Annotated in this window: 54 protein-coding genes and 1 tRNA gene (2 of these 55 cut by a window edge); 31 read left to right on the forward strand and 24 right to left on the reverse strand. The window is 52.2% G+C overall.

Annotated features, from left to right (window positions below):
• The 5 genes from NOU37_03010 to NOU37_03030 all read left to right on the forward strand — a co-directional run.
• Nucleotides 1-1,855 carry the 3' portion of a GAF domain-containing protein gene (locus tag NOU37_03010; GenBank protein MCQ4574205.1) on the forward strand. 743 nt of this gene lie to the left of the window's left edge, so 1,855 of the gene's 2,598 nt are visible here — the last part of the coding sequence; its start codon lies off the left edge, out of view; its stop codon occupies nt 1,853-1,855.
• Complete coding sequence (locus tag NOU37_03015) at nt 1,852-2,220, forward strand: response regulator (protein MCQ4574206.1); 369 nt, start codon at nt 1,852-1,854, stop codon at nt 2,218-2,220. Before NOU37_03010 ends, NOU37_03015 begins: the two co-directional genes overlap by 4 nt.
• A 3-nt stretch (nt 2,221-2,223) precedes the next feature.
• Complete coding sequence (gene glgC / locus NOU37_03020; GenBank protein MCQ4574207.1) at nt 2,224-3,465, forward strand: glucose-1-phosphate adenylyltransferase; 1,242 nt, start codon at nt 2,224-2,226, stop codon at nt 3,463-3,465.
• 31 nt (nt 3,466-3,496) lie between these two features.
• Nucleotides 3,497-3,976, forward strand: a complete 480-nt coding sequence (locus NOU37_03025; protein ID MCQ4574208.1) for a hypothetical protein — start codon at nt 3,497-3,499, stop codon at nt 3,974-3,976.
• 170 nt (nt 3,977-4,146) lie between these two features.
• Nucleotides 4,147-4,722, forward strand: a complete 576-nt coding sequence (locus NOU37_03030; GenBank protein MCQ4574209.1) for a hypothetical protein — start codon at nt 4,147-4,149, stop codon at nt 4,720-4,722.
• A gap of 325 nt (nt 4,723-5,047) precedes the next feature.
• On the opposite strand, the gene NOU37_03035 is transcribed toward NOU37_03030, so the two are convergent.
• Complete coding sequence (locus NOU37_03035; protein ID MCQ4574210.1) at nt 5,048-5,797, reverse strand: restriction endonuclease; 750 nt, start codon at nt 5,795-5,797, stop codon at nt 5,048-5,050.
• A gap of 220 nt (nt 5,798-6,017) precedes the next feature.
• Here NOU37_03035 and NOU37_03040 point away from each other — a divergent pair, with 220 nt between their 5' ends.
• Nucleotides 6,018-7,538, forward strand: a complete 1,521-nt coding sequence (locus tag NOU37_03040; protein ID MCQ4574211.1) for a pentapeptide repeat-containing protein — start codon at nt 6,018-6,020, stop codon at nt 7,536-7,538.
• 165 nt (nt 7,539-7,703) lie between these two features.
• On the opposite strand, the gene NOU37_03045 is transcribed toward NOU37_03040, so the two are convergent.
• A tRNA-Sec gene (locus NOU37_03045) sits at nt 7,704-7,800 on the reverse strand.
• Between the two features lie 279 nt (nt 7,801-8,079).
• Here NOU37_03045 and NOU37_03050 point away from each other — a divergent pair.
• Nucleotides 8,080-8,415: a hypothetical protein gene (locus NOU37_03050; protein MCQ4574212.1), complete on the forward strand. Its 336-nt coding sequence runs from the start codon at nt 8,080-8,082 to the stop codon at nt 8,413-8,415.
• 14 nt (nt 8,416-8,429) lie between these two features.
• Here NOU37_03050 and NOU37_03055 read toward each other — a convergent pair whose 3' ends face one another.
• From NOU37_03055 to ispH, 4 genes are all read right to left on the reverse strand, one after another.
• Nucleotides 8,430-9,623 (reverse strand): NEW3 domain-containing protein, encoded by a 1,194-nt coding sequence (locus NOU37_03055; protein ID MCQ4574213.1) that lies wholly within the window; start codon nt 9,621-9,623, stop codon nt 8,430-8,432.
• A 27-nt stretch (nt 9,624-9,650) separates the two neighbouring features.
• On the reverse strand, nt 9,651-10,841 hold the full coding sequence (locus NOU37_03060) for a nickel-dependent lactate racemase (protein ID MCQ4574214.1): 1,191 nt from the start codon (nt 10,839-10,841) through the stop codon (nt 9,651-9,653).
• 90 nt (nt 10,842-10,931) lie between these two features.
• Nucleotides 10,932-11,657: a DUF502 domain-containing protein gene (locus tag NOU37_03065; protein ID MCQ4574215.1), complete on the reverse strand. Its 726-nt coding sequence runs from the start codon at nt 11,655-11,657 to the stop codon at nt 10,932-10,934.
• Nucleotides 11,658-11,767: 110 nt separating this feature from the next.
• Nucleotides 11,768-13,507 (reverse strand): 4-hydroxy-3-methylbut-2-enyl diphosphate reductase, encoded by a 1,740-nt coding sequence (ispH, locus tag NOU37_03070; GenBank protein ID MCQ4574216.1) that lies wholly within the window; start codon nt 13,505-13,507, stop codon nt 11,768-11,770.
• Between the two features lie 220 nt (nt 13,508-13,727).
• Here ispH and NOU37_03075 point away from each other — a divergent pair, with 220 nt between their 5' ends.
• The 4 genes from NOU37_03075 to NOU37_03090 all read left to right on the forward strand — a co-directional run bounded on the left by NOU37_03075 (nt 13,728) and on the right by NOU37_03090 (nt 16,660).
• Nucleotides 13,728-14,624: a bifunctional 5,10-methylenetetrahydrofolate dehydrogenase/5,10-methenyltetrahydrofolate cyclohydrolase gene (locus NOU37_03075; protein MCQ4574217.1), complete on the forward strand. Its 897-nt coding sequence runs from the start codon at nt 13,728-13,730 to the stop codon at nt 14,622-14,624.
• A 229-nt stretch (nt 14,625-14,853) separates the two neighbouring features.
• Nucleotides 14,854-15,285: a 50S ribosomal protein L13 gene (gene rplM, locus NOU37_03080; protein MCQ4574218.1), complete on the forward strand. Its 432-nt coding sequence runs from the start codon at nt 14,854-14,856 to the stop codon at nt 15,283-15,285.
• Nucleotides 15,286-15,296: 11 nt separating this feature from the next.
• On the forward strand, nt 15,297-15,722 hold the full coding sequence (gene rpsI / locus NOU37_03085) for a 30S ribosomal protein S9 (protein ID MCQ4574219.1): 426 nt from the start codon (nt 15,297-15,299) through the stop codon (nt 15,720-15,722).
• 164 nt (nt 15,723-15,886) lie between these two features.
• A complete protein-coding gene (locus NOU37_03090; protein MCQ4574220.1) occupies nt 15,887-16,660 on the forward strand; it encodes a sugar phosphate isomerase/epimerase in 774 nt (257 codons plus the stop codon).
• A gap of 54 nt (nt 16,661-16,714) precedes the next feature.
• Here NOU37_03090 and nadD read toward each other — a convergent pair whose 3' ends face one another.
• Nucleotides 16,715-17,323 (reverse strand): nicotinate-nucleotide adenylyltransferase, encoded by a 609-nt coding sequence (gene nadD / locus NOU37_03095; GenBank protein ID MCQ4574221.1) that lies wholly within the window; start codon nt 17,321-17,323, stop codon nt 16,715-16,717.
• Nucleotides 17,324-17,602: 279 nt separating this feature from the next.
• Here nadD and NOU37_03100 point away from each other — a divergent pair, with 279 nt between their 5' ends.
• The 4 genes from NOU37_03100 to ftcD all read left to right on the forward strand — a co-directional run bounded on the left by NOU37_03100 (nt 17,603) and on the right by ftcD (nt 20,287).
• On the forward strand, nt 17,603-18,049 hold the full coding sequence (locus NOU37_03100) for a pentapeptide repeat-containing protein (protein ID MCQ4574222.1): 447 nt from the start codon (nt 17,603-17,605) through the stop codon (nt 18,047-18,049).
• 109 nt (nt 18,050-18,158) lie between these two features.
• Nucleotides 18,159-18,605 carry a pentapeptide repeat-containing protein gene (locus tag NOU37_03105; protein MCQ4574223.1) on the forward strand — a complete coding sequence of 149 codons (447 nt, stop codon included), beginning with the start codon at nt 18,159-18,161 and terminating at the stop codon, nt 18,603-18,605.
• A gap of 192 nt (nt 18,606-18,797) precedes the next feature.
• The gene (locus NOU37_03110; GenBank protein ID MCQ4574224.1) at nt 18,798-19,175 is read left to right on the forward strand and encodes a pentapeptide repeat-containing protein; all 378 of its coding nucleotides are present in this window, start codon (nt 18,798-18,800) and stop codon (nt 19,173-19,175) included.
• Nucleotides 19,176-19,252: 77 nt separating this feature from the next.
• Complete coding sequence (gene ftcD, locus NOU37_03115) at nt 19,253-20,287, forward strand: glutamate formimidoyltransferase (GenBank protein MCQ4574225.1); 1,035 nt, start codon at nt 19,253-19,255, stop codon at nt 20,285-20,287.
• A gap of 87 nt (nt 20,288-20,374) precedes the next feature.
• Here ftcD and NOU37_03120 read toward each other — a convergent pair whose 3' ends face one another.
• The 8 genes from NOU37_03120 to NOU37_03155 all read right to left on the reverse strand — a co-directional run bounded on the left by NOU37_03120 (nt 20,375) and on the right by NOU37_03155 (nt 29,634).
• Nucleotides 20,375-21,031 carry an SdiA-regulated domain-containing protein gene (locus tag NOU37_03120; GenBank protein ID MCQ4574226.1) on the reverse strand — a complete coding sequence of 219 codons (657 nt, stop codon included), beginning with the start codon at nt 21,029-21,031 and terminating at the stop codon, nt 20,375-20,377.
• A 118-nt stretch (nt 21,032-21,149) separates the two neighbouring features.
• Entirely contained in the window at nt 21,150-22,250 is a 1,101-nt protein-coding gene (gene rodA, locus NOU37_03125) for a rod shape-determining protein RodA (protein ID MCQ4574227.1), read from the reverse strand.
• A 4-nt stretch (nt 22,251-22,254) separates the two neighbouring features.
• Nucleotides 22,255-24,207, reverse strand: coding sequence for a penicillin-binding transpeptidase domain-containing protein (locus NOU37_03130; GenBank protein MCQ4574228.1), 1,953 nt, complete (start codon nt 24,205-24,207; stop codon nt 22,255-22,257).
• A gap of 7 nt (nt 24,208-24,214) precedes the next feature.
• Complete coding sequence (gene mreD / locus NOU37_03135) at nt 24,215-24,709, reverse strand: rod shape-determining protein MreD (protein ID MCQ4574229.1); 495 nt, start codon at nt 24,707-24,709, stop codon at nt 24,215-24,217.
• A 25-nt stretch (nt 24,710-24,734) separates the two neighbouring features.
• Nucleotides 24,735-25,565, reverse strand: coding sequence for a rod shape-determining protein MreC (locus NOU37_03140; protein ID MCQ4574230.1), 831 nt, complete (start codon nt 25,563-25,565; stop codon nt 24,735-24,737).
• The gene (locus tag NOU37_03145) at nt 25,546-26,592 is read right to left on the reverse strand and encodes a rod shape-determining protein (GenBank protein ID MCQ4574231.1); all 1,047 of its coding nucleotides are present in this window, start codon (nt 26,590-26,592) and stop codon (nt 25,546-25,548) included. Before NOU37_03145 ends, NOU37_03140 begins: the two co-directional genes overlap by 20 nt.
• 202 nt (nt 26,593-26,794) lie before the next feature.
• Entirely contained in the window at nt 26,795-28,399 is a 1,605-nt protein-coding gene (lnt, locus tag NOU37_03150) for an apolipoprotein N-acyltransferase (protein MCQ4574232.1), read from the reverse strand.
• 32 nt (nt 28,400-28,431) lie between these two features.
• Nucleotides 28,432-29,634: a molybdopterin molybdotransferase MoeA gene (locus NOU37_03155; GenBank protein ID MCQ4574233.1), complete on the reverse strand. Its 1,203-nt coding sequence runs from the start codon at nt 29,632-29,634 to the stop codon at nt 28,432-28,434.
• A 712-nt stretch (nt 29,635-30,346) separates the two neighbouring features.
• On the opposite strand from NOU37_03155, the gene NOU37_03160 reads away from it, so the two are divergent.
• Genes NOU37_03160 through NOU37_03170 form a run of 3 tightly spaced genes read left to right on the forward strand, consistent with a single transcriptional unit; the run spans nt 30,347 to nt 35,005 of the window.
• The gene (locus NOU37_03160; GenBank protein MCQ4574234.1) at nt 30,347-32,269 is read left to right on the forward strand and encodes a sensor histidine kinase; all 1,923 of its coding nucleotides are present in this window, start codon (nt 30,347-30,349) and stop codon (nt 32,267-32,269) included.
• A 28-nt stretch (nt 32,270-32,297) separates the two neighbouring features.
• The gene (locus NOU37_03165) at nt 32,298-32,669 is read left to right on the forward strand and encodes a response regulator (protein MCQ4574235.1); all 372 of its coding nucleotides are present in this window, start codon (nt 32,298-32,300) and stop codon (nt 32,667-32,669) included.
• Nucleotides 32,666-35,005 carry an EAL domain-containing protein gene (locus NOU37_03170; protein MCQ4574236.1) on the forward strand — a complete coding sequence of 780 codons (2,340 nt, stop codon included), beginning with the start codon at nt 32,666-32,668 and terminating at the stop codon, nt 35,003-35,005. Before NOU37_03165 ends, NOU37_03170 begins: the two co-directional genes overlap by 4 nt.
• Nucleotides 35,006-35,140: 135 nt before the next feature.
• Here NOU37_03170 and hslU read toward each other — a convergent pair whose 3' ends face one another.
• The 6 genes from hslU to NOU37_03200 form a co-directional block, all read right to left on the reverse strand.
• Nucleotides 35,141-36,481 carry an ATP-dependent protease ATPase subunit HslU gene (hslU, locus tag NOU37_03175; GenBank protein MCQ4574237.1) on the reverse strand — a complete coding sequence of 447 codons (1,341 nt, stop codon included), beginning with the start codon at nt 36,479-36,481 and terminating at the stop codon, nt 35,141-35,143.
• A complete protein-coding gene (gene hslV, locus NOU37_03180) occupies nt 36,481-37,011 on the reverse strand; it encodes an ATP-dependent protease subunit HslV (GenBank protein ID MCQ4574238.1) in 531 nt (176 codons plus the stop codon). The genes hslU and hslV overlap by 1 nt, the downstream gene beginning before the upstream one ends.
• Nucleotides 37,012-37,867: 856 nt before the next feature.
• Nucleotides 37,868-39,400, reverse strand: coding sequence for a DUF1254 domain-containing protein (locus NOU37_03185; protein ID MCQ4574239.1), 1,533 nt, complete (start codon nt 39,398-39,400; stop codon nt 37,868-37,870).
• Between the two features lie 76 nt (nt 39,401-39,476).
• On the reverse strand, nt 39,477-40,469 hold the full coding sequence (locus NOU37_03190; protein MCQ4574240.1) for a transporter: 993 nt from the start codon (nt 40,467-40,469) through the stop codon (nt 39,477-39,479).
• A 4-nt stretch (nt 40,470-40,473) separates the two neighbouring features.
• Nucleotides 40,474-40,611 carry a hypothetical protein gene (locus NOU37_03195; protein MCQ4574241.1) on the reverse strand — a complete coding sequence of 46 codons (138 nt, stop codon included), beginning with the start codon at nt 40,609-40,611 and terminating at the stop codon, nt 40,474-40,476.
• Between the two features lie 292 nt (nt 40,612-40,903).
• Complete coding sequence (locus NOU37_03200) at nt 40,904-41,320, reverse strand: secondary thiamine-phosphate synthase enzyme YjbQ (protein MCQ4574242.1); 417 nt, start codon at nt 41,318-41,320, stop codon at nt 40,904-40,906.
• A gap of 146 nt (nt 41,321-41,466) precedes the next feature.
• Between NOU37_03200 and NOU37_03205 the strand changes: the two genes are divergently transcribed.
• From NOU37_03205 to NOU37_03265, 13 genes are read left to right on the forward strand one after another with little or no spacing between them, the layout of a single operon-like run.
• On the forward strand, nt 41,467-42,273 hold the full coding sequence (locus tag NOU37_03205; GenBank protein ID MCQ4574243.1) for an HAD-IIB family hydrolase: 807 nt from the start codon (nt 41,467-41,469) through the stop codon (nt 42,271-42,273).
• Between the two features lie 29 nt (nt 42,274-42,302).
• A complete protein-coding gene (locus NOU37_03210; GenBank protein MCQ4574244.1) occupies nt 42,303-43,511 on the forward strand; it encodes a hypothetical protein in 1,209 nt (402 codons plus the stop codon).
• The gene (locus NOU37_03215) at nt 43,495-44,829 is read left to right on the forward strand and encodes a glycerate kinase (GenBank protein MCQ4574245.1); all 1,335 of its coding nucleotides are present in this window, start codon (nt 43,495-43,497) and stop codon (nt 44,827-44,829) included. The genes NOU37_03210 and NOU37_03215 overlap by 17 nt, the downstream gene beginning before the upstream one ends.
• An 18-nt stretch (nt 44,830-44,847) precedes the next feature.
• Nucleotides 44,848-46,086 carry a glycosyltransferase gene (locus tag NOU37_03220; GenBank protein ID MCQ4574246.1) on the forward strand — a complete coding sequence of 413 codons (1,239 nt, stop codon included), beginning with the start codon at nt 44,848-44,850 and terminating at the stop codon, nt 46,084-46,086.
• A gap of 9 nt (nt 46,087-46,095) precedes the next feature.
• Entirely contained in the window at nt 46,096-46,488 is a 393-nt protein-coding gene (locus NOU37_03225) for a hypothetical protein (protein MCQ4574247.1), read from the forward strand.
• Nucleotides 46,485-47,780, forward strand: a complete 1,296-nt coding sequence (locus NOU37_03230) for an ABC transporter substrate-binding protein (GenBank protein ID MCQ4574248.1) — start codon at nt 46,485-46,487, stop codon at nt 47,778-47,780. Before NOU37_03225 ends, NOU37_03230 begins: the two co-directional genes overlap by 4 nt.
• A 1-nt stretch (nt 47,781) precedes the next feature.
• Nucleotides 47,782-48,684, forward strand: coding sequence for a sugar ABC transporter permease (locus NOU37_03235; GenBank protein MCQ4574249.1), 903 nt, complete (start codon nt 47,782-47,784; stop codon nt 48,682-48,684).
• A gap of 1 nt (nt 48,685) precedes the next feature.
• Nucleotides 48,686-49,522, forward strand: coding sequence for a carbohydrate ABC transporter permease (locus tag NOU37_03240; protein MCQ4574250.1), 837 nt, complete (start codon nt 48,686-48,688; stop codon nt 49,520-49,522).
• A 2-nt stretch (nt 49,523-49,524) separates the two neighbouring features.
• Nucleotides 49,525-50,637 carry an ABC transporter ATP-binding protein gene (locus tag NOU37_03245; protein MCQ4574251.1) on the forward strand — a complete coding sequence of 371 codons (1,113 nt, stop codon included), beginning with the start codon at nt 49,525-49,527 and terminating at the stop codon, nt 50,635-50,637.
• A 59-nt stretch (nt 50,638-50,696) separates the two neighbouring features.
• Nucleotides 50,697-53,078, forward strand: a complete 2,382-nt coding sequence (locus tag NOU37_03250) for a hypothetical protein (protein MCQ4574252.1) — start codon at nt 50,697-50,699, stop codon at nt 53,076-53,078.
• A 17-nt stretch (nt 53,079-53,095) separates the two neighbouring features.
• Nucleotides 53,096-53,740, forward strand: coding sequence for a CvpA family protein (locus tag NOU37_03255; GenBank protein ID MCQ4574253.1), 645 nt, complete (start codon nt 53,096-53,098; stop codon nt 53,738-53,740).
• Entirely contained in the window at nt 53,682-55,130 is a 1,449-nt protein-coding gene (locus NOU37_03260; protein MCQ4574254.1) for a GTP-binding protein, read from the forward strand. Before NOU37_03255 ends, NOU37_03260 begins: the two co-directional genes overlap by 59 nt.
• 51 nt (nt 55,131-55,181) lie before the next feature.
• Nucleotides 55,182-55,907, forward strand: a complete 726-nt coding sequence (locus NOU37_03265; protein MCQ4574255.1) for a hypothetical protein — start codon at nt 55,182-55,184, stop codon at nt 55,905-55,907.
• A gap of 128 nt (nt 55,908-56,035) precedes the next feature.
• Here the strand turns inward: NOU37_03265 and glyQ are convergent, their stop codons facing one another.
• The 3 genes in view from glyQ to NOU37_03280 are tightly spaced (at most 18 nt apart) and all read right to left on the reverse strand, a layout consistent with a single transcriptional unit that may run on beyond the window.
• Nucleotides 56,036-56,932: a glycine--tRNA ligase subunit alpha gene (glyQ, locus tag NOU37_03270; protein MCQ4574256.1), complete on the reverse strand. Its 897-nt coding sequence runs from the start codon at nt 56,930-56,932 to the stop codon at nt 56,036-56,038.
• Nucleotides 56,917-57,468 carry a MogA/MoaB family molybdenum cofactor biosynthesis protein gene (locus tag NOU37_03275; protein MCQ4574257.1) on the reverse strand — a complete coding sequence of 184 codons (552 nt, stop codon included), beginning with the start codon at nt 57,466-57,468 and terminating at the stop codon, nt 56,917-56,919. Before NOU37_03275 ends, glyQ begins: the two co-directional genes overlap by 16 nt.
• Nucleotides 57,469-57,486: 18 nt before the next feature.
• Nucleotides 57,487-57,671: the 3' portion of an MOSC domain-containing protein gene (locus NOU37_03280; GenBank protein MCQ4574258.1), read on the reverse strand. Its footprint extends 268 nt past the window's final position; the window shows 185 of its 453 coding nt (coding positions 269-453); its start codon lies off the right edge, out of view; the stop codon is at nt 57,487-57,489.

Below are 57,671 nucleotides of genomic sequence, written 5' to 3' on the forward strand. Positions count from 1 at the left end.
GGAACTACGAATGGTGAAGAAGGACGGCACCATAATTGACGTCAGCGTCAGCACCGCGCCTAAATATGACGTGGTTGGCAACGTTAACGGTTCAAAAATGGTTGCGAGGGACGTTACAGAGAAAAAACGGGCTGAAGATCGGCTGCTCCAGGAATCATACAAGGTACAATCCGTTGTCGAAGCCCTGGGCATCGGGCTTTGTTTGATGAATAAGGAGCTCAATATAACTTGGGGCAATAAGAAGATATCTGAGTTGTGGGGCCTTTCGGAGTCGGTGGTGGGCATGGCGTGTCCGGCAATCTTCCAGTGCAAAGAAATTGTCTGTCCCGCGCAGAAGGCCTTCAAACGTGGAGAAGGCCGGTTTCACGACATCCAGATTCTTACCAGGGAGGGGCGGCGGAGGTACATTGAGAACATCGCTATACCGATGAAAGATACGAGGGGAGAGGTTAAAAGGGTCTTGCTCCTCTCAATGGACATCACTGACAGAGAAAAGAGGATACACCAGCTGTCGCTGTTAAGTCAGCTTAGTGACGCGCTACAGCACACCCTTAAGCTGGAGAAGGTGTTTCAACTGGTCCTCACCTGCGTGACTGCCGGTCACGCGCTCGGTTTTAACCGCGCAATGCTGTTCCTGTTGAACCGTGAGCGAGACGCTGTCTGCGGAAAGATGGCTATAGGTCCCTCGAATTTGGAGGAGGCCTACGGGGTCTGGCAGGAGATATCCAAGCACCCGACGTTTGAGGGTCTCCTGGCGGACGTAGTCGAACTCAAGCCGCTCGAATCGGAGCTTAGCACAAAGACCACACTTTTGGCCTTTCCTGTCTCGGATGACAGGGAAATAGTCGTAAGGTGTCTGAAAGAGAAGGTGCCGCAGGTAGTAGAAGATGCAAATAATGACCCCAGGGTGACTGAGGAATTCCGTAATGCCATTGATGCGAAAGAATTTGTATGTGTGCCTCTCATGGTGAAGGGTGAGGCCATAGGGGTAATTGTGGCGGATAACGTATACAGCGCTGAACCGATAACGGAGGAGCACGCACGTATCCTGAATATGTTTGCCAAGTCGGCCGCTCAGGCGATAGAGAATGCCGAGACTTATCAGGAACTCGAGGACAAGATGGCCCAGTTGACGGAGACGCAGGACAGGCTCCTGCGTGCTGAAAGACTGGCGGCCATTGGCGAGGTGGCCTCATACGTGGCCCACGAGATACGAAACCCGCTGGTTACAATCGGAGGATTTGCGCGCTCCATCAAACGTCTTGGCTCAAACGACGAGAATATAGACACAAGCTCCAAGATCATTGTGCAGGAGGTGGGAAGACTTGAAAGGATACTTGACAACATAAGAGACTTCACCCGGCCCGCTGCGCCGCTGAAGGCGAGAGTGCACATAAACAAATTAATAGAAGACACCCTGGCGCTGACTGATGGCTATCTCAGGGAAAAGGATGTAGTTGTGCGCAAAGAACTTGGAGACGACCTCCCCGAGACACTCGCCGACCCATCCCAGATGAAGCAGGTGTTCCTGAACCTGGTAAAGAATGCCGCGGAGTCTATGGCAGAAGGCGGTATACTAACCGTAAAGACGTACGTGGAGGAGAATTCGATTAAGATAGATTTTGCCGATACGGGAGAGGGTGTGCCTTCCGAGATAAAGGGAAAACTCTTCACACCGTTTTTCACTACTAAGACGGGCGGCACAGGTGTCGGACTTGCGATATGTCAAAAGATAGTAGACGATCACGAAGGTAAGCTCATTGTATCCAGCGCAGAAGAACGCGGGAGTGTGTTTTCCATACTGCTCCCCGTGTTGGACGCTGGGGAAGAGGTAAGAAGGGGGGATAAACAATGATAAACATCTTGGTAGTAGAGGACGACAAGAACCAATGTCTTCTTTATAGGCAGGAACTTACCGAGGAGGGCTACGACGTGGAGGTCGCCAGGGACGGTAAAGAGGCGATAACCATGGCAAGGCTCAGGTCCCCGGACCTTATAGTAATGGACATAAACATGGCCGGAATGGACGGCATTGAGGCAATGGGAAAGATTCTGGGTGAGAACAACAAGATACCCATCATCATAAATACCGCATACACAAGCTACAAGGACAACTTTATGACATGGTCCGCTGATGCGTACGTGGTAAAGTCCTCTGACCTCGTGGAGCTTAAGAATACGATTAAGGAAATACTGCAGAAAAAGAGTCGTCAAAGATAAAATATGTCGATACCAGCCCCGTACACGTTCAATAAGGTGCTTGTGATTATCCTTGCGGGTGGGGAGGGGCAGAGGCTCTATCCCCTGACAAAAGACAGGGCAAAACCGGCAGTACCATTTGGCGGTGTCTACAGAATAATAGACTTCACCCTGAGCAACTGCCTCAATTCCGGGTTCCACAAGATAGCGCTCATCACGCAGTACAAGTCTATGTCGCTGGACCGGCACGTGCGCCTGGGCTGGTGGAATCTCTTTGTCAGCGAACTGGGAGACTTCCTGGAAATCATTCCACCCCAGATGAGGATATCCCACGAATGGTACCGCGGCACCGCAGACGCCGTTTACCAGAATATATATACCCTGGAGAGGGAAAAACCCGGGGTAGTTCTGATACTCAGCGGCGACCATGTGTATAAGATGGACTACCGCAAGATGTTGGATTTCCACCTTAAGAAAGAGGCAGACGTGACGGTGTCGTGCGTAGACGTGCCCATAGAAGAAGCCTGCCGCTTCGGCATCATGGAGATTGATGAGGAAAGCAGAACAACAGGTTTTCAAGAAAAACCTTCAAGCCCCAAACCCATGCCCTCCAACCCGGACAGGGTCCTGGCCTCCATGGGCGTCTACCTCTTCAACACAACAACCCTGGTCAGACGGATAGTTGAGGACGCCAAGACAGATTCGAGACACGATTTCGGCAGAGACGTGATACCCTCTATGATTGACAGAGACAGAATCTACGCATATCAGTTTGAAGACGAAAATAAAAGTCCGGTGAGGTACTGGAGGGACATCGGCACCCTCGACGCCTACTGGGAGGCAAACATGGACCTCATAAGCGCCAGCCCGATATTCAATCTCTATGACACGGACTGGCCGGTGCGCACCTACCGGGAACAATTTCCGCCGTCAAAGACCGTCTACGGCGGTGAAGACGGACAGATGGGAGAGGTCGTCAACAGCCTCCTCTCGGACGGGTGCATAATAAGCGGCGCAAGGGTAGAAAACTCTGTACTTTCCCCGGACGTCAGGGTAGAAGCTAAATCCAGTATATCAGACTCTGTCATTATGGAAGGGGTGAGGGTGGACGGAAACGTAAAGATCCGCAGGGCCATAATAGACAAAGGCGTACACGTCCCCGAAGGGACGGTTATCGGTTATGACCACGAAACGGACAGAAGCCACTTCACCGTGACGGAGAATGGAGTAGTTGTGGTCCCGAAGCAAATTACTATAATAGAATAAACACAACACGCAGGAGAAAAGGACCAGCGACATGAAACGATGCTCTCTTATGACAGTAACTCTGTTGTGCCTGATGGTTTGCTTTCCATCTTGTGAATGGTCGTGCTACGCGCCAGGCGAAAAACCTTCGGGCGAATACGGAGGCGTCTCTCCATCCGAAGAACGCGAGGCCTTGGAAAAGGCGACCGACAGTGAACTAAAGGACGTCATGAAGGCATCCGCAAAATATATGAAGAACCTGGAGGCATCGATGGAGAACGGTAACTGGCCTGCCACGAGGGTGTCCGCCAAGAAACTGGAAGACCTCATCGGAAAGCGCTGCGTGAACCTGTACGTAAAGGTCCATGGACGAGTATCGAGAAAGTTTACCGACATAAGCAAGGACTTCAACGAGCATGTGCTTAAACTGCTTAACGCCGAGCGGTACAACAAATACGAACTGGCCAGAACCCAGTTCGAAAACATGAAGCTCGACTGCGACAACTGCCATGATAAGTTCAGAGAGGAGTGACAGTAGTTTCTCAAACGACGGGCTCCCTGCGGGTCCGTCTAGCGGTCAGAACGCAAGAGGATATCGACGCGGTTTTTTGCCGGTTGCCGGATTCATAAGGCGCAGGCGGCTTGTGATAAATACCGAGACGACTACACAAAGGAGAGTGGGGCAACCTCCCCCGGAGTAGAATGAAGAAATCTCTTTATCTTGGTCTGATGCTGCTGTTGTTTATCTCAGTCAACACCGTTTCCTGTGAGAGGGCGGAGGAGGAGCCGGAAGAAGAGACTATGGTGGCGCTCATGGAAGAGGAAGAAGAATTCTTCGGAGAAAAAATACCCGCACTTGAAGAGTGGGCGGAGCAGGAATGGGAGGAGAGGGCGCCGGTAGAAGAAGAGGAGGGGGAAGAGCCCGTAGAGCTTGAGACCCCGGGGGGCCTCAAAGAGGCCATGGCGGCCACCTCGCGCGCCATGAGACGGCTCAGCCGGAGTGTAAAGAAGGATAACTGGGAAGGGATAAAGGATTCCGGAAAACAGGTAGAAGACCTGATTGCCGGCCGGTGCGTCACACTGTACTTCAAACAACACCCTTCAGGGGTGCCCACGGAATTTATCATCATCGGAGACCGTTTCAGGGCCGCGATACAATCCCTCGTCAGGGGGGCAAAGGGACGTAATTCCGACGACGTGCTTCGCGAGTTCTTTGTAGTAAAAGGGACCTGCAAGGACTGCCACAAACTCTTCAAAGAGAAGGACGAGGAGGAATAACGCCCGGCAGTAACATTTGTAGTGGCAGAGCTTACTCTGCTTTCATGTAGTGGCAGAGCTTGCTCTGCATAGTGTCGAGCAAGTCATGCCTTAGGCAGACATGCCTATGGCACGGCTTGACCACTACACAGTCGGTGGGGCAGGTCTTGGTAATCCTTCGCCGAGGGCTACGGACACCTCGCGCCTGGCCGAATGAAAGTGTCCGGCACCCCTCTGATTTCCATTCTGAAGTCAAAAGGGGAATATGGGTTCAGTACATACACTAAAGCCCGCGTAAGAATTTTCTGAAGGCACACCAGCAAAGAGGGCTATATATTCATGCTAATTAGTCGTCTGCACTTGTATGTCCCGTACGGCTCAAGTGTATTATCCCATTCATGTTTATCAAATCGATTGGCTTATGTTTTGCAAACTGTTTAACACCTTTCGTAAAACCAGAAGTGCAAGCTAATATAGCCCTTTTAGCCTTTGCGTGTTTCATTGCACCGTATAGGTCTCTTACTACAGCAGGGCCAACTGGGTTCTTGTGAACCTTACATTGTACAATAACCTTATGCCAACCTTTATGTGCAATAATATCAACCCCTCCATCACCTGAGCCTTTAGCTACTTTTTCAATGTTGTAGCCGTTTCTGCTCAATACAGATGCAAATTCATGTTCAAACTGTTTACCAGTTAGAGACCCCCAAAATTCAGTCTGTGTCCTAGTGAACCACGCATCAAACTTATCCTTAGCTTTTTTGTACTCCCTAAATGTCTTAATATGCTTATTGAATAATGGCAGAGTATGATGATAAATGAGTGCGACAAACAATGACACGATAAGCCCACATGACGCACCAATTAGAGCCATAAACCCCCCACCAAGTAATGCCATTAATATGTGCCCCGCTTCCACTGCGTGAAAAGGTGTGCCCAAAGGAACTACGAATGTGAATGCTTGGATTACTCCTAGAACTGCTCCTAGAATTATTACAGTTTTAAAAATCCAATATACAGTTTCTTCTTCATACTTCTTACAGCTACGAATATCCTCTTTCGTTAGGCCGTAATCTTCTAGTGTTGGTTCTTTCATAATCGTACTCAGTAAGGGCACTAAGCAACAGAATAATAAGGTGTACTTCTTAGGTAGGCTCCTCTAGTGGGGAAATCTACTACTAGCCGGACGCGTTGTCAAGCCCCCCCTCACAAATGGTCTAGTCTCTATACATTCTCCTTATAGCACACTATAATATGCCAATCTACCTCAGGTGGACTGACTAATAATCCTTTCGGGTCTTAGAGGGGCAAAGGACATGGCAGATAATGGGTGCAAATGGGAACCACCTTTTCCCTGGAGAGATTATGCTAAATGTAGCGAACCACCCCTTCTAAACGACCCCAAGGGCTACTGTCTCCTCCACTCTGAAGACGAGGATAAAGATACTCAAGCATTCATAAAAAGAGTGAAGGAGAAGATAGAGACTGAAAATAACACAATAGACCTCCGAGGTTGTTTCTTTCCCATAGTTTTTGACTCCTGGCCCTTTAAAAAATCAATATTCCCCGAGAAACCTACACTTTTCAACTGGGCAACATTCGCGGAGGGGGTAATTTTAGCCGCAACCACATTCAATGGAGAAACGCACTTTAGCGGAGCTAAGTTCCTGAAGAAGGCTACGTTCAGAAATGCTATATTTAAAGGAGTGACTGAATTCAGCGATGCCACATTTGAGAAGGGAGCAGATTTCATAAATGCTAAGTTCCTGAGTTCTGTGGAGTTCTCTAAAACTACTTTTAAAGGTGAACTAACGAGCTTTAGGGGGGCTGCCTTTGAAGATGTAGACTTTAAGACTACACAATTTCTAGCTAAGCAGGTTTCGTTTACCGATACTATCTTTTATGGAAGTACCAATTTTGATAATTCTCATTTCGATAACCAAGTGTATTTTATACGAACTACGTTTTATGGAACCCATGAAATAGTCAAATATAAGTTACCGTTTCTAGAATTCCCAGAACCACTCGAAGATAAAATATCTTACCATCATCACACTGGTCTTTTCATTTTCAAAGGAGTTATGTCTGGACAAGAAAAGACTCAATTATTAAACCTGTCAGAAGACAAGTTATATGGGAAGACTATAGAGAAGCTTTCGAACAAGCCTCCAGAAAAACTCCGTAGGTTTTTCTGGGTCGAATTCCCGAGGACGTACAAACAGGCAGTGTTTGCGGATACTGACCTAAGTAAGTCTAGCTTCCTCAATTCAAACATAGACAAGGTGGACTTCAGGTACTGCAAATTTGTGGAAAATGGAGGAAGGCTAAACGTTTTAAAAGACGAACGTGATGCCGATATTGAGGTACAAAAGGATCCTAAAAACAAGAAAGTCAGGGAAAAACAGTATGAGCCGGTACGACGACTCTATTTGGAATTAAAGAAAAACTTTGAAGACAAAAAAGACTGGAACAGGGCTGGAGATTTTCACTTTGGGGAGATGGAGTGCGGACGGAAAATGTACGGGTGGTCAATCGTGGAAGGTGTCTTGTTTAACCTATATTTTTGGGCAAGCGGCTACGGCGAGAGACCACTAAGGGCATTAGGAGTATTTCTAATACTCGTGTTTCTTGTATTCCCGTTGCTTTATTGCCTTTCGGGGGATGGTTGCTTCTTCCAAAGTATGTGGAACAGCCTAATGGTTACTTCATTTGGTAGGGTTGCTAAGCCAGAAATTACGAGCTATTTGGGGCCAATCATTTGGCTGATTGAAATAATAGTTTGTCCCACCCAGTTCGCTCTCTTTGCCCTAGCCCTGAGGAGGAAGGTGAAGAGGTAAGATTGTCTAGTGGGCAAATCTACAACTTGCCAGAAGGCTTGTCAAGCCTAATGGCTTTGGTAACCAATAGGTGTCCATGACAACTCAGGATGAACTGTTGACAGTCTGTTGACGGTAAAATCTTTTGTTGTTGTCTGCCTAACCCTTTGAGACATAAAGATGTAATGGCGGGAATGTGTGGGAGTCGAACCCACCTATCCGCTTATGAGGCGGACAAACCGGATTTGAAGTCCGTCGGGACCACCGGGCCCCATCCATTCCCCTTTGACATCAACGTATCACATCACTATACTCCTGACAAGTGTAAGAACCGGCCTAAAAGTGCGGAAGACTGCTAATTTGAAGTCTCTTCAGAGGAATTTGGAAAATCGCAGGGCTAAAGCCCTGCGGCACCCGCTACAACAACAATGTGTGCCTCAGAATGACGGTTGTGTAGACGTTCTGAACAAAGATTACGTTTGTGGACTACAGATGTTCGCAGAGTAAACTCTGCCGCTACAACAACAATAGATACGTTCTGAATAAAGGTCATGAAGCTGTGATGTCTAAGGAACATTCATTTCCAGATGAAGTTAAGAAAAGGGTTGATGCCCGGTTTAAGGGGATGCTCGGCGCCGTCGGTGAGGAGTATATGCTCTCCCCGGATGACGGTGAGAGCGGGGAAGAAAGTTATAAAAGAGTGGCGCTGTTGATGGACAATATGGGCCTGCTTGTCGTTGAGGTCCAAATAGACCCTGATAAAAACACAAACATTTACTCCGTTAAATACACCGGTACAAAACCCACCAGGCTGGAAACCCATTTAAGTCAGCAAGGGTTTACAACAAACGCCCTTCCCTTTAAGGGCCTGACTGCCAGGCTGGAGGAGTTTTTGTAGCGGTGCACGTGCCGCTAGGGTGCTGATACGGTGAGCGCCATCTCAGGCGTCTGGGTAACGGTCCAGTAGGGGTAGCCGGCATATATCTCGCACTTGACCCTGTATTCCCCCGGCTCCGGTATCTTCTCACGAATATGGTAAGTAACGCTTTTCCCGGGGCCAAGGACCCAGATACCCTCCTCTACAATTTTGGCGGCGTTGAAGTCGCTGATTGGCCAATAGCGCAGGATTATCGTAGCGCCGCTGCCGTCGCGCCTGTAGTCGGGGAACATCCAGCGCACGCCTCCTTCATTGACGACGGTAAAGAAAAAATCGATATCATCCTGTGTCGTCGGGCTGCGCGGTTTCCAGTCTAAATCTACGTGCAGCGGCCCCTCGATTACAGAAATGTACTTTACGCGTTCGTTGTTGATATAGTTGTGCTCGGTGACGCGGCGGTCTGTGTTGATAGCGGCCTTAACCACGTTTCTGTTATATCTGGTGGAGAAGGTGCCCGTACCCTGGATTTCTCCAAATCTCCATGAGAGGGTCTCGCCCTGCTTCAGGCCCGGAACGTCGGCCTCCAGGTGGGTAGTATACGCCTCGCTCCCGACCTGCACGTCAAGCTCAAGCCTGAAAGCCCCGGCGTCGGCAGTTCCTTTGTTACGTATGATGACCTCAATATCCGGCCGGTCGAACACCGAGGGATTTACCGGCGTCCAGCGGATGTCCACGATATCCAGGTCAGGTTGAGGGGGTAATATATTTATTGGAACCCTGTGAACGTTATTGTACGTACGTTCTTCTCCCTGAACCGGCTCTATGCGAAAGACAGCTACGTATTCACCCGGAACGGCGTTGCCAGGTATGACAACCGGGACCTTCATGTCATAAGTGGCCTGTTCCTGACCATAGGGAGGAAGCGTAACCTGGGCCGTGGAGGCTTCTGCCTGCCAGCTCTCAGGGAGGCCGTATGCCCCGACGTTTACCGGCCCCTCGTAGGTGGTGTTGCCCTGATTTGTTATGGTAATAGTATAGACGACGGTATCACCAGGGGCTACGGCGTCGCGCAGGTGGAGCCAGGGGTTGTCTTCCACAAGCTTACCGTAGCCGGAGATGACGAGGTCCGGGAATTCTCCCTCTCCACCGCGGGCCCCCGGAAAAGAGGCGAGTTGAAGACACAGGACACAACAAAATAGCGTGACGCATGAGCGAAGTTTCTGCCTCATAACAGGGCTCCATCCGCAGTAGAATAATTACGGCAAAAGGTTTCCCTCGGTGTCAAAGGACATGGTTGCCGCCTCCGAGACTGTTTCCAGGTCCCGGCGTCCGTTTAATTCACCAGTATAGGCATCTGAGACGCTCAGTTCTTCGAGGTCCCGGGTGCTCTTTATCCTTACGATACGCGCATGTTCAGGTTTAACGAGACCCAGCGTGTCTAGTGCCTGTGTCAGGGCCTCCCTGTCAGTAGCACAGGTTGGGGGAATCTTGGCCCCCTCGGGCCTCAGGGCGGTAATACAGTTTACGTCCGTGTCGGCAATGTTTATCTTGTCGACAAGGCGTTTGGTGGTAAAGTCGGCAAACCCGATCCCACAGGCGTTGCCGTCGGATTTACCTGTAAGGTCTCTGACAAATATCCTTTTTATTTTTATATTGGAGTGTTCTTTCCTCCCGATGATTGACGTGTCTATTCCAGTACCCGAGATGTCTTTGCCCATCTCGTCTACGACCAGGAGGTCAATCTCATTGAAGGGCAGTTTTGCCGTCAGGCTGACAGCCTTCTCCAGGAGTTCCGGTTCCCTCTCCAGAAGTCTGTCCGGTAATACGGCCTCCAGCCCCGCAACTTCGCCCCTGGCGTTTTCAATGACGGCCAGGCCTAAAAGGACGGGGAGCTTTTTCAGGAGGATAGGGACTGTGTCGTTTATGATTTCGTCGAATGAATATTCCTGTGTCGCGCGGTGGTATATTGTGGCAGCGGGCTGCTTGCCCAGCCCTACAAGGAGCATCTTGACGAGACCGCTCTCAATTCTGCCGCTAAAGCGTGTATGTGTCTTGATGCGGTTGATGAGGACTATGTGGTCTGCCCCGGCAGCATGTTTGTCCATATGCACAGGAAACCCAAGGGGGCTGGTGCCCATATCTACCACCTCCATTGAGGACCTGATGGGGACGCCCATGCGGGCCTCCGTAATTCCATACCCGGCCAGCACTGCGGCCTGCCCCTCCGCGGTGGCACCGCCATGGCTGCCCATGGCAGGGATTATAAACGGTTTAGCCTCCAGGTTTTGGAGTGTTTTTATCACCGTCCGGGTAATAAGTGCTATATCCGCGATACCCCGGCTGCCGGCGGTAACCGCCACGGTATCGCCTGCTTTTACCCTTGAAGCGGGTTGAAGTTTCAGGAGTTCTTGCCCGGTTGCAGAGGCGACGTCTTCAATCCTTTGCATAGAAAACCTCTGTCTGACCTTTATCATCTTTGGATACATAATTAAACCCTGGTAAGTGCGATTGCGGTTAAGCGGGGCGGCAAACGGTTTTTAGAACGGGTGAGTCTTTTTTGCCTCTTCCACAAAACCAGGGGTAAGGATACCGCCGGAGACAATGACCTTAAACCCTTCTTCTACGCTTAGATGGGTGTCTTCCACATCAGACTCGGGAAAGAGCACAACAAAACCGGAAGTGGGGTTAGGTGAGGTGGAGACAAAAACGCTTACCAGCGTGCTCCCGTCTTTAAGTTGAAAAGAACCCGTTACAAAACCGAGGGCCTTCGACCCCCTCCTTGGAAAATCGACCAGCACCACCCGTTTAAAGGCCCCCTTGCCCGGAAGAGTGGCGCTGCGAATAAGCTGTTTCGTTGTGCCGTAGATATTCTTTACCAAGGGCATTCTCTCCAGTATGCTCTCACCGAAAGATATAATTCTCCTACCGATAAAGTTTGTGGCGAAGGCACCGGCAAAATAAAGGAGCAGAAAAAGCATTATCAGCCCGATAAGGAACATCAGGGGGGTCAGCACCGAGTCGGGCACCCTCAACTGCACCCAGTCCGACCTGAGGAATATCCTCTGAACCACAGGCACCATGGTTCCACCGGCAAAGGTAAAGAGCAGTTTGAGGACGTAGAACGTGATGTATAGGGGCAGCAGGACGATGGCGCCCGCAATGAGCCTCTTCTTTATGTCCGTAGTGAATATGTGTATAAAGCCACGGCGCCCTTTGCGTTTTTTATGTAGTTCACGTTCTTTGAGTATTTTTCTGCGATCCATGTTGTGTTTGCCGTCCTCCGGTAACGTTGTTGTTACTGGTTAGGTGAAATTTTTCATTATCTACCACTTAACTACACAAGAAACAGCCGTCATAAAGTCTTCAAGTCGAACTACAAGGCCCATTTAGACATGTAAAAGGCAATAATCCCGGACAACATGAAATTAAAATCCACAACCGCCTCGCACATCAAGCCCTCGCCGATGAGCCTGACATGATACAGGTAAAGGTAGAAACAGGCGTAGATAACACAAGGGATGAGGAAATAGCTAAACGTAGACGTCCACCCAAAAGTGGGACTCAAGGTCAGAACAGAGGCCATTAAGATTGCGACAGTGACAAGCATTATCTTGGTCCACTTATTGCCAAGGGCTATTGGGATAGTGTCCCTGCCGACAATCCTGTCTACATGAATGTCCCGGATATCTAAGAGAACGGCCCGGATGAATGCGATGCTGAATGTGAAGGCCATGGCCACCCCCAAGGCCGAGAGGTTTTGCGAATCGCTGACCAAAAACGGTATAAGGGCTGTAGTCAGGGCCCAGGCTATTCCAAAGAAAATTTCTTTTGAACCCGCAAACTGCTCAAGCCCCTTATACCTCAAGAGGCTCGAAACGCTTGAAGGCACGACCTGTAGTCGAAAGGCGATTACAAAAAAGACGCTGGCCAGGAATAACATCAGGAAGACCGAAAAGTCCAGTACTAAGGCTAACCCGTAACTGGCGAATATACCGGCAAAACCAAGTACCAGAAATACGGACCTGTAGCTGTCATAGAGCGTTGCTATAGTGGGTTCACTTATGGCTGCCGCCTCTCTGTTGGCGGTGTTATTCAATACATGCATGGAGAACAGGAACAACGCCGCGATTATACAGTAGATCATCTTGGGCTCAACGCCAAGCAGAATGGTGTTGGCATAACTCAGGGCTATCGCGCCGATCCCAAGATAGAGACAACTTCCGACAAATATGTTGAAAACCGCCTTTGCCATGCCCCACATCCTGGCAGTCTTGTGTTTTTCATAAGTGGCAATCCTGTCTTCAATCCTCTTTGTCAACCATTGCGGAGTGGAAGCCCCGGCTGTTATACCCACAACGTCAAAATCGCTAAAGTTGTCAAATTCCAATTCTTTTTCCGTTTCGACATGAAAGGTGGGAACCCCTTCTCTCTCGCATATCCGTACCAATCGGGTCGTATTGGCGCTTCCCCTGCCGCCGACGACCACCATAGCATCCACTTCTTGACAAAGGTCTATTACCTCCGCCTGTCTGTCATTGGTGGAATGACAGATAGTATTAAAGACCTGACAGTGGGCATATTTCTTTTTGAGCAGGGAGGTTATTTGTTTGTAGAGCCGCTTGTCCTGAGTAGTCTGGGCCACCACGCATACCTTGTCCAGGGGGGGGAGCTTCTCTATGTCTTCGACCGAGCCAACCACGTGGCCGGCGCCCTCCGCATGTCCCAGAAGCCCCACTACCTCAGCGTGTCCCTCGTCACCGACTATAATAGTAGAGAAGCCCTGCGAGGAGTATCTCTTTATAATGGATTGCACCCGTGTCACGCGGGGGCAGGTGGCGTCACAAATCTTCGCCCCCATAGATTCAATCCTGTCTCTTCGGGAGGGGGTGATACCGTGGGCCCTTATTACCACGGTACATCCAGAGACATCCAGGCCGTCCTCTACGGCACTGATGCCCCTTGCCCTTAACAGCTCCAACACCTGAGGGTTATGGATTAAGGGGCCGTCCGTATATATATTGCCGTTTTTGCGGTTTTCGCTCTGCGCCGCATTAAGGGCTATGTCCACTGCCCGGCGCACGCCCATACAGAATCCTGCCGTTTTGGCAACCACTACCTTCAAAATTTATGTCCTGGCTTGTGATTAAGTTGTGTGTTAGATACGTCTTAAAAGAATCTTAGCAGATTCTTAAGACCATGTCAAAATATTTCGATTCATAAGGACTTGCAGGGTTTTTCTTGCATGTGTCACGTTAATTTTTATAATAGTTAGCCCTTAACATAAGTTGTTAATACAACTTAATACAGCCCCTTAGATTGTGAGGAGAAGTTATATGACGGCGCAGTTGATTGACGGCAATGCACTCGCGCAGAAGATAAGAGATGAGCTGGCCAGGGAGGTTGAATCGTTAAAAGAAGGAGGAAAGGCGCCGCATTTATTTGCGGTTCAGGTGGGCGAGAATGCCTCCTCTCAGGTATACATCCGCAGCCAGGCGAAGGCCTGTGAAGAAATAGGCCTGCAATACACCCTCGAAAGTCTGCCGGGGGATATAACTGAAGCTGAGCTGATAGGACACATAAGAAGGCTTAATCAGGACTCCTCTGTTACCGCTGTCATAGTGCAATTGCCGCTGCCCGCAGGTATTAACGCCCAGCGGGTACAGTCCTCGATAGTCCCGGAGAAGGACGCTGAGGGGATGAACCTGGCAAGCATGGGGCGGCTGGTGTACGGCAAGGCGAGACTGGCCCCCTGCACCGCTATGGCCGCGGTAGAACTTATAAAGAGCACCGGAGTGGAGATAAAGGGCAAAGAGGTCACTATCGTCGGTCGGAGCGCGATAGTCGGAAAGCCTGTTGCCCTTTTGCTGCTTGACCTCCATGCCACGCTGACCATATGTCACACCAGAACCAGGGATATGGCCTTCCACACAAAAAGGGCCGATATACTGGTCGTGGCCGCGGGAAAGGCGGGGTTTCTGGCGGGTGATTTAGTAAAACCCGGTGCGATTGTAATCGACGTTGGCATAAACAGAGTGCCGGAATACGATGCAGACGGTAAGCCGGTCCTGAACAAAAGCGGCAAGCAAAAGAAGAAAACCGTGGGCGATGTAGACTTTGCGAGTGCCAGTGAGGTTGCTTCTCAAATAACCCCCGTACCGGGCGGGGTTGGACCGGTTACTACCGTAATGCTTCTAAAAAACGTCGTAGAAGCCGCAAAGCTGACCCGTTGACCGGCCTGTATGTGGTAGACGCCGCCGGCTGAATCGGCTCTTTTGAGCGGGAATTCTACGGAATTGGCTCAATACTACCACATGTGTGCATCCACGTATGGCCGCGCGCTCATCCTGCCCACCGCAGGGGGTGACGCCTTTAGCCGCGGCATTAATCCTGTTGACAATATCCAGGGTTTCGTGTTAAATTCTACGTTTCGGCTTGCAGGGATTTTGGAGATTATTATAGATGAAAACCTTTGTTGCAAAAGACGGCCTGGTACCGAAGGTATGGTACGAGGTTAACGCGGACGGCAAGGTGCTGGGCAGGATGGCGACGCGCATCGCCACCGTTCTGCAGGGTAAACACAAACCGCAATACACGTCTCATGTGGATACGGGTGATTTTGTCGTAGTGTATAATGCGAAAAAAGTTAAACTTACGGGGAATAAGTTGAAGGATAAGATGTATAAGCGTTATACGGGCTATCCCAGCGGCCTGAAGCTCAAACCCGCCGGGGAAATGCTGGAGAAACACTCGGACAGGGTGGTAAGGCTGGCTGTGAAGCGTATGTTGCCCAAGAGCAAATTGGGAGACAAGATGATAAAGAAACTCAAGATTTATGCGGGTCCCGAACATCCCCATGAGGCGCAGCAGCCCAGGGAGTTAACTTTTAATTAAAGGCGAGGTAAATGGCCAGGACAGCAAAAACCGGCAATGACGATAATAAGACTAACTATGTATGGGGTACCGGCAGGCGGAAATCCTCTGTCGCAAGGGTTCGCCTGATAGAAGGCGACGGCGCCGTGTCTATAAACAAGTCTCCACTTGATGACTTTTTTTCAAGGGACATAGACAAGGCCGTAGTGCTGGCCCCTTTGAAGGCCACGGACACCCTGGGTAAGTACAAGGTGTTTGTGAACGTTACCGGCGGTGGCACCACAGGACAGGCAGGCGCAATCTCGCTTGGTGTATCCCGTGCGCTTATGAAGGTGGAAGGCGAGCACATGGAAATCCTCCGCGTTCAAGGCTTTCTGACCAGGGACAGCAGGATGAAGGAACGCAAGAAGTACGGAAAAAAGGGTGCAAGAAAGAGCTTCCAGTGGACTAAGCGCTAAACAGCGCCGCTTGCTGCAGCCATTCTTTTAATAACCCCCTCCATATATTTCTCCTCTTATCTCGAACTCTTATTGCGCAGGTCTACTCTTGTCTGAAAACTCGATAGGGCTGCCACGTTCTTAATAATGTCGCGGTCTTGGTATTTAATTTGAAGGTTTAGGATATGAAGCTGGGAGTTACCCTGAGTTCTCTTGGGTCGGATGTTAAAGAGGCGATTGGCAATGTCTCAAGAACCGGCCTGGCGACGATAGACGTTGACGCCGCCCATGGCCCTATCACCCCTGAGCTGTCACACAGCGGACGCCGTGACTTCTTGCGCTACGTGGGTTCATATGGCCTGGAGGTCAGCGCGCTTTGTGGTGACTTTGGAAGGGGTTTCTCTGATGAAGGAGCTGTAGAGCGGCTTTTTGACGAGACCGAGAAGCTTATAGGGCTGGCGCTCGACCTGAGGGTGCGGATAATCACCACCGGGATAGGCCGGGTGCCTGAAGACGAAACAGGCAGGGCACGCGGCAGGCTCCGGGAGGTATTGAATGAGGTAGGGAAGCGGGCCGAAAATTATGATATCCACCTTGCGAGCCACGTGGGTGAGTCAACACCCGCTGATCTAAAAAAGATGCTAGATTCCCTGAATACGCAGGGTGTCAAGGTGTGTTATGACCCTTCGGTACTGATACCCAGAGGGCTGGACGTGGTTAGTGGTGTACGTGAACTGGGCGGTTATATAGTCCATGCCTATGCCAGAGACGTCCTGAAAGGAGAGAGGGGTTACGCGGAGACGGTGCCGGGTGAAGGGATAGTGCCTTTCAGGGATTACGTGCTGGCCCTCTGCGAGATTGGCTATACCGGGCATCTTGTGGTAAAGAGAGAGGCGGGAGACGGGGGCATCGAGGACGCCATAAAGGCCAGGGAGTTTCTTGAGAGAATAATTATTTAGTATCAGGCGTATCGCCTAACCCGCCCCCGGTCCATTTATAACCCGTTGGTTTCACTACCTGTAAAGCCCGTGTTTTTTAATGTACAGTTCCACATTCTGCGGTACCATGTGGCTTATAGGGAGACCGCTTCTTAGTCTCCTCCTTATCTCCGTGGAGGAGATGTCGACAGGGGGGATTTCTACCTGAATCCGCCTTATTTCCTCCACCTTTTCCCGTCCCAGTATGGGTACGAGCTGGTTCAGATTGTCCAGGGTGTTGCCGGGCCGGTTCACCACTACGATACGGCACAGCTCGGCAAGCCGTTTAATTTCCTTCCATGTAGGCAGCTCGTTTACGGTGTCCGTGCCGATTATGAGATGTGGGTCCGAGTCCCTGCCATAGAGTTCCGGGTGGGCCTCTACGGTGTCGATGGTATACGACTTGCCCTCGCGGGAGATCTCTACGTCCGAGACATCAAAGTGGTCGGTGTCTTTTATGGCCAGGGCGACCATCTCATAGCGGTGCCGGGCGTCCACAATGTCATCTGCGTTCTTATGGGGCGGCTGACCCGAAGGGATGAACTGGACCCTGTCGAGTCCGTGCCTGTGATACACCTCTTCAGCGATGATGAGATGTCCGATATGAACGGGGTTAAAGGTTCCCCCCAGGATACCGATTCTCATGGGTTTATTCTCGGTTTGGTGTTGCCCTGCCTAGGTGTATAGATTATATTTTAACCACGGCGTAAGTCAACAAGAAGGCCGCAGCGACTGCCGTGTGCGCCCAAGTAATTACGTCCTGTGCGGCGGCTCTTTCTGGATGACCATGGATGACCGGAAAGATTTTTTAAAAAATGCTTGATGCCGCATGCAAGATGCGTACGCTGTTTCATGAGGAAATATTATACAGGCAGGGCCCAATACATTGAAGGATGCATAAGTAGAGAAAGGATGGTGCTTATAATGAATTATATCACAAAGAGGCTGTTTGCCGTTGCCTTTGTGGTTTCAATTAGTTTGGCCTCAATTATGCCGTATACTCAGGCAGGTCAGGAATCTGTGAGTTCTGTGGAAGAAAATGTGGCCCAGTTGTTAAGTACAAGGAAATGCCCGGGTTGCGACCTGCACGGTGCCAACCTGAAGGGCGCCCAGCTTGAGAATGCAGACCTGAAAGGCGCCAACCTGAGCGGTGCGGATCTGATGAATGCCGAGCTGAGCGGCACCGATTTGAGCAACGCGGACCTGACGAACGCGAACCTGGAGGCCGCCGTCTTGAGTAATGCGAACCTGAACGGTGCCAAACTGGACGGTGCCCGGGTAATAAACGCGGGGTTTATCAGCGTCAGGGGCCTCACCCCGGAGCAGAAGGACGACCTTCGAAAGCGTGAGGCTATAGTGATTGATGATTAGCCGGCGGACCATCCGGCTCCCTTAGTTCGTTCCCGGCACGGGAACGGCTGGATGTTTTGAAAACTCCTTACTCAAAATTGTAACCAGGAGAGAAAGGACGGTACTGAGGATGGGTAACATCAAAGGGTCATTATTGGCCGTTGCCGTTATCGTTTCTATCGGCGTTGTTTTGGGTATGTCGGGCATAAAGACGCGCCCGGTCTATGGTGCCTCTGTAGAGGAGAATGTAGAAAAACTGCGAAGTACGAATTCATGTCCGGGATGCGACCTGCATGGTGCGGACCTCCGCAACACCAACCTTGAGGACGCCAACCTTAACGGTGCAAATCTTAGAAACGCCAACCTGAGCGGTTGTGAACTGCAAAATGTGGATTTCAGGGGCGCTAACCTGGAGGCAGCCGACCTCAGGCGTGGTGACTTTAACGGCGCAGACATGAGCGGCACCAGCCTGAACGGGGCGTGGGTTCAAGGCGCCGACTTTCTGAGGGTAAGGGGCCTCACCCCGGAGCAGAGGAAGTACCTTAAAGAAAACGGAGCCATCATCCGCAAGGATTAAAGGATTAACGGTTACGGCTACCCGGTTTCCCACCGGGCTATCTACCCAGGGGTGACGTCACTACTGTGGAGAAGGTTTTCGTGCGGAAGTTTTGGTGGAGAAAGGATGGTGTTGTAAATGGGTAATGTACAACGTTTATTGCCGATTATTGCGTTCCTGATTTTGACCGGATGCACTGCAAGTAAATTGGGTATGCAAACAAGTTCGATTTATGGACCGGCGGTATATGACAATTTAGAAAAAGTGCGGAATACGAATTCATGTCCCGGCTGTGACCTTCGTGGAGTCGACCTTGATAGTGGTTTTCTGAGTAACGCCAACCTGAGTGGCGCCAATCTTAGCGGCGCCAACCTGAGCAGTGCCATGCTTGTGGAAGCCAACCTGAGCGGCGCCATACTGGTAGATGCCAACCTGAGAGGCGCCACACTCCGGGGTGCCGACCTGAGCGGCGCAGACCTGAGCGGTGCCAATGTCTATGGCGCCATCTTCTTACAGGCGAAAGGACTCACCCCGGAACAGAAGGAGGACCTAAAAAGCCGCGGCGCCCTCTTTCACGGGCCTGCTTTTTAGGGCACGAATGCTTTTGCCGCTTGATGCGTGTAGTCTACCCGGGTGTGTAATGTGGAAGGAAGAATATCAAAGGCCAAATGGGACCTTACTGGAGCGACCCGATGGCGGGGGACGTGGGAAAATTAGTTGAGTGTGTACCGAACTTCAGTGAGGGGAGAGACCTTGAGAAGATTAGAGATATAACCGTGACCATAGAGGACTCCCCCGGTGTCAGGCTTCTGGATGTGGAGGCAAACAGCGATTATAACAGGGTGGTGGTTACGTTTGTGGGCGGGCCGGAGGAGGTGAAGGAGGCCGCGTTTCGTTCGATAGCCAGGGCCTCAGAGCTGATAGATATGTTGGTCCAGAATGGTCACCATCCGCGTATGGGTGCGACGGATGTGTGTCCGTTTGTACCGATAGCAGGGGTAACGATGGAAGACTGCGTAAGGGTGGCCCGGGAGCTTGGCAGGGGGGTCGGAGAGAGACTGGGAATACCTGTATATCTATATGGAGAAGCGGCCAGAATTGCAGATAGGGTGGCCCTTTCAAATATACGCAGGGGTGAGTACGAGGGCCTGGAAAAAAGACTGGCGGGTTCTATGTGGAGGCCTGATTTCGGACCATGTGAATATACCGACAGTGTGAGAAGGACCGGCGCGACAGCTATAGGGGCACGGAAGTTCCTGATAGCCTTTAACATAGGACTGAATACGTCTAGCGTCGGCCTAGCGAGAAAGATCGCGGGCCGGCTCAGAGATTCAGGGGTAATAGCAATACATCAGGGGAAGAAGGTAAGGATACCGGGGAGATTGAAAAAGGTGCAAGCCATCGGGGTGCCGATGGACTCTGGCACAACCGAAGTCTCTATGAATTTACTGGATTACGATGTTACGCCGCCGCACGTGGCGTTTGAGGCCGTGAAGGATGAGGCGGAGGGCCTGGGTGTGGAGGTGACGGGTAGTGATATAGTTGGTCTTGTCACAAAGGAACCGCTCCTTGTGGCCGGGGCGTTTTACGGGTGCGGGGGTACGGAGAGGCAACGGATAGAGGCGGCAATCAAGGGACTGCGGCTTCAGAACTTTGATATGGACAAGAAAGTAATAGAATACGCTGTTGGGTTTAATGAATAAGATTAGCCACTTAAGTCGTGTGGATTTTAGTCTGAATAGACTGAAACACCAGGCTTATGATATGTCCGTTCGGCGCCTTTTACGGTCTCAACCCTCAACCGGGGAGTATACGTACAGCGTGTTGGTTTCGTCACAGATTATATAAATATTTCCGTCCGCATCCATGGTAATTCCCTCCGCCTTAGGGACGTCTATAGTGAATGAGCCTAAGAGCTTACCGCCGGGCGTATACTCCATAACCTTCTTTGACTCATGGCTTAAGATAAGAAGGTTTCCGCTCCCGGTGTCACGGTGTATGCCGGAGAGGTCGTCGGCCTCGTCCACCTCAAAGGAACCTGCGATGGTGCCGCCTTCATCCAGTTCCATCACCCGCCTGGGGTCTTTTTCATTGACCACAAAGACGTGTCCATTCTCCGGGTTATGGGCAATGCCCTCCAGACCGTGATTAAAGTGCCACAGACGGTAATTTATGGGCACCTTGACCGTACGTAACGTCTTACCCTGTTTGTCTATCTCCTTAATTTCTCGATATCTCTCCTCGGCAAGTAGGAACGTGTCGGTAGCTGGCTTGTAGGCAATCCCCTCCAGGTCATTTGAGGGGACGTCAATCGTCTCAAGCACTATTCCCCGCTTGTCTATCTGGTAGAGGCCACCGCCGCCGTCTCTGACCGTCCAGAGGGTGTCAGTTTTCGTGTCGTAGGCAAGCCCTGACGGCTCTTCAACCGCGACGGGAAATGATTTCACGAACCTGTATTCTGCTGCCGTGACGGCAGACCCGCACAAAAGCAGCACAAAGGCCGTACAAAGACAGATACAGAATGTGTTAGTCATGTAGTAGGGATTGTTTTGTGACATATCTTCCTTACGTGAAATCTTCTCTGGTCAGGACGACCCTGTTGCGTATACCGACGTTAATTATCAGGGAAAGGGCGAGCAGGGAGGACACCAGAGACGAGCCGCCATAACTCACAAACGGGAGGTTAAGCCCGGTGATAGGCGCCACGCCAAGGGCCATCGCTATGTTTATAAATATCTGCGTGGAGAACATGGCTACGAACCCGATTAACACAAGCCGTCCCACGGGGTCCCGTGTCCTGTACGCAATCCCTAAAATGGCTATTATAAACACGAGAAAGATTATCATCACCCCGAACGTGCGGAGGAACCCCCACTCCTCGGCTATTACCGAGAAAATGAAGTCCGTATGCGGTTCGGGGAGGATGTTGAGCTGTGTCTGGACCCCCTGTTTCCAGCCCTGTCCCAGTACGCCGCCGGAGCCAATGGCGACAAGTGACTGTAATCTATGATAGGCTGCGCCCCAGTCCTGGGTCTCGCTTGGCCAGATGAACCCGATTATCCGGGCCTTTTGATACTCATGCAGCAGGAAGAACCATCCTAGCGGGAGCGCGGCAAGCCCCGCAGGTATCAGGAGCGAGAAGTGCTTTATGCGGGCGCCGGTAATGAATACCATGGCAAAGAATATCGGGAGCAGTATAAGGCCGGAACCCAGGTCCGGCTGCATAAAGATAAGCGCCATCGGCAACAGCGTAAAGGCGAGTGATATTATGAGTATACTGAAGCGTTTGTACTTCTCTTTGTACATCAGATACCTTGCGAGCGCGAGCACGAGGATTATCTTCATGAACTCGGAGGGCTGAAAATTTACCACACCGAGGTCAAACCACCTGTGTGTGCCGCGTATGGTGCTCCCGAGAAAGAGCACGGCTATCAGGGTCACAATGAATACGACATACAGTATGTATGCCTGACGGACTATCTGCATGTAGTCCAACGCGAGCAGGCCGAAGAACAAGCCGAACCCTATGCCCATAAAGATGAGTTGCCGGAACGCGTAGGTCTGGGAAGACGCGCTCCAGACAAAAAAGAAGCCGATGGCCATGAGAGCGCATGCAGACCCGAAAACCAGCCAGTCAAATTCCCTTAAAAAATCTCTGGTCGCCATTGGTTTACCTGTGAGTGTCAGCCTTCTCCGTTGCGACGAACTTTCTCCTCGCCCTTTCTATGTCATAAAGTCCAGAGACCAGTTTCCCGGCCATAGGCCCCGTTACCGCTCCCGAATGACCGGCGGCACGTTCAATGGTGATACAGAAGGCGTAGCGAGGGGCGTCAAACGGGGCATAGCCAACGAACCACAGGTGGTTTTTGTTGCTGTTGCCTATCTGTGCGGTCCCCGTCTTGCCGGCCGCCCTCAGTTTATCAAGACCCTTACGTTTCGCGGTGCCGCTTATCACAACCTGTCTCAGAGCCCTCTGGATGGCAATGAAATCTTCTTCGGGTATATCTATTATGTCCGGCCTGTCTGCCTTGTACTCTCGCAAGGTTACGCCGTCATCTGTAACGACCTTCTTCAGGAGGTGAGGACTGAGTACCACCCCGGCGTTTGCGACCGTGGATACCAGTTGCGCCATCTGCAGGGGGGTGACGAGCAGTTGACCCTGACCAATAGACAGGTTTAGTCTTTCACCGGCGTATTTTGGCAGTGGCACGTTACCCGATGCCTCATATGGAAGGTCTATGCCGGTCTTGTTGCCGAAGCCGAACGCCCTGGCCCACTCGTTCATTGCGGTGCCGCTGAGCCGGCGTGCCACATTAAAAAAATAGACGTTGCAGGAGTGTTCTATGCCCCTCAGAAGGTCTACCGAGCCGTGGAATGAGTGGCAGCGGAATTTGCGGCCGCCCAGGGTTATCGACCCGGAACACTGAAAACGGGTATCCAGGTCAATTTCACCCTCCGAGAGGGCTGTGAGGGCAGTTACTATCTTGAAGGCTGAGCCGGGCGGCAAGAGGGCCTGTATGGGACGGTTGAGCAGCGGCTTGCCGGGGTCGTTGAGTAGTCTGCCGTAATCCGCGGCAAAAGTGTTCGGGTTGAAGCCGGGATGACTGGCCATCGCCAGGACGTCGCCGCTGCGGGTATCTAAAACCACAATGGAACCGTTGTTTTTCCCCAAAATTTCTTCAGCCAGGCGCTGTATGTCAAGGTCAATGGTCAGGAAGACGTCGTTTCCGTGTCTGGGAGGCATGTCAAATATGACCCTGTTTACTTCCAGGGTCTTGAGTGACAACTCCTCCATCTTCTTACCGGGGCTTCCGGTAAGGTCGAGGTCGTATTGGGCCTCAATTCCTGACCTGCCGATGTGGTCGTTCGGTGATAACGCAAGACTCATGTGGTGATGTAATTTCTCGTCGTCTCCGCTGGCCGGTTGCAGGGTGTTCTTTGCGTTCTTGAGTTCTTCCGGGGTGGGTTTTCCCACATAGCCCAGGATATGCGAGGCGACGTTACTGTATGGATAGTACCTCTTGGGTCTGGTGTGGAGGGAGACGCCGGGGTATAAATCCGGGTGCATCTCAACCTCCGCGGCCCTTTTTAGGGGGGCGTCCTTAACTATTGCATGTGATGCGTATTCTTCCTGAATCCTGACGGGTCTTTTATGTCGCTTCTGCACCTGCGCCTTGATCTTCTCCACACGGTTTATGATTTCTTCCGCTTGGCTGAGTAACTGTTGCGGGGTCCGGCCCAGGAGTTTCGAGAGCCTGGATACCCACAGCCCCATACCATCTTCATTGTGGCAGGAATCACACCCGGCGGAGAGGTTTTTGTGGGCCTTAAGTCTGGAGAGGGGAGGTGTCAATTCTCCTTTGGAGCGCAGGTGGCCGTAGAGAAGGTTTTTGTAGGCTACCGTGATATCAAAGGCAGGTTCTTCAACCGCCAGCGGCCTTCCGAGACGGTCGTAAATATTGCCCCTTCGCGCCGGTACGGAGTAGTCCCTCAGCAGGCGCTGCTGCGATATGCCGCTGTACTTGGCGCCCTCAAAAATTTGCAGGTATCCAAGCCTTATCACCAGCAGTGTGAAGGATGCGATGACAAGAGCGAAGATTATCTTTAGTCTGTTAGGGTACATGAGATTATCAGAGCAGGTCCCGCCTGAGGTGCAGCGGCCTGAACTTTCTAAAAAGGAAATAGGGTGCCGTGGCCCACGCGGCGGTGTAAGCCGAACCCGCGAAAACGTTTAAAATCATGGGAGACGGGGCAATCGTCCCGTAGTAGAGCCACATAAAGAGCGCCGAACCACCCCTGTAGATGATGGAGGCTATGAGTACGACGAGTAGCTGCATCAGTATGTTGCCGGTATATACCTTGTGTCTTAGAAGACCTATGAGGATGACGATTACAATGAAGAACGAAGCGTTCACGCCGAGAGGCCCCTCGGTGAGGATATCCTTGGAAAGACCCATTATGCAGGCGGTTACGCTTGCCTCAGAGAGGTCCAGGTTCAGTGCCGCAAGGACTGCGAAGATAAGGAAAAAGTCCGGCTGTATACCCAGAAACCCAATCTGGTTGAACGTCGTGCTCTCCAGGATGGAGATAAATAACGCACAGGCTATCAGGATTATCCACAGCATTATAGTATGGTCTTGAGTACAGACACTACTTCTTCAGTACAAGAACGGTGTTTATCCTGGCAGGGTTCACCCTGGGCCTGAGTTTTAGTGTACTGTAGGGAGAACCCTCCTTTGCAATGTCTTCTGTCACGGTGGCTATAAGCAGCGAGTCCGGGAATATCCCGCCAATGGATGACGATACTACCTTGTATCCCTTCTCCACCCTTTGTCCCCATCTTGACAGGTACTTGAGCCTGCATGAGTTTCCGGAGCCTCCCTCGACTATACCGACGTCTTCCGTTTCCAGAATGCGCGCGGGGACCTTCGAGGCCGGGTCCGTTATCAATATCACCCTGCTGGTGGATTTGCCGACGGTAGAAACCCTTCCTACAAGCGCGGCATTGGCAATCACCACACTGTTCTCGGTGACACCGTGTCGTGAGCCCACGTCAATCAGCATACTCTTTCTCTGGTCGGAGGTGTCATACGCGACCACGTTAGCAAGTAGCGGTTTCTGTTCCAGGACCCCTTCCTTGTAGTATTCCGTTACTGAAGACAGCTTCGTCTGCAGGCGGTCTATAGTTGTCTTTTGGGCCACGATCACGTTTTCCAGGATGAAGACGTCCTCCTCCAGGTCGTTTACTTTAGAAGAGGTATTCCAGGAACGCGGTAGCCAGATAAGGGTCTTCTGAACAGCGGTACCTGCTGTAAGGAACACCTTCTGGATGGGCGCAAGAGGTCTGGAGAGAGTGAGCTTTATATGATCGGAGACCCTTGACGGGATGGCCAGCAGTGACAGGCATACTATGAGAAGGACTATTGTGGGCAAGAAGATTTTGAGAAAGCGTTTCTTTTTGTTATTCCTCCGAGTTCTCATCGCGTAATATGTCTTTATACAGGTCAAGATTTTCCAGTAGCACTCCTGTACCCCTGGCCACCGCCGTAAGCGGGTCGTCCGCAATGTGGACGGGTATGCCGGTCTCTTCCTGAAGTAGCCTGTCCATTCCCCTTAAAAGCGCTCCACCACCTGCCAGTACCATGCCGTGCTCCAGCAGGTCTGATGCCAGTTCCGGCGTGGTCTGTTCAAGAGTGGTCTTTACTGCCTCGATAATCTGGTCAAGGGGTTCGCTCAGTGCCTCTCTTATCTCCTCAGATGTGACCGTGACGGATCTTGGAAGGCCCGCGATGAGGTCTCTGCCCCTTACGGCACCGGTGGTTTCGCCGTTTGTCGAATAGGCGGAGCCTATCCCCATCTTTATACTTTCTGCGGTGCGGTGGCCGATATCAAGGTTATGTTGCGAGCGCATGTATTTTATTATAGCCTCATCCATCTCGTCGCCCGCCACGCGCAGACTTACCTGGGTGAACACGTCACCCAGGGAGATGACGGCCACCTCCGTCGTGCCCCCGCCAATGTCCACTATCATCTGGGCGGTGGGTTCACATATGGGAAGGTCGCAGCCTATTGCGGCCGCCTTCGGCTCACTGAGCAGGTACACGTCGCGTGCGCCTGAACGCTCCAGTGAGTTTACCACGGCACGTTTTTCAACGGCAGTTATCCCGGCGGGTATTGCGACTATTACACGCGGCTTGATGCCCCACTTCCGCTTGTGTACCTTACGTATAAAAAACCGCAGCATGGCCTCGGTAAGGTCGAAGTCGGCAACGACGCCGTCCTTCAGCGGACGTGTAACGGATATTGTGGAAGGGGCCTTCTCAAACATGGCCTTTGCGGTGTTTCCAACGGCCTTCCCGCCCAGCAGGATGTCACTCGTCCCCGGTCTTACCGCCACCACGCTGGGTTCAAAAAGGACTACCCCCCGGCCGGGCATGCAAATGAGCGTATTCACCGTGCCGAGGTCTATGCCAATGTCCGAACTCATGACTCCCATAAAGAAATGCATTGGATGCATAACTCACCTCGCAAAGCTCTGAGGATTGGGCGTCCAACTTATGGTAGCCAAGTTTTGCAGACATACCACATATTGACCAGTTACGCCAAAAAATTTTTCCTCAGAGTCTGCTACTCCTGCATATTTTTTTAGTATTCATTCGCCATTGCCCCTTCACCTATACAGCGAAGTTTATATAAGAACAATACCCGTGTCAAGCGTAAAATCGCTTAATTATAGGACCTAGCAAAAATCCAATGGAGACTGCCAGGCAGATTTGCGCGAAGATGTCGCCGTGGATGGTGTACCAGCTTCTGTCTCCTCCGGGAGAGATGAGGATGTTTGCCTCCAGGACGCCCTCCACCTCCCTTCGTTTTCCTTTGTCGTGGATCAGGGTGTAGACGTCCCCGGTCGGGGCGACGAAGGCGGAGATGCCGGTATTGGCGGCACGGGCGACCCCTACACGGTTCTCTACGGCCCTGAAGACCATGATGGCCAGGTGCTGGTCCAGCTCAGGGCTGTCTTTGAACCAGGCGTCGTTGGTGATGTTTATCATGAAATCGGCCCCAAGCTGCCTGAACCGCCTTGCTATCTGGGGGACGGTATCCTCGTAGCAGATAAGTGTGGCAAATCTAAATTTTTTGCCGTCCCGGGTATTAATGGTGAAGAGGTGCCAGTTCTTTCCCGGTGTCAGCCCGGTCTGATAGGGAACCATCTTTTTGAGGAATGGGAAGTACTCCTTAAGGGGTGTGTACTCGCCGAACGGTACGAGATGGAGCTTGTCGTATCTCTCGGTAAGCCTACCCTGGGGATTATAAAGGAAGGCGCTGTTGTAAAATGTCTTTTCCTTGTAGGAGTACGTATCGGGGTCCAGTGATATTCCTCCTACGAGGAGATATGCCTTGAGGACTTTTGCAAGTCCTGTAATCGAGGATTGGCTCAGGTAGTCTATCTCCCTGTCGAAGACCTTTGGGTCAATATTTAAAAGTCCCGGGACCATGGTCTCGGGCCATACCACCAGGTCCGTGGAGCCCGCCTTTACAGTCCTCGAAAGAAGCAGATATTTGTTGAGATTCGCCTTCCTCTGCTCAAGCCGTTTATCCATCTTAAGGGATAGAGGGATGTTTCCCTGTACTACGCTGAGCCGGGGTCCTTCTTCTATGCCCAGGCCGGCAAGGCGAAACATCCCGTAGGACAGGGGCACGAGGGCGATGACGAAGGCAAGGGTTACCGGCATGTGCGGGGCCTTGCCGCGCGACCAGCGCATTATGCCCTCGGTGAAACACGCGTTAATGACCACCACCATAAATGACACCCCGTAGGCGCCCGTTATGTCGGATATCTGTATGATGGAGAGGTAGCTGTATTGTGTATGCGCGAGGAAGAGCCACGGAAAGCCTGTAAGGATACACCTCAAGTACTCCTGGGCGACCCAGAGAAATGGCGCGAAGACGAAGAAGGGGAGTCCAAGTGCCCGGTACAGGAAATTGCAGGCCGCGGCAAAGGCCACGAAATAGACCGCCTGGTAGAGACTCAGTGCCAGCCAGCCCGCACAAGTTACGTGGCTCAGCCAGTACAAATTGTACAGAAAGAATACAGCCCCGACAAGAAATGAGGCGATTATCGGCGCTGAATCCCTTGAGCAGATGAGCAGAAACCATGGCACCAGGGCAATCCATGCGAAGTGTCCCATGTCCGGCTCAGGGTATGAGAGGGATAGAAGGAAAACGGTAAGAACGACGGCGAGAAGGTCTTTCCAGCAAAAATACTTCCAATCCAGGCGATTGGCAGGTTCCTTGGGGAAGTCCTTGTTAGTCACGGTCTTTCATTAGTTTGCTGAAAAAGCGGGGGCTAAAGTTCTCCTGTGACCATTACCTCGACCTCATCGCCTTGTGAAATTGACTCCGTTTCTTCCGGGACTATAAGAAAGGAGTTTCCCCTCGTCGTCCCCAGGAGGTCTGCCGAGCCATGCCACTCGACTGGGGCCACGTAAAACCTCCCGTCCTCCATTCTCAGATGGGCGGGTCTGTATTCGCGGCGCGTTCTCTTCCGGTACAGGGGCTTCTCCATCTGTGCCTTCAATATCGTCCGGCTAAGGTCTTCAAAGCCCATCATCTTCCGGATGGACGGCCTGACGAACAGCTCAAAATTCACGTAAGTGGCCACAGGGTTTCCGGGGAGTCCAAATACCATGGTGTTCTTGTTCTTCCCGAAAAGGATAGGTTTTCCAGGGCGAATGGCCACCTTGTGAAAAAATATGATAACGCCGGCGTCCAGAAGCGTGTCAGCCACTATGTCGTATTCTCCCATGGACACGCCGCCTGTAATAATTAAGATGTCATATTTAAGCCCCTTTTTTACCATGGGCAGCATCTTGTTTTTTATGTCTGACGTGGTTCCCAGGAACTTTACCCTGGCGAGGGCCTGACATATCTGGGCGGCCAGACTGTATCTGTTACTATCTCTAATCTGTCCGGCCTTTGGTTTTTGAGATATCTTTACCAGTTCGTCCCCGGTAGATATGATAGCCACCGTCGGGGGCGAAAAGACCTTGACCTTTTGCCTGCCGACCATTGCCAGCACGCCTATCTCCTGGGGCCTCAGTAGCTTACCTTTTTCCAGTACAGGTTTCCCCTTCTTAAAGTCCTCTCCCTTCTTGCATATGTTTGTCCCCTTCTTGACCCGCTTCATAATCATTACGCGTCCGTTTTTCAGTTCCTCCGTCTCTTCAACCTTTACGACGGCGTCGGCGCCGCGGGGCACGGCTGCGCCGGTCATTATCTTTGAGGAGTGTCCCTTTCGCACGGTCTTCTTGGGTAAAGACCCGGCGGGTATGTTTTCGGCCACCTTAAGTTCCGCCCCGACCGAGGTGTTCTTGGCGATCACGGCGTAACCGTCCATGGCGGATTTGTTGAACGGCGGCATGTCTATGTCCGATAGGACGTCCTCTGCAAGGCAGAGGCCCATGGCGTCATTTATGCCCACCTTTTTTGGCCCTAGCGTGCGGACGTTGTCCAGCACTATCTGATACGCCTCGTCAATTCCAATCATCATTCATCTCCCCAATTTTTTAAGGACAATAACGGACGTTCCAGATAATAGTTCCTGGGGGATTTTGTGTCAAGTACTATAGAGTCCTCAGCCTCCGGCACGACCCGCCCCTACCTACTGTGTAGTGGTCGAGCCTTCGGCCTCGAGGGCCTCAGCCCGAAGGCTTGCTCGACAATTATGGTAGACGTAGACAATGATCTTTACGGTCGTTGAGGTAGAGTAAACTCTGCCACTACAAATGTTACTGCCTGGGCCGTGTATTAATTTATCTCTGCCGGGCTAAAGTCGCGCCCTGGGTGGATCTGCCTATGGCATGACCCTGTCCCTATGTTGCCTTGGTCGTTTTACTCCCTCAGAATGACACAGGGTATTGGGCCAGCCCCGCCAGAGAGCCCATATAATGTATGATTAGTGCCCGAAAGTACTACAAATACGGCTATCTCCGTAAATATTATAGAAATACTATTGCACTTTTTCGAAAATGAGGAAGAATCTATACAGAGAGATGTTCTAGCGGGACAATATCCTTGTGGAACATGACAACTACATGCATGAAGTATGAGTGTGTAATTCGGTGCTTCATGTCTTAAGCAGGCTTGTAGGAGCACTTAGAGGACGAGTGCGTCTTGGACAGTGTGTTAAGTCAATACTACACGCCTAATCACTCCCGGTATATAAGTTATGCTCGCAGCGGCACTTATTTGAGGGGGTCAGCATGGCTAATCCACTCCGTTCAATAAAGGGTAGGCTGCTCATCTTCGGGCTCTGCATCTCCCTCATACCCATCGCCATAATCACGACGATATACTACCTCAGCGCCCGTAGTGTGGTAAAGAAGCAGACGCTTGACTGGCTGACGGCGGTTGCAGAGTCAAAGGAGGTTCACGTCCTGGAATTTATGAATGGAAGAAAGGGACGGGCTACAGACTTTGCCTCCGACAGGTTTATAAGAAACAGTCTTGAGAAAATTAACCGTGGGGAATCACTTGAACATGATACAGCCATTGCCCTGAACAGATACCTCTTGCAGCATAAAAAACCACTAGACCCCTCTATCGAGGGGATAGAAATTGTGAACCTGGAAGGCATGGTTGTCATATCCGACCGTGAGGCGAATATTGGGCGGAACATACCCGAGATTGAGCGGCTTACACCCGGCGAGAATTTAGCATATATGCGAGTCATAGATAAAAACTACACTGAAACCCGCATGGGTTCGCCCCACCACAGTAAGCTGCTGAATATGGATTCTGTATGTGCTGCTGCACCTATTACCTCGATGGAGAACGGTGAGCCATTGGGCGTCCTCATTAACCACTATAACTTAAAACTCCTGAATGAGATTGCAACCAACCGAGAGGGGATGGGTGAGACCGGCGAGGTATATCTGGTAAACAGCGATGGATTAATGATCACCGAGTCAAGGTTTATAGAAGATGCACTCTTTAAACAGGTGGTGGATACCGAGCCGGTTCGCAGGATTGCCGAGAGTGGCGAAGAAATGACCGGCGTCTATCCCGACTACAGGGGTGTGCCCATCGTTGGCGCCTCGATGTATCTACCAGAATACGGCTGGACGCTCCTGGCGGAGATTGACAAGGCGGAGGCCTTTGCGCCATTAAAGAGGCTGGGTTTAATCGCGATGATACTGGGTCTCGTCAGTGCCGCCGCGGTCATTGCTATAGGGATTATCTTTGCCGTGTCAGCGTCAAGACCCATCCGAAGATTAACGGATGCGACCAGGAGATTTGCCGGTGGGGATCTCAAGAGTAGGGTCAAGATAACCCGCAGGGACGAGGTTGGTGAGTTGGCCGACAGTTTCAACGTCATGGCGAGAGGGCTTGAAGAGGAAATCACCGAGCACAAGAAGACAGAAGACAAATTGACAGAACACGCCATGAAGCTGGCCAAGGCAAACACCCGCCTAAAGGAACTCGACCAACTGAAGAGCATGTTTATCGCCTCGATGAGCCATGAACTCAGGACGCCTCTCAACTCCATAATCGGTTTTACCGGCGTCCTGCTGCAGGGCATGGTGGGAGAAATCAGTGAAAAGCAAAAAGACCATTTGAACAGGGTCAACAGGTCGGCAAAGCACCTGCTCGGATTGATTAACGACATTATCGATATATCGAGGGTCGAGGCGGGGAAGGTCGAGGTTTTCATAGAAGAGTTTACCCTCGATGATGTCATCAAAGAGGCAGTCGAGAGTGTACAGCCCCAGATAAAAGAAAAGGGATTGACTTTGGAGGTGAGTATTCCGCCGGGTGTGCTGTTGAAGACGGACAGGAAGAGGCTGCTGCAGTGCATCCTCAATTATCTGAGCAACGCGGTCAAATTCACAGAAGCGGGCACGGTTAGTATTGCTGCCCGGGAGATAGATGGAGAGGTGGAAATCTCGGTCAGTGACACCGGAATCGGCATCTCGGAGCAGGACCAGGCTAAACTGTTCAAGCCCTTTGTGCGCCTTGACTCGCATCTGCGCACCCGGACACTGGGCACGGGTCTGGGGCTTTATCTGACCCAGAAGCTTACAACGGAGGTGCTTGGAGGCACGGTCGCGGCACAGAGCCAGCCGGGAAAGGGGAGCACGTTTACACTGAGACTGCCTAAGGAACGAAGGCGGAAAAAGGCCTGACAATTTGTCAATATACAGGGGGTTGTAAATGAAGACAGCATTGGTCATTGAAGACAATGTGGACAACATGGAGCTGATTAGCCTGATTCTGGAGAAGAACGGCTACAAGGTCCTCAAGGCAGAGACCGGGCAGCAGGGGTTTGACGTTGCGCTGGAGGCGCGGCCGGACTTTATCCTTCTGGACATCCAGCTCCCTGATATGGACGGGCTGGATGTCTTACGGAAGATACGCAGCTCGAAGATTGATAGCGGTATACGGGTGATTGCCATGACCTCCTATGCCATGGTCGGCGACCGTGAAAAGATGATGGCCGCGGGCTGTAACGGGTACATAGAAAAGCCCATTGACCCGGAAAAGGTTATCGGTCAAATCAGAGAGATTATTGGAGAGAAACCGTGAAGATTCTGATTGTTGAAGACGATGAAGACAGCCGGGTCCTGCTAGAAACTGCCTTTGAGGCGCAGGGATACACAGTGGAGAGCGCTGCTAACGGAAAACAGGCCCTGGAAATGGCCAGGCGCTCACGCCCGGACCTGATTATCTCGGATATCCTGATGCCTGAGATGGACGGCTTTGCGCTCTGCCAGGCGGTCAAGGACGATGAGCAGTTGAGAACGACCCCCTTTGTGTTCCATACGGCATCTTACGTAGGTTCCCAAGACGAAGAGTTAGCGATAAAGCTGGGAGCGTCACGGTTCATTGTAAAGACCGGGGAGACAGAGGAACTTCTTAAAGCAGTCAAGGAGGTATTTAAAGAATATAAGGAAGGGCGTCTTGAGGTTCCAGTCATACCCGCGGAGGCCAGGGAAGAATTGGAACGGATGCATAAAGAGGCGCTGATAAGGCAGCTTGACAAGAAAGTGCAGGAACTGGAGAAGGAGCGTGACGCGCTGGATAAACGGAGACGCCTGGCGGTTTTGGGCGCAGATGTTGTCCGTGCACTTACCACGGGTATTACGTTGCAGTCGATGTTGCAGCGATGTGCCGAAGCTATGGTTCGGCACCTTGATGCGGCGTTTGCCCGTATCTGGACACTCGACAAAGAGAAAAACGTGCTGGAGCTTCAGGCCAGTGCGGGGATGTATACCCACATAGACGGCCCTCATAGCCGCGTGCCTGTCGGTACACTCGAGATAGGCCTAATCGCCAAGGAAAGGAAACCACATCTGACCAACGATGTTATCAGTGACCCCCGTGTAAGTGACAAGGAATGGGCAAGGCGGGAGGGGATGGTTGCCTTTGCCGGTCATCCCCTGATTGTGGAAAACCAGTTGGTGGGGGTGATGGCAATGTTCGCCGTAAAGACGCTTGCGAAAGAAACCACCGAGGCGCTAGCATCAGTTGCGGATGAGATCGCTTTGGGCATCCAGCGCAAGCAGGCGGAAGAGACAATCCAACGAATGGCTTATTACGATACCCTGACCGGCCTGCCCAACCGTGTTTTGTTCTGTGAATACCTGAGTCAGAGAATAGCACAGGCCCAGGGCAAGAAGCAACAAATAGCCATTCTGTATATTTATCCGGGTCAACTTAGCAAGATATGCGAGTCGTTTGGACGCAAGGTTTGTGACTTTTTGTGCCAGACACTAACTGAAAGAATAAAAGAAAGCGTGCGTGAGAAAGGCGGTGTTGCCCCTTCCGGTGGGGAAGAAGACACCAAAACTATAGGTCGTCTGCGTGAGCATGAATTTGCTGTACTCCTGCCGCAAATTGCCAGCGCACAAGATGCCATGAAGGTGGCAAAGAAAGCCATCAAGGTATTCTCCAAGACCATTTTGTTGGATAGTCAGGAAGTCTCACTCCCCTGCCGTATCGGCATTAGTGTGTACCCTACAGACGGCAGCGACGAAGAGGCCCTGTTAAAAAATGCCGCTATTGCCATGTCCCACGTCAAGGAGACGGGCAAGGGCGACTTTCAATTCTACTCGCCTAAAATGGGTGCCTTGGTTTCTGGCCGTATGGCATTGGAAGGCGACCTGCGTGGAGCTCTAGAACGGGAAGAGTTTGTGGTGCACTACCAGCCTCAGGTGGACCTCCGTACCGGGCAAGTCACAGGTATGGAAGCTCTGCTGCGCTGGCAGCATCCGAACCGGGGGATTGTCTCCCCGTTGGAGTTTATACCAATAGCAGAAGAAACCGGCCAGATTGTGCCTATCGGCGAATGGGTACTGCATACCGCCTGCGCGCAAAACAGGGCGTGGTACGATGCAGGGTTTCCGGCTATTCACGTTTCCGTCAACTTTTCCATGCATCAGTTTAAACAACAGGATGTAATAGGGATGGTTACAAGGACGGTAAAAGAAACCGGGCTGGACCCCGGCCATCTTGAGATAGAGGTTACGGAGAGCGCCTTCATGAAGGGTATGGGTGTCACCGTTGCGGCACTCACCGAATTAAACGAGATGGGGATAAGGATAGCAATAGATGATTTCGGCACGGGCTATTCGTCTCTGAGCTACCTGAAGAGTTTACCCGTGACAAAGCTAAAGATAGACAAGTCCTTTGTATGTGACCTTACGGCAAATCCAGATGATGACGCTCTAGTGACGGCGATTATCGCCATGGCGCACAGCCTGAACCTCAAGGTGATTGCCGAAGGTGTGGAAACGCGCGTGCAGCTTGAGTTTCTATGCTCACTCAAATGCGACGAGATGCAAGGTTACCTGTTCAGCAAACCCCTGCCCGCCGAAGAGGCTACAAAACTGTTGGCTGAGGGGAGGCGCCTTGAATTGTAAGGCAATGAAAAGGCGCTTGTCTTTAACAGGGGGGCAAAAGGGAAGGTGCTGCAGTAAGGCAGTTTGCTGCCACGATTACATGCGGGCAAGCTCGCACGCTACATTCCCTTCCGCATCGAAGGGGCAGAGGGTTCTTTAGAGCACATACCTGCTCAAATCCTCGTCCTGGGTTATAGACTCCAGTTTTTCTTTGACGTATGTCTCGTCAATCTTAACCTCTTTATGGTCCATGTCCGGGGCATCGAATGACACCTCCTCGAGCAGCTTTTCCATGACGGTGTGAAGGCGGCGAGCGCCGATGTTCTGCATGCGCATGTTGACCTTGGTCGCTATCTCCGCTATCTCCTGGACGGCGTCTTCGGTGAAACTCACCTTCACGCCTTCTGTCTCGAGCAGGGCGGTGTACTGCTTCAAAAGGGCGTTCTTCGGCTCTTGAAGGATTCTTATAAAGTCTTCCTTGCTGAGGGCTTCGAGTTCAACCCTTATGGGGAAGCGGCCCTGGATCTCGGGGATGAGGTCAGAGGGTTTTGATACGTGGAAGGCCCCGGCGGCGACGAAGAGAATGCGGTCGGTCTGGACCATGCCGTACCGTGTGACCACGGTGGTGCCTTCGATAATCGGCAGTAAATCGCGCTGTACCCCCTCGCGCGAGACGTCGGGACCGCGCCCGGCCTCCCTTCCCGCAATCTTGTCAAGCTCGTCAATAAAGATTATCCCTGTGTTTTCCGCCCTCTCCACCGCCTCTCTTGTAGCGCCTTCCTTGTCTATGGCCTTTTCGGCCTCCTGCTGGATGAGTATATGACGGGCCTCCTTCACGGAGAGTTTCTTTGTATGTGTGCGGGACGGCAGCATCCTCTCCAGCATGTTCTGAAAGTCCATGCCCAGTTCCTCTGTGCCAGCTATCATGCCCTGGACCATCATGGGCTTATCCTTTACACTTATCTCTATTGTGCGGTCCTCAAGTTTGCCGTCGCGCAGCATCTTTCGAAACTTTTCCCGTGTCTCCGCGTGACGGCGTTCTTCTCCGCGCCCTTCCTCCTCTGGCATTTCTCTCTGAGGCGGCGATGGTAAGAGCAGGTCCAGCAGGCTGTCCTCCGCCCTCTGCTCAGCCACGGGGCGCATCGCTTCTATTTTCTCACCCCTTACCATGTTGACGGAGATCTCAACCAAATCCTTGACCATAGACTCTACGTCCCTGCCCATGTAGCCAACTTCCGTGAACTTGGAGGCCTCCACCTTCAGGAAGGGTGCCTTGACCAGGGTGGCCAGTCTACGGGCTATTTCCGTCTTGCCCACGCCGGTAGGCCCTATCATGATAATATTTTTGGGCAGGACTTCTTCCCTCAGCCCGGGTTCGAGCTGCAGCCTCCTCCAGCGGTTTCTTATGGCGACGGCGACCGCGCGTTTGGCGTCTTTTTGGCCCACTATGTATTTGTCCAGCTTATCTACGGTCTGGCGGGGGGTGAGCTCCTGCACTACTTTATCTCCTCTATGGCAATATTGCTGTTAGTGAACACGCATATATCCGCTGCCGCTGTAAGGCTTTTTTCGACTATCTCCCTGGCGGAGAAGTCGGTGTTTTTGAGAAGTACCTTGGCGGCTGCGGTTGCGTAGGGCCCGCCCGACCCGACGCCTATTATGCCGTCGCTGGGCTCTATTATGTCGCCGCTGCCGGATAACAGCAGGGTCGTGTTCTTATCTACCACCACCAGGAGCGATTCAAGCCTCCTCAGGATCTTGTCCGTCCGCCAGTCCTTGGCCAGTTCGTGGGCGCTTTTAAGCACGTTGCCCTGGAACTGCTCAAGCTTTGAATCGAATCGTTCCATAAGCGCGAAGGCGTCTGCTGTGGCACCCGCAAAACCCACAATCACCTTGTTGTGGTAGAGCCTGCGTATCTTCTTAGCGTCCTGCTTGAGGATGGTGTTGGCCAGAGATACCTGACCGTCTCCACCGACGGCTACGGCGCCGTCACGCCTTACGGATAATATCGTCGTTGAGTTTAGCATGGTGCTCCCAGGTGGTTTCTGTGCGTATAAGTTGTTGTATAGGTGTTCCTTATAAAGACCTGCCCCGGCACTGCTGACGGCACAGGGTAATAATGTTTCAAGAATACTATAGCCTGCAGGGGCCGAAGACACCGCAACAGAGGTTCTTCATGCAGTTATTTCATTTATACCCCTCTAGGTGCGTGATTTCAACACAAAACAGTGGATAGTGGCAGGGTTGCGTCTAGAGGGATGCGGTGCCTTTGTTTTGTGGAGCTTATTGGAGGTGTAGTTGTAAAAGTCGCCTGTTTTTCCAGGAAGGTCTGACGTTGCGGAGGCGGCGTGTTCTTGTTTGCCAAAAAAGGCATCAGGCCGAGACCATCAAGCGCTTACAGCCTCAATAAAATGCTGTTGTTGATTTTATCAGGGTTTCTGCCCTTCTTGCTGCTGACTCGTTGGTTTCTCACTTTTCTTCGAATCCTTTTTCTTCATATGTTTGTACACAAGTGGCGCGGCACAACCAGAGCCAACCAGTGCTATTCCAAGTACAAATGTGAGATATAAAAGTGCTTTAGTACTCATATCTATTTCCCCTTCGTCTCAACTCTAATTTGAGGCCTATGAAAAATGATGTATGCAGTTTGCTTCTCAGTTAGGCGCACCTAAAAGCACATTCTACTACTACAGGTGAAAAATGACTGGCTTACTGAACTTGTGGATTATCTGTTCTACAGTGTATCTCTTACGACCCATGATACTGCCTCCCTTCTGTGGCCCAATTTAACTCCAAATACTAACTTTAAAAATGAACCGGTTTAATGGGGGCAGGTCAGAACCTCCATCGTAGAATCGGGTGTTCCAGAGATTCTCCGGTTGTTTACTCGCTTATAATATCAGTTATACTACCGCCGCCTACACGCTTCAATGCCGGCGGATTCCAGGTTCCATCCAGCACCGCTTGTTTGGGGGCGTAGAGACGCATGGTCAGGTTCCAAGCGCCCTCCTTGGGTGTGGGAAGCCAGTTTGATTCCTTGTCTTTGCCCGGCGAATCGGCTTGGAAGTACAGGTCGAGAGAGCCGTCTGCGTTGTACTTAAGCGCGTCGCGGTCGCCTATGGCAAAGCGATTGAGCGGGTTCGCTACTGGAAAACCATCTTTGTCGTACAAGGTGAGTGACCAGAAGGCCTCGACCGGAGGCAGGTCCTTCTTGTCGAAGTGCAGTATGAATCTGTCCCCGGCGCCGGCGTTACCGTCCATGAGGGGGTAAACCGCATCGGCCACCTGGTTGGCGCCCAGGCCAATAAGGGCGACGACCGCCCGCTTCAGATAGTAGATGCCATACGAACCCATGGTATCGGTGCTCATGATCCAGCCGTTGGCAACTCGCGCGAGTGTCGGGATCTTGGACTGCATCGTCTTCAAGGCGTCGGCAGGAACCTTGGCCAGCGCGTTCTGCACCGTCGGGTCGAGTTTGTCGAAATCGAAATCCTTGCCCGGGACAAGGCCGATGCGTCTCAGCCGCCAGACCTGGCTGTAGTCAGTGGCATGCGGCGAGTGCAGTTTCATGAGCCGAGCCGCGTATTCAAAGAACTGCTTGGCGGACATGTTTTGCACCTGTTTCATTGGCGGCGTCTTCATGTCCACGTTGGGGTCGACCACCCCCTTGGCGGGAGCCGGCGTCTTGCCCCACTGGGAGAGCGGCGTGGCCTTCAGGCCATTCTGGAACTTGTGAACGTTGTCGTAGTCCTTCGGCCCATCGGTCTGGGTGCGAAGGATCATCCACATATACTTGGTTGTTGCGTCGATGCGGGTGACACCCTCTGGCAGTTCTCCGTCCCAACCCGGTGGCACGTAGGCAAAATGCCCCGCCTTGGTTCCGGTGGTGCGTTTGCCCGGTGCGGCGGTGACGTCCGTCCACATATCCAGCGCCGGCGCCAGGTAGTAGCGCCCCTGGCTGTCCGGAATGGAGACAATCATCGGCTCCTTGGTGAGATCCATCCAGAGAGACGAATACAGCGTGTCGAAATTCGGTCGCACCACTGTCTTGAAGTTCACATCAAGAAACTCACGCGCATTAACAAACGTGCCCATCAAGCCGAATATTCCTTTGGGCTCCTCGAAGTTGGTCATCTGCAACCGGGTGACGTCCATCAATACCAGCGGGTACAAATAGATGTAGGCCTCAACTCCGACCTCGTAGGCCTCCTGCGCTGACGGTTCCTGCGCAGCGGTAGGCGCTGCAGACAAGCCGGTCGCCCTTGCCTCTACCGGTGTAACCTTGAGCGCGGAACTGACAGTGGCTTTTTCGGCTTCAGCACTGCCCTGTTGTTGGGCCGTCGAACAACCAATTATGGACAGTACAAACAGCATCGTAGCAAGAGCACAAAACCCTAGTGTCATTTTCGTAATCATTTCCTCCTCCTCCTCCTCCTCCTTGTCTCCCACTAATCAACGGCCCAGCATCGTAAGCGAGTACCCAACCGTTTACCTAAAACCACTTCGTAAACGTTAAGAGACCGAGCTCCGCCTCGGGGCGGCCTGTGTTGTCAATGTCCTGCATGTAGGTCAGTCCTACGTTTAGCTTCCATTTAGGGATTGTATAACTGATCTGGCCGCCAATGCCGTGAGCCTGGGTCTTTGGGCTATCGAGTATCAAGTCCGAGCCGCTATCATCCTGAACTTGCCACATGCTGTATCCCCTAAGACCTACTTCGAATACACCATTGAAGATCTTACTGACACCGTACTCTAAGGTGACATAGTCTCCCACCGTGACATCTTCGTCTATTTTCTCGTGGTTAAGCTCATAAGTCCCAAGAACCTGGAGTCCCAGTGACTTCTCCTCATCTAAATAGCCGATACCACCTACCTGGAACTGATGTTCAAAGAACCCTAATCCGGTATTGTCTATGTCGCTGCTATTGTGCTTTCCCGTAGGTGCATAAAAGCCATAGAGCGCCATCAGATCAAATCTTGGCCAGTGCCATCCGGCCAGAAACGGCGCGAAAAACACATCGCCAAGGTTAAATTGGCTATCGTCCAGCTCAAATTCCCTGCTTACGCTCCGTTCACTTCTCACCCCTTCAACCTTAAGGCTCCCTTCTAAATCCGTATCCACATACGTGAGGGGAAGCATGAAGGCGATTCCATAGTCCGCCTGTAGGAGTTTCAGGGGCGTTATCCAAATGCCTGTCGGAGCGACTACAATCGTATCGTGATCCACATCTACACCAGCCGACACGTTTAGTTCCACGGGAGGCTCAACGCCTGGAATAGTCAAGACCTTAGACGCCTTGCCAGACTCGTCGATGTGATAGTCGAAGTTGAATTGCAGGTAATAAGGCCCCGGCGGAGGGATGGCCACAAAGCGAATAGGAAAGATTCCGGGGAGGTAGTGGGCTGGTTCGCCCGCGCTTACTTCCCGGCAAGCGAATAGGACACTGGCCAGAACCCCAAACACTAGGATGCTCTTCCACTTCACCTTGTCACCCCTTTAAGACACCCATACCGCAGGGATGGACGCAGGCCCTTGAGCAGACGTTGGGAAGCACGTTGGCGAGGCGGTTTATCTTCCAGGCACCGTAAAAAACCCCCTCAACGAGCAGACGCACGTATTTTGGCACGTCTGTTTTTAGTAGGACAGGCCCATTGACAAGGTGCCATTGTCTCTTGATTGGGCATGGCCACGCCCTCCTTACTTTATAAGAAGTTTACCACCTTATTGCGATAAATCAACGCGGAAGGAGGGATTAAATCCAGTTTATCCTTTAAAATGGAAGTAAGTTATAACAACTTAATATGTAACACCTTAGGAGGATTTACCTGTAGCACAGCGCCCCTGCAGTTCCAGGCAATCTTCAAAAATTATTTTCTCAAGCACTATGAGTACGTTAATTTGATAAGCGGGAAAATTTTTTACCCGCCGATGGCCTTTATGATTACCCTCTTTTTCCTCCGCCCGTCGAACTCCGCGTAATATATCTGCTGCCATGTGCCCAGGTCCAGTTTACCCCCGGTAATGGGCACGATGACCTGGTGGTGCATTAACAGGCTCTTAAGGTGGGCGTCACCGTTGTCCTCGCCCGTCCTGTGGTGTCTGTAGTCCTTTCCGTATGGCGCCAGTCCTTCAAGCCACTCGTCTATATCCTGTATCAACCCCTCTTCCGCGTCATTTACGTAAACGGCCGCGGTTATGTGCATCGCCGATACCAGTACAAAACCTTCGTTTATTCCACTTTTTCTGACTGCCTCCGATACCTTGTCCGTTATGTTCAGGTATTGTCTTCTTGAATCCGTGTTGAACCACAGGTACTCTGTATGTGATTTCATCATCCTGAGACCTCCACTGTATCACGTTTCTAAAAATTTCCGTGCATACTATGTGTCTGCCGGGAGGGGGCAAGACCCCTTTTGTATTGACCCCCGGACCACAGGGCTTATAATAACTACAAATTTATTTTAAGTATAGAATAATGCACGTGCAACGGCGTTATATTGTATTTTCAGACCTGGACGGTACGTTACTGAGCCACGACACCTATTCCTGGGAGGGCGCGAGACCTGCTCTGGAGGTTCTCAAGAGGGGGGACATACCCCTCGTCCTGTGTTCAAGCAAGACAAAGGCCGAGATAGAGGTATGGCGGAGGAGGCTTGGGAACGAGCACCCTTTTATTTCGGAGAACGGAGGGGCTATATTTATACCCGTAGGCTACAGGGGTTTTCAGTTCAAGTTTGACGCGGTTCAGGATGGTTACTGGGTTCTTACTCTGGGCACAGACTACCCGACCCTTGTAAGAGCGCTTGGGGAAATCAGGGCAAGGACCGGCCTCAATATCAGGGGTTTTTCGGACATGCGTGAGGAGGAAGTGGCGGAGGCAACCGGTCTTGGGCCTGAGGACGTCAGGCTTGCCAGAAAGCGCCAATATGATGAGCCCTTCATCGTGGAAGGAGGCGTTACCGGGCTCAGGGAGGCGGTAAAGGACCTGGGACTTACGTGCACGGAAGGTGGAAGGTTCTTTCATCTCTCGGGTAACGCAGACAAGGGAGTGGCCACGACGAGGCTGACCGAGATTTACAGGGAAAACTGTAGTGGTGTCCAGGTTGTCGCCATCGGCATAGGTGACAGTCTGAACGACCTGCCGATGCTGGAGGCGGTCGATATACCCGTTCTTGTTAAAAGGCCTGACGGTGGATACGACGAGAGGGTGAACGTTGAGGGCCTTATCCGTGCGGAGGCGGCAGGGCCGAAGGGCTGGAATGATGCGTTGCTTAAACTGGTAGCTTAGAAACCTCTGTTGCGTGGGGAGATATAAATATGGGTGACTTTTGCCAGTCGGGCGATATTACCACACTACACCTTATCGGTGGCGGGCAGTTGGACAGGCTGGAGGATGATTTATTACGTTATTCCAGGACAAGGCCTATTGCTCTGGTCCTTCCCACAATTTATTCTGAGCTGGAAGGCAAAGCGCTGCCGCACATCGTGCAGGAGATTGCCAAGGTCAAGTATATTGACCAAGTTATAGTAGCACTCGGCAGATTCTCGGAGGAGCAGTTCGAACACGCCCAGAAATTCTTTTCCCCATTGACGCAGGACGTAAAGCTCATATGGAACGATGGCGAGCGGATAAAGAAACTGTATTATCTCCTGGACAGTGAGGGTGTTTCGGCTGGAGCGGATGGTAAAGGCAGGTCTGCGTGGCTGGCTTATGGATATATACTGGCGAAGGACAGGGCCAGGGTCATTGTACTCCATGATTGCGACATCCTCACCTACAACAGGGAGTTCCTGGCGAGACTGTGCTATCCGGTCGCGAACCCGCACCTGGACTTCGAGTTTTGCAAGGGTTACTACATGCGTGTAACAGACCGCATGTACGGGCGGACTACCAGGCTCTTCGTCTTTCCCCTTGTTGAAGCCCTTACCCGCGTCCTGGGAAAACTTGATTATCTGGAATATCTCAGCAGCTTCAGGTATCCGCTGGCAGGAGAATTTTCCATGGTCGCCGACCTCGCGCGAATAAACCGGATACCGGGGGACTGGGGCCTTGAGATAGGCGTTCTGTCGGAGATATACAATAACTGTTCAAAGAGGCGTATATGTCAGGTAGAAGTGTGCGAGACCTATGAGCACAAGCATCAGGCCCTTTCCTCGGAAGACCCCAGTACGGGGCTTATGAGGATGGCCATAGACATCTCCAAGTGTCTTTTCAGGACGTTGGCCGGCGCAGGCGTAGAATTTCCGGAAGGGTTCTTCAAGGCGCTGAAGGCCTCCTATTTTGCGACGGCCCACAGGTATATTGATAAGTACAACCACGATGCCATCATAAACGGACTGTACTTTGACCGCCATCAGGAGGCAAAGGCCGTAGAGGCGTTCATAAACGGCTTGACCATTGCCGGGGAGCGCTTCAAGGAGGACCCCACGGGGATGCCGCTTATACCCAACTGGAACAGGATTACGTCTGCGGTACCCAATTTCTTTGACCTCCTTGAAGAGGCTGTGGATGCCGACAATAAGTGAGCTCAGGAGGGACGCGAGAGACATCTTTGATTTTGCCCTTAAGGCGGTAGACCCCGCCAAGCTTGTGAGGCAACAGTTAAGATTGGACGGGCATAGACTGGAAGTGGCTGGAAGAAAATATGACCTTCGCGGTGTTGAGAAGATTTTTTTGATTGCAGCCGGTAAGGCCGCCGCACCGATGGCGGAGACGCTGGAAGACGTTCTTGGGGATAGGCTGGGCGACGGAATCGTTGTGGTAAAGTACGGTTACGGATTGCCCTTCAAGAAGATGAGGGTCATTGAGGCCGGCCATCCGGTCCCTGACAGGAAGAGCACAGAGGCCGCCGGGGCGGTTCTAAAACTGGCCTCACGGGCGGGGAAGAAAGACCTGGTAATTTGTCTCCTCTCGGGTGGAGGTTCGGCGCTTCTTTGCGGTCTTCCTGAGGGGATAACGATTGCGGATTTAAAGTCCCTTACAAAGCTGTTACTCGCCTCCGGCGCGGACATTAAAGAAATGAACACCGTCAGGAAGCACGTGTCCGTAATCAACGGGGGGAGACTGGCCAAGACTATATACCCTGCGGGCATTATAAGCATCATTATCTCTGACGTGGTGGGCAACGAGCTCAGCATGGTGGCGTCGGGGCCTACGCTGCCCATTGGCAGTACCTTTAAGGATGCCATAGACGTCTTAGATAAATACAATCTTACGAAGAGGATACCCCGAGGCATTTACAGATATCTGAAGGAGCAGCTGAAGGAAGGACGGGACGAGGGACCGGCTGAGAGCGCCCCGTGCTTTAAAGGCTGCCACAGCTATATGGCGGGTAGTAACGAGCGGGCGCTCGAAGCGGCGGAGCGGCGTGCGCGGAAACTGGGGTATAACAGTATTGTCCTGAGCTCTTCTATTACGGGCGAGGCCAGGGAGGTAGCTGGTGTCCTTGTCTCAATGGCGAAAGAGGTCTCAGCGTATGGTCGTCCCGTGCGAAGGCCGGCATGCCTCCTGGCAGGCGGGGAGACCACGGTTACAATAAAGGGGAGAGGGAAGGGTGGCAGGAGCCAGGAATTTGCCCTGGCGGCGGCGCTGCAGTTGGATGACTGTAACCATACGGTAGTGTTAAGCGGAGGCACGGACGGTACCGATGGCCCGACGGACGCGGATGGCGCCATGGTGGACACAAACACGCGCCGCAGGGCCGAAAAAAGGTTTCAACTGGATGCGGCGGACTATCTTGACAGAAACGATTCTTACAATTTTTTTAAGAAGGCGGGTGGCCACCTCATTACGGGCCCTACACGGACAAACGTGACAGATATAATGATGGCCCTTATTGGATAGCTGGTAAAGGAGACGATAGTGAAATTCAGTACAGCCCTGAGACGATATCCTCGAAGGAGAATAGAAAAGATAGACAACGTAGACCTGGTGGTGGGTATCCCATGTTACAACAATGACGGTACGATTGCCCACGTAGTGAAAACGGTCGGCCAGGGCCTTTCCACGTACTTCCCCAGGGAAAGGTCTCTTATCATCGTATGTGACGGGGGATCAACGGACGATAGCCGTGAAGAGGCCACCGCCATACCGGTAGAACCGTATATAGAGAAATTGATAACGATATACAGGGGTGTCCCCGGAAAGGGTTCCGCGCTAAGGGGAGTCTTCGAGGTTGCGGAGTACCTTGACGCCAGGGTCTGTGCGGTGTGCGACTCGGACCTGAGATCGATTACCCCGGAATGGATAAAGAACCTGATAGGCCCGATTGAGCAGGAAGAGTATCAGGTTGTTACCCCTTATTATAGACGGTTTAAGTTCGATGGCACCATTACGAATAACGTGGTGTACTGTCTCACCAGGGCGCTCTACGGTCGCAGGGTGCGCCAGCCCATCGGCGGTGATTTTGCCTTCTCCAGAAAGTTTATAAAGACCTGCATGCAGGAGGACGTCTGGGATACGGACATCGGGAGATTTGGAATCGACATATGGCTTACCACTACTGCCATAGTCAAGGACTTCAGGATGTGTCAGGCCCGTTTAGGCGTAAAAGTGCACGATGTAAAAGACCCCGGCGAGCAGCTGGGAGCTATGTTCCGTCAGGTGGTTTCCACGCTCTTTAATCTTATGGAAGAATATTACGACTTCTGGAAAGACGTTAAGAAAAGCAAACCGGTTGAACTTGTCGGTGAAGAACCAAAGGCCGAGCCGCAGAGTTTTCCCGTTGATAAGGGGGTTTTGGTCGAGAATTTCAAGACCGGGTTCAACAATTTTGGCGCCCTGTGGAAGACCATCGTTTCAAAGAAGGACTTTAATGAACTGCAAAAAATGGCCACCCAAGGCGTGGACGATTTTTTTATGCCTGAGGACCTGTGGGTCAGGGTACTGTATGACCTTGCCGCTACATACCATCACTGGAAGAAAGACAGATACAAACTGATAATGCTTATGACCCCCATATATTTCGCTCGAGTCGCCCACTTTATTACCGTTACAGAAAACATGACCGATGAGGAGGCAGAGAAGGTGATAGAGGGGACTGCCCGCAGGTTTGAAATGGAGAAGGATTATCTACTGGAACGTTGGGTGGCCGAAGTGTAGCATATTCTCATGAGGATATACCTCCTACTGTTTATCGTTGCCGCTCCATTATTTTCCGTCTCCTGTGCAACTCCCGGGGGCATCGTCAGCTTACGGCAAAAGGTGGAAGATAACCCCGGGAGTTCGTCAGCCCACTATGAACTTGCACAGGCATATCTTAAACAGGGGATTGAGTGGGAGATGCTTCGTGGCGTAGGCGTCCCCATTATTGTAAATAAAGGCTGGACCAACAAGGCCAAGACGGAATTTCAGAAGGTCGTGGAGCTTGACCCCGGAAACTCAGAGCCACATTACTGGCTGGAGGTTATATACAACGCGCAGGGAAAGTACGAACTGGCCGATCTGGAGGCTGAGTTATATACCGATTTGGTGGCGAAGGAACATAGACGTTCCAAGAAATGAGACACCTGTTCCTCATACTTTTTCTCCTGTTATTTGTTCTTCCTTCCACTAACTGTCACAGGGAGCTTGAGCCCCGGGCGGATAAGACCACCATAGTCTTCCAACACGGAAAGTCTGCGGGCGCAAAGACCATCGGGGAAGTAATCCGCAGGTTTGAGGAGCAAAATCCGGATATTCATATAAAAGAAGAAGTCCTCCCCGCCACGTCAGACCAGCAGCACCAGTTTTACGTCACCAGCCTTGAGGGAAGGGCCTCCAACTTTGACGTAATTTCCCTGGACGTGATATGGATACCCGAGTTTGCCCAGGCTGGCTGGCTGGACGACCTGACGGACCGCATCTCCCCGGATGAAGTCCGTAAATTCTTAGAGGGCCCGGTCGGGGCCGACACCTACAATGGAAGGCTGTATGCAGTTCCCTGGTATGTTGACGCGGGCATCCTCTACTACAGGAAAGACCTGCTGGAGAAGCATGGACTCGAACCGCCACACACGCAGGAGGAACTTGTTGCCTCCGCCCGTAAGGTATTGGACGCGGAGGGAGACCCGGGGCTGTATGGTTTTATCTGGCAGGGTAAGCAGTACGAGGGGCTGGTGTGTGTAGCGCTTGAGTTCATAAGGGGCAATGGAGGCCGCGTTCTGGACACGGAGGGGCGCTGCCGGCTTGCCGACCCCAGGGTGGAGTATGCGCTTAGTTTTATGCGGGACCTTATATCTGTAAACGGGGTCTCACCCAACCTGGTGACCACCGCAGACGAAGAGTCTACAAGGCACACCTTTGGCCGCGGGCGGGCGCTGTATATGCGGAACTGGCCGTATGCCTGGAATCTCTTCCAGGAGGAAGGCTCAAAGGTAAAGGGTCTGATTGGCGTGGTTGCTATGCCCCCGTTCAGCGGCCATTCCAGCGTGGGTACACTGGGGGGATGGCAGCTTGGGATAAATAAGTACTCCCGTAACAAGGACGCCTCGTGGAGGTTTGTTGAATTCATGACAAGCTACGAGTCGCAGAAATCCCTTGCGCGAGGTGCCGGATTCAAACCCTCAAGGAAGGCCGTGTATTCTGACCCGGATTTGGTCAGGGAGCAGCCGTTCATTACTGAGTTATATCCGATTATAGCGAACGCCAGACCAAGACCCGTCACGCCGTTTTACCCGATGATAGCACAGGTGCTCCAGTCAGAATTCAGTGTGATCATTAACGGGATAGACGAACCCGGTCGGGCGCTCGCCCGGGCCGAGAAGGAGATGGACTACATACTGGAACTGGCGCGATTCTGGAAGCGGAGGAGTTGATATGCGGTCCTGGCGAGAGCCGTTTTTAACACCGGACGTGAGGTTGGCCCTCATCCTGATGGCCCCTGCGTTTGTCGTAGTCCTGTGTGTAGCAATATATCCGATAATAACCGTCCTGTGGCTGAGCCTGCACCGGAAGATGCTCATCTTCGACATCTCTCAATTTGTCGGGCTGGATAATTATGCGCGTCTTCTGGGCGACGCACGGTTCTGGAACAGTTTATTTAACACGTGCTATTTTACAGTCATCTCCGTCTCCCTTGAGCTTTTCTTCGGGTTGTTGATAGCCCTGGCAATACACAGGGCCTTTCCCGGGAGGGGCATGATGCGGGCCGTAGTACTCATCCCGTGGGTCATACCCACCGTGGTATCCGCGAAGATGTGGCAGTGGATATACAACCCGGACTTCGGGATTATGAATTTCCTGTTGAGAGAGTGCGGCCTGTTATCAGCTAACGTAAACTGGCTGGGGAACAAATATCTTGCCATTCATGCGGTTATCCTGGCCGACGTCTGGAAGACGACTCCGTTTATGGCCCTTTTGTTACTTGCGGGGCTGCAGGTCATACCCGAAGACCTCTACAGGGCGGCGATGGTGGACGGGGCAAGCGCCTGGCGCAGGTTCTGGCATATTACGCTCCCGCTTCTCAGGCCGGCCATCCTGATTGCCCTGCTCTTCAGGACGCTTGATGCCTTCAGGATATTTGACACCGTGTACGTGCTCACCGGCGGAGGGCCTGGCAACATGACAGAGACCCTGAGCGTATACGCCTATAAAATTATGTTTCAGACCTTACAGTTCGGCTACGGCTCTACCGTGTCGGTCGCAACCTTCATTTGCGTCATGGTAATAAGTATATTGTATATCAGATGCCTGGGCGGTTACATGAGACTCGGCGCATAATATGAAACTGTGGAGCAACGAGACACTGAAGATTTCAGTATTTTGCGCGGCGTTAGGGTTTATTGCCGCCTGGAGCCTTGGACCATATGTATGGCAGCTTATCACGTCGCTGACACCGTCGGAGGAACTGGCGTCTCTGCCGCCGATTTTGCCCACCAGGACGGATTTGTCGCACTATCCCGCGGTGTTCGAGGAGGTGCCGTTCGCCAGGATAATCCTGAACAGCTTCGTGGTGGCGTCCTGCACCACTGTCTTCTGCATATCCATAGGTTCCTTGACCGCGTACGCCCTCGCCAAATTAAGATTCAGGGGAAAGATAGTGGTATTGGGGCTGGTGCTTGCGATATCCATGTTCCCGCCTATTTCCATCGTGAGCCCGCTCTACATGATAATCCGTGCCCTCGGTTTGAGAGATACGTACGCGGGACTCATATTCCCTTACTCCACGTTTGCACTTCCGCTGAGCATCTGGATAATGACCAGCTTTTTCAGGGAGATACCCGATGACCTTGTCAGGGCGGCCAAGGTCGACGGCTGCACACCGTTCCAGACCCTTTATAAGATTATCTTTCCGCTTGCCGTCCCCGGTATAGTCACGGCGGCAATACTGGTCTTTATTTTTTCATGGAACGAGTTTCTCTTCGCGCTGAGTTTTACCACGAGTTACGCCGCGCGGACAATCCCCGTTGGTATCGCGCTGTTCCCGGGTGTCCACGAGGTGCCGTGGGGAGATATCGCCGCCGCCTCCATTATAGTCACCGTGCCGCTTGTAATACTGGTCGTGGTCTTTCAGGGGCGTATTGTCACCGGTATTACGGCGGGTTCTGTCAAGGAGTAGACATGGCCAGTGTGCGTCTTGAGGCAGTGGTGAAAAAATTCGCTGACACGGAGGTCATACATGGTGTGAATCTCAGTGTGGAGGATAAGGAATTCTTTACCCTTGTAGGCCCCTCCGGCTGCGGGAAATCTACCATACTTAACATAATCGCGGGGCTTGAGGACCTGAGTTCCGGTAGGGTACTGTTTGACGGAAAATCCGTCGACAGCCTCTCACCCAGGGAAAGGGACGTGGCATTTGTGTTCCAGAGCTACGCCCTGTATCCGCACAAGAATGTGTACGAAAACATAGCCTTCCCCCTCAGGATGTCAGGGGCCGGGAAGGACGAGATCGACACCAGGGTGGGGAACGCCGCAGAACTCCTGGGGCTTAAAGAGCTTCTTGACAGGATGCCCAGGGAACTGAGTGGCGGCCAGAGACAGAGGGTCGCCCTGGGCAGGGCCATTGTCAGAAACCCACGGGTGTTTCTACTGGATGAACCCCTTTCCAATCTTGACGCCGCGTTGAGGGCGCAGATGAGGAGCGAGCTGAAGGGGCTCCAGCATCGCCTTAAGTGTACCTTTGTATACGTTACGCACGACCAGGCGGAGGCGATGACACTTTCCGACAGGCTGGCCGTAGTAAAGGACGGCCGTATCGAACAGTGCGGTACCCCGCAGGAGGTCTACGACCACCCTTCAAACAGGTTCGTGGGTTCATTTTTGGGCAGCCCGCCCATGAATTTTATACCCGCGAGGTTGGCGGGACAATTTGTAGAGACGGGAGGGCACAGACTGTCGTTGAAGGCCGAAGAATTCGGGTTGCTCAAAACCGGGCTCCAGACGGAGAAAGTTGTCTTGGGTGTAAGACCGGAAAATGTTAAACTATTTCCACAGGAAGGACCAGATACGTTCAAGGCCACAATCTCTGTGGTAGAGCCTATGGGTGCCGAGTCCTTTGTGAGCCTCATGTTTTCAGGCCACAAGATTATCGCCAGGACAGAGGCCGATTTTTCTGCCACGGAGGGCGAGGTGGTCTTCGTCTCCTTTGACAGAGAAAAGGTACATTTCTTTGATGACGCTACGGGGGAGAATGTGTTGCCGAATAGGAACAAAGAGCCCCGCAGTAAGAGCTGAGGCGGATTGGCAGACATGGACATGCGTAGTCACATTAGCAGGAGGCTTGTGAGCAAGAGATGAGATTAAAGAAGCTATTGCCGATTGCGATTGGCGGTGGAATCGGCGGTCCCATCCTTATATTTGTCATCATTGTGGCCGTGTTTCCGAGCCTGTTTCTGCGCGGAATTATCATGGACCAGCTTGAAAAACAGTTTAAGGGCAGGGCTACTGCCGAGGAGGTCTCCTTCAGCTGGAAGACGGGGGTACGGATATCAAACCTCTTCATACAGGATGAGAAAGGCGACAGGCCCATCCTCAAGGTGGACAGCGTCTACCTCAAGTTTGCGATATTTCCGCTCCTCAGGGGTAAGCTGATTATCGAGCGCCTGGACGTCAACCGCCCAGAGATGGTGATTTACCGGGGGGAAGATAGGGGACGGGAGGGACCCAGCCTTGATGGCGCTGCTGAATTGGCAGTGTCCGGTGGCAGTGGGAGCGGTTTTCCGGTCTCATCGGGGAAGAAACGTAAGTTTCCGAACATAATAGAGGCCAGGATTAGCGACGGTACGTTCGTATTCACCGACCTTTATTCCGGAAAGTCCACGAAGGTGGAGAATCTTAACCTCATCGTGGGCGGCATTAAGCCGGGCGGGACGGTCACTGTAGAAGGCGAGTGCGATATAATCGGGGGCGGAGGGCAGGACCATGCGGTTATCTCCGGCAGGTTGCGGGGCTATGAACTGGCGTCCCTTGAAGATGTTCAGGGCCATCTTGAATTCAAGTCCGGTTTTGCATCCATTAAGGCCGTGGTCGACCTGGGCAAGCTGGACAAAGCCGGGACAGAGGTCGTCAATGCCGTGGTTAAGGCGGACTTCCAAAAGACTATAACCAGGCTGGATGCGATACTGGCGCTGCCTGATACTGTAAAGATAAGGGGCCGTCTGGATTCAGATGTGCATGCCGTTTCGCAGTCTGACGGCGGAATGCTTCTCAGCGGTGAAACAACACTTGACGACTTTTACCTTGACCTGGTGCCGTTCTTCCCCGAACCCATTCAGACGTCCAGGGTAAAACTTTCCCACAAGGTGGGTGTAAATCCGTATACAGGGCTTGCGGACATTGATGAATTAAATGTGAGTACTGACGAGATAGATTTTAGCGCTACGGGCGTCGTGAGTATGGACGGCTCGGTTGACGGCAAGGTTCACCTGTCGTTGCCGCTGAAGAAGCTGTTGTTGAGGCTTAGCCATAAATATGATTCCGTGGGTCGGGTAGAGGCCGTCGGCGACCTTGACAGTGACATGGAGATTAGCGGCACTATCGGAGAGGTACTTACCGTAAAAGGCATTACAACGGTTAAAGGTCTGAACTTCGAGGTTGAATCGTTTAAATATGACGACCCTGAGGTAAGGATTCAACAGCAGGTAGTATATGACCATACGAAGAATATATACAATATAAAATACATCGACGTCACCTCGGGTCTGCTTGCCCTCAAACTAAAAAACACCCAGATAAATCTTAACGATAAGATGTACTGCCAGGGTAAACTGAGTCTGGCCCTCAATATGGACGAGATACCGAAACTGCACAAACTGCCGGAGAGGCTCACGGTAAAAGGGATGGCAGACCTTGACTTAAACTTTAAGGGACCCCTCGCGAAGCCGTATATTAAAGACCTCGTGCTTAGCGGCACCTTTAACGCGGATGAGATTGTTTATGATATGTACAAGATTTCCAAGATTAACACTGAACAGTTCAAGTTTGAGAAGAATAAGCTGAGCGGACACGTAGACATGGAGGTAAACGGCGCCCCGGTGAAGGCCACGGTCGAATCAGAACTTTTTAATAATGGGGTGCTGAATCCGCACACGAAAGCCGAACTGCACGGAATAAAAGTGCCGGTAAGTCATAAGCTGGGGAAGGGGAAGTTCGGCGGACTCTATACGGTACACATTGACGAGGCGGAGGCGGAGGGCCTGTTTTGGAACGAGGGGGTAAAGCAAACGCTTACGGCGAATGGGAGGCTGGAAATCGAAAACGGGAAGATATCCGGCCTGAAGGTATTGAAGGAGATTGTTAAGTTCTTCGGCAAGACAGGCGACATATTTATAGTTGATACAGCTGCCGGCGACTTTCGCATTGAAAATCAGAAGTTATATATCCCAAAGTCAGAGGAGTCAGTGCCATTCCTTATAAAGGGTAAACCTTTTGACGTTGAACTTTCAGGTTGGCTGGACTTTGACCAGGAGATAGATTACGTTGCGGCTGTATTTCTCCCGACCCCGGGAAAGACTGTGGGGCCGGAGAACGCCGCCAGGAAGGTAAAATTAAAGATTACCGGTACTCTGTCCAAGCCGAAGGCCCGCGTTGATGAAGGCGCGTTGATAGACGCCCTGATTAAGTCGGATGACGTGATTAAGGATATTGAGGGCTTGTTCAAGAGTTTCTTCAAATAGATGAGAAATAAGATAGCATGACCTGGCTGGACATCGTCTTTATCGCCATTCTCTGTATGGCTGCGGGACTTGGCTTCTGGAGCGGGCTGATGTGGCAGCTTTACGGCCTGTTTTGTCTGGTGCTGGCATACTTTGCCGGACTGGTCTTGTATGGCATCGTGGCAGGGCCCTTTGAAGAGGGGCTTGGAGCGGGTACCGCGAGGACAGTGGGGTACGCCTCGGTATTCGTAGCCACCTTTTTGTTAAGCTACGGCCTGGGGATTTTGGCAAGAAGGGTCTTCCGGCTCCGTCCCGGCAGGGTCAGCAGGGTGCTGGGCCTGTTTCTTGGCCTTTTTCAGGCGTCGCTTGTCTGTGGCGTGGTTGCCGTGAGTCTGGTGTACTACAGCAGCGGCAGCGTGAAACAGCTTGCCGAGTCGTCAAAGGTTGTCATGGTGTTTGCCAAGGGCACCCGTTTTCTGACCATCTTTATTCCGGGGGGCGTTAAGGATGGTTTTGCCACGGTCAGGGAAAAGTCGGATGAGATTGTAGAGGGTGCGAAGAAAAAGGTTGAAGGCGTAAGGATTGAAGACATTAAGAAACGGGTTACGGGTGTAACAGGAAGCGTTGAGGGAGAAGAAGAAAAGGTTGAGGAAGCAGAGAAAGGGCCGCAGGGGGAAAAATGATACCATTGCGGCCGTAACCACACCGCTCGGTGAAGGTGGTATCGGTGTAATCCAGGTTTCCGGTCCGGATGCGTTGGCGATAGTGGACAGGATTTTCAGGAGAAAAGGGGGCGGCAGGAAGGTCCGTGGGGCGTCGAGTGGAGAGTTGTTCTATGGCACCGTGGTGGATGCCGTAACCTCCGCGCCGGTTGACGAGGCCCTGGTGAGCATCTGGAGGTCTGAGGAGAGTCCTACGGGTGAGGACCTTGTAGAGATAAACTGTCACGGCGGTGCCGGGGCGGTGAGAGGCACGCTTGATACAGTTGTTAAGGCCGGGGCCAGGGTGGGCGTCTGGACGGAGTTTCTGGATCGCGGGCGTGAGAGTGCCAGGATGGATTTTCTCCAGATGGAGGCCCTGGAAGCTCTAGTCAACGCGAAGACCAGGCTGGAGGTCAAGGTCCTTACGGCTCAATATGAGAAACTACTCTCTCAACGGGTCTTGGACTTCGAGACCGGCATAGACGTTATTGCGGAGACGATTAACGGCGGCTCAACCGGCCGGGCGCTACAGAGAAATGTTTCAGACAAGCTTGCCGCGCTTCTCAAGGGCCTGGACGAACTCCTGGACTCGGCCGCGTTTGGACTGGCCCTCTCAAATCCACAGAAGGTGTCCATAGCCGGCCTGCCTAATGCGGGAAAATCCACGTTGTTCAATAAAATTCTGGGGCAGGAGCGGGCAATCGTGCATCACCTTCCGGGAACCACCAGGGATTACATCAACGAATATTTCTCTATACGCGGCATTCCCTTCGAACTGCTCGATTCTGCGGGACTCCGGGAGACGGATGAGCAGGTCGAGAGAAAAGGGGTTGAGAGGGCGCGCCACCTGCACAGGCGGGCTGACAGGATAATCCTGGTACTGGACGGTTCAAGAGATTTTCGCGAACAAGAATGGGCCCGGATACAGGAGCTTGCCTTTGACCGTGGCGTTTATAAAGAAAAGATAATAACCGTTGTCAACAAGATAGACCTGGGCGTCATGCTTGATACGGAAAGGCTCGCCGCGATGCTTGATGGTCCTATCTGCCATATCTCAGCCCTGAAGGGCACGGGGCTTGATTCACTTGAAAAGATGATTGTCGGCGAATTATTCGACGAGTATATAGATTGTTATGAGACCGGTAAACCAAAAGCCCCCGTGGTATTCACAAACAGGCAGCGGGCAATCCTGTTAGAGGTGCGAAATATAGTGAGAAAACTTTCCGGGGCGTTTAATGATTCCGGAACGGTTGACGGTGAGTGTCCGGGCGTCATCAGAGAAAAATTGAGGGAACTCCGCTGCGGCGACGGATACAAAGGCCATCAAGAGATTCCCGACAGAGTAATGCCCGCAATGGGTGTGATGGATTAATGTAACGTTTACCCACGTTCTGTTGTTTGCAGAGGGATATTAGAGGCTGCCGTGAGTACCCAGATAAAGGCGTCGAAGAAGCTTGGGTATCTGATACTGAACTACATGCTCGGCGTGGACGTCCCCGAGGAAAGCACCTTCGGCAATATGTTCTCCAAAGAGATTGCCGAGAGGCTTGACCGCGTGCAGAGGATAAGGAATTTCAGGCACGTTATGCACAGGCTGCTCAAGCAGGGCGAACCGGGGGCATGGGCCGAGGTAGACGTCGCGTCGAGAATAAAGCGCGCGGGTTACTACGTAGAATTCTCCTCCCCGAAGGCACCGGAGACAAACCCGGACCTCATTGTAAAGATAAGGCGTGAGAAGGTATTGTTTGAGGTAATATACCTGCAACGCCCGACCGGCCGCGGTAAGCGCCTCTCCGAGGCGAACAGGATAAAGAGGGCCGTTGACAACAAGGTGAAACAACTGCCCGATTATCATAAGGGCGTGATAGTCATCTACGACAGGGACGTCTCCACCAGCGACCTTTCCCCGTCGCTGGTCAGAGAGGTTAAGAAGAAGATTGCCAGATACCCGAACGTTATGGCTGTAGCCGTTGTAAAGCCGCTCTTTAAACGCGGGGGCACCAGCAAGATAGACGGCAAAAAGGCCTATGTTATGTCAAGGCAGGTGTTCAGGGGCGTGTATTCAAGATATACCCTGATAGTCAAGGGGGAGGATACAGACACCAGGGTATTCAGGTCAGTCCGCGACGTCCTCTGCCGCAGGTTTTAGCAAGTGCGGTGTGCCGGAGGCAGACCTGCCCCAATAGCAGACAACGAGGTTTACCTTGTTGATGAGGTTAAAGAGGCTTTATCGCGAATTTAAAGGCAGTTCTCTGAAATGGCGGGTGGGTTGATGCCCTACTTCTTCAGCAGCGGCCAACCCTGTTCTTCTCTCAGTTTGTAATAACCCTCGGCGCAGCGTCTGGCAAGACCCCTGACCCTTGCGATGTAACGGGTGCGCTGGGCGACGCCGATGGCCTTTCTTGCGTCGAGCACGTTGAAGGTGTGGGAACACTTGAGCATGTAGTCATAGGCGGGTAATACAAGGCCCTTATCCAGGAGTTTTTTCGCCTCCCGCTCGTACGTGTCGAAGAGTTTAAGGTGCATCGGCACGTCGGCCTCTTCAAAGTTGTAGGCCGAGAACTCTACCTCGTCCTGGTGGTGGACGTCCCCGTAGGTGAGGCCGTCGGACCACTGCAGGTCAAAGACCGACTCCTTCTTCTGGATGAACATCGCTATCCGCTCAAGACCATACGTAAGCTCCAGCGATATTGGCTCAAGCTCTATGCCGCCCACCTGCTGGAAATAGGTAAACTGCGTTATCTCAAGCCCGTCTATCCAGACCTCCCAGCCCAACCCGGTAGCGCCGAGGGTGGGAGACTCCCAGTCGTCTTCCACAAAGCGCACGTCGTGGCCCACAAGGTCTATGCCCAGATCCTTCAGGCTGTCCAGGTAAATCTGCTGTGAGTCTTCGGGTGCGGGTTTGAGGACCACCTGGAACTGGTAGTAGTGTTGAAGGCGGTTGGGGTTATCTCCATAGCGGCCGTCTGCGGGCCTGCGGCTGGGTTCTACGTAGGCCGCCTTCCAGGGTTCCGGCCCCAGAGACCTCAGAAACGTGGCCGGGTTGAACGTCCCGGCACCCACCTCGACGTCATAGGGCTGCATCAGCAGGCACCCGCGCTGGGTCCAGTAGTTCTGGAGCCGGAGAATAATCTCCTGAAAGCTCAGCGCGCGTTTTTCTACTTTCTTGCGCAATCGTCCACCTTTCCCTGGATTACCTCGATGGTGTGTGGAATCACCGGCAGTATGACCCGCAGGCACTCCTCGACGGCCTTCGGGCTCCCCGGCAGGTTAACGATGAGGCATTGTCCCGCCACCCCTGCGACGGCGCGTGTGCCCATGGCCCGCGGCGTGACCTTGAGGCTCTCCATCCGCATGGCCTCGGTATAGCCCGGCAGTTCTTTTTCTATTACCGCGCGGGTCGCCTCAGGGGTAACGTCCCTCGGCGAAACACCCGTGCCCCCGGTCGTGAGTATCAGGTTCACCTCGTCCTTCCACTCATTAAGCCTTTCTGTAATAATCTCTGCCTCGTCGGGTATTATGTCGTAAAGAGGCACTTCTGCGCCTATCTCGGCCAAGAGCTGTCTGATAACCTGCCCGCTCTCGTCTTCTCTCTCACCCCTGGAACCTTTATCGCTCATCGTCAGGATGGCCGCCTTAATAGCGACTTTGGCGTGTCCATGATGTTCGTGGCCATGACCATGTTTATGATTATGTTGGTGTGAGTTCAAAAATCCCCTCCGTGCAGCCTAATCGAGTATCTTTACCTGATCACCGACCCGCACAATCCCGCCGGCCAGTACCGTACTGAAAATACCCTCCTTGGGCATAATACAGTCCCCGGCCTTGTAATATATGGCACAGCGGTCGTGACACTCCTTGCCAATCTGGGTTATTTCCAGGAGGGCGTCATTACCCAGTTTCAGTCTTGTAC

This window comes from Candidatus Bathyanammoxibius amoris (genome assembly GCA_024451685.1).
In the GTDB taxonomy this organism is placed as follows: Bacteria; Planctomycetota; Brocadiia; order Brocadiales; family Bathyanammoxibiaceae; genus Bathyanammoxibius; species Bathyanammoxibius amoris.

Excerpts from the sequence above, each read along its gene's own strand:
- NOU37_03015 (MCQ4574206.1), top strand. The coding sequence starts at position 1,852 with ATGATAAACATCTTGGTAGTAGAGGACGACAAGAACCAATGTCTTCTT.
- glgC (MCQ4574207.1), top strand. The coding sequence starts at position 2,224 with ATGTCGATACCAGCCCCGTACACGTTCAATAAGGTGCTTGTGATTATC.
- NOU37_03025 (MCQ4574208.1), top strand. The coding sequence starts at position 3,497 with ATGAAACGATGCTCTCTTATGACAGTAACTCTGTTGTGCCTGATGGTT.
- NOU37_03030 (MCQ4574209.1), top strand. The coding sequence starts at position 4,147 with ATGAAGAAATCTCTTTATCTTGGTCTGATGCTGCTGTTGTTTATCTCA.
- NOU37_03035 (MCQ4574210.1), bottom strand. The coding sequence starts at position 5,797 with ATGAAAGAACCAACACTAGAAGATTACGGCCTAACGAAAGAGGATATT.
- NOU37_03040 (MCQ4574211.1), top strand. The coding sequence starts at position 6,018 with ATGGCAGATAATGGGTGCAAATGGGAACCACCTTTTCCCTGGAGAGAT.
- NOU37_03050 (MCQ4574212.1), top strand. The coding sequence starts at position 8,080 with ATGTCTAAGGAACATTCATTTCCAGATGAAGTTAAGAAAAGGGTTGAT.
- NOU37_03055 (MCQ4574213.1), bottom strand. The coding sequence starts at position 9,623 with ATGAGGCAGAAACTTCGCTCATGCGTCACGCTATTTTGTTGTGTCCTG.
- NOU37_03060 (MCQ4574214.1), bottom strand. The coding sequence starts at position 10,841 with ATGCAAAGGATTGAAGACGTCGCCTCTGCAACCGGGCAAGAACTCCTG.
- NOU37_03065 (MCQ4574215.1), bottom strand. The coding sequence starts at position 11,657 with ATGGATCGCAGAAAAATACTCAAAGAACGTGAACTACATAAAAAACGC.
- NOU37_03075 (MCQ4574217.1), top strand. The coding sequence starts at position 13,728 with ATGACGGCGCAGTTGATTGACGGCAATGCACTCGCGCAGAAGATAAGA.
- rplM (MCQ4574218.1), top strand. The coding sequence starts at position 14,854 with ATGAAAACCTTTGTTGCAAAAGACGGCCTGGTACCGAAGGTATGGTAC.
- rpsI (MCQ4574219.1), top strand. The coding sequence starts at position 15,297 with ATGGCCAGGACAGCAAAAACCGGCAATGACGATAATAAGACTAACTAT.
- NOU37_03090 (MCQ4574220.1), top strand. The coding sequence starts at position 15,887 with ATGAAGCTGGGAGTTACCCTGAGTTCTCTTGGGTCGGATGTTAAAGAG.
- nadD (MCQ4574221.1), bottom strand. The coding sequence starts at position 17,323 with ATGAGAATCGGTATCCTGGGGGGAACCTTTAACCCCGTTCATATCGGA.
- NOU37_03100 (MCQ4574222.1), top strand. The coding sequence starts at position 17,603 with ATGAATTATATCACAAAGAGGCTGTTTGCCGTTGCCTTTGTGGTTTCA.
- NOU37_03105 (MCQ4574223.1), top strand. The coding sequence starts at position 18,159 with ATGGGTAACATCAAAGGGTCATTATTGGCCGTTGCCGTTATCGTTTCT.
- NOU37_03110 (MCQ4574224.1), top strand. The coding sequence starts at position 18,798 with ATGCAAACAAGTTCGATTTATGGACCGGCGGTATATGACAATTTAGAA.
- ftcD (MCQ4574225.1), top strand. The coding sequence starts at position 19,253 with ATGGGACCTTACTGGAGCGACCCGATGGCGGGGGACGTGGGAAAATTA.
- rodA (MCQ4574227.1), bottom strand. The coding sequence starts at position 22,250 with ATGGCGACCAGAGATTTTTTAAGGGAATTTGACTGGCTGGTTTTCGGG.
- NOU37_03130 (MCQ4574228.1), bottom strand. The coding sequence starts at position 24,207 with ATGTACCCTAACAGACTAAAGATAATCTTCGCTCTTGTCATCGCATCC.
- mreD (MCQ4574229.1), bottom strand. The coding sequence starts at position 24,709 with ATGCTGTGGATAATCCTGATAGCCTGTGCGTTATTTATCTCCATCCTG.
- NOU37_03140 (MCQ4574230.1), bottom strand. The coding sequence starts at position 25,565 with ATGAGAACTCGGAGGAATAACAAAAAGAAACGCTTTCTCAAAATCTTC.
- NOU37_03145 (MCQ4574231.1), bottom strand. The coding sequence starts at position 26,592 with ATGCATTTCTTTATGGGAGTCATGAGTTCGGACATTGGCATAGACCTC.
- NOU37_03155 (MCQ4574233.1), bottom strand. The coding sequence starts at position 29,634 with ATGATGATTGGAATTGACGAGGCGTATCAGATAGTGCTGGACAACGTC.
- NOU37_03160 (MCQ4574234.1), top strand. The coding sequence starts at position 30,347 with ATGGCTAATCCACTCCGTTCAATAAAGGGTAGGCTGCTCATCTTCGGG.
- NOU37_03165 (MCQ4574235.1), top strand. The coding sequence starts at position 32,298 with ATGAAGACAGCATTGGTCATTGAAGACAATGTGGACAACATGGAGCTG.
- hslV (MCQ4574238.1), bottom strand. The coding sequence starts at position 37,011 with ATGCTAAACTCAACGACGATATTATCCGTAAGGCGTGACGGCGCCGTA.
- NOU37_03185 (MCQ4574239.1), bottom strand. The coding sequence starts at position 39,400 with ATGATTACGAAAATGACACTAGGGTTTTGTGCTCTTGCTACGATGCTG.
- NOU37_03200 (MCQ4574242.1), bottom strand. The coding sequence starts at position 41,320 with ATGATGAAATCACATACAGAGTACCTGTGGTTCAACACGGATTCAAGA.
- NOU37_03210 (MCQ4574244.1), top strand. The coding sequence starts at position 42,303 with ATGGGTGACTTTTGCCAGTCGGGCGATATTACCACACTACACCTTATC.
- NOU37_03215 (MCQ4574245.1), top strand. The coding sequence starts at position 43,495 with ATGCCGACAATAAGTGAGCTCAGGAGGGACGCGAGAGACATCTTTGAT.
- NOU37_03225 (MCQ4574247.1), top strand. The coding sequence starts at position 46,096 with ATGAGGATATACCTCCTACTGTTTATCGTTGCCGCTCCATTATTTTCC.
- NOU37_03230 (MCQ4574248.1), top strand. The coding sequence starts at position 46,485 with ATGAGACACCTGTTCCTCATACTTTTTCTCCTGTTATTTGTTCTTCCT.
- NOU37_03235 (MCQ4574249.1), top strand. The coding sequence starts at position 47,782 with ATGCGGTCCTGGCGAGAGCCGTTTTTAACACCGGACGTGAGGTTGGCC.
- NOU37_03240 (MCQ4574250.1), top strand. The coding sequence starts at position 48,686 with ATGAAACTGTGGAGCAACGAGACACTGAAGATTTCAGTATTTTGCGCG.
- NOU37_03245 (MCQ4574251.1), top strand. The coding sequence starts at position 49,525 with ATGGCCAGTGTGCGTCTTGAGGCAGTGGTGAAAAAATTCGCTGACACG.
- NOU37_03250 (MCQ4574252.1), top strand. The coding sequence starts at position 50,697 with ATGAGATTAAAGAAGCTATTGCCGATTGCGATTGGCGGTGGAATCGGC.
- NOU37_03255 (MCQ4574253.1), top strand. The coding sequence starts at position 53,096 with ATGACCTGGCTGGACATCGTCTTTATCGCCATTCTCTGTATGGCTGCG.